This is a genomic window from Actinokineospora lacus (assembly GCF_053813445.1).
This window is the reverse complement of the sequence record NZ_JBQERA010000003.1, coordinates 570387-625064: the sequence shown is the minus strand read 5'-3', so window position 1 is coordinate 625064 and position 54678 is coordinate 570387. Positions and strand designations below refer to the sequence as shown.

General features: G+C 72.9%; 59 protein-coding genes, 1 tRNA gene, 1 pseudogene, 1 CRISPR repeat array and 1 riboswitch (2 of these 63 running past the window's edge). Of the genes and pseudogenes, 30 read left to right on the top strand and 31 right to left on the bottom strand.

The genetic code is table 11. From position 1 onward, the window contains the following. Positions 1-194 carry the 5' end (the start) of a DNA repair protein RadA gene (gene radA / locus ACTG9Q_RS11060; RefSeq protein WP_455572576.1) on the bottom strand. 1144 nt of this gene lie to the left of the window's left edge, so 194 of the gene's 1338 nt are visible here — the first part of the coding sequence; it begins with the start codon at positions 192-194; its stop codon lies off the left edge, out of view. A gap of 29 nt (positions 195-223) precedes the next feature. Next, on the bottom strand, positions 224-862 hold the full coding sequence (locus ACTG9Q_RS11055; RefSeq protein WP_455572575.1) for a hypothetical protein: 639 nt from the start codon (positions 860-862) through the stop codon (positions 224-226). Between the two features lie 265 nt (positions 863-1127). On the opposite strand from ACTG9Q_RS11055, the gene ACTG9Q_RS11050 reads away from it, so the two are divergent. The 6 genes from ACTG9Q_RS11050 to rlmB all read left to right on the top strand — a co-directional run bounded on the left by ACTG9Q_RS11050 (position 1128) and on the right by rlmB (position 6010). Continuing rightward, on the top strand, positions 1128-1619 hold the full coding sequence (locus tag ACTG9Q_RS11050) for a CarD family transcriptional regulator (protein ID WP_378245282.1): 492 nt from the start codon (positions 1128-1130) through the stop codon (positions 1617-1619). 40 nt (positions 1620-1659) lie between these two features. After that, a complete protein-coding gene (ispD, locus tag ACTG9Q_RS11045) occupies positions 1660-2334 on the top strand; it encodes a 2-C-methyl-D-erythritol 4-phosphate cytidylyltransferase (RefSeq protein WP_455572574.1) in 675 nt (224 codons plus the stop codon). Continuing rightward, a complete protein-coding gene (gene ispF / locus ACTG9Q_RS11040; RefSeq protein WP_455572573.1) occupies positions 2331-2798 on the top strand; it encodes a 2-C-methyl-D-erythritol 2,4-cyclodiphosphate synthase in 468 nt (155 codons plus the stop codon). Before ispD ends, ispF begins: the two co-directional genes overlap by 4 nt. 108 nt (positions 2799-2906) lie before the next feature. Continuing rightward, positions 2907-3593 carry an HAD family hydrolase gene (locus ACTG9Q_RS11035; protein WP_455572572.1) on the top strand — a complete coding sequence of 229 codons (687 nt, stop codon included), beginning with the start codon at positions 2907-2909 and terminating at the stop codon, positions 3591-3593. A 72-nt stretch (positions 3594-3665) separates the two neighbouring features. Beyond that, complete coding sequence (gene cysS / locus ACTG9Q_RS11030; RefSeq protein WP_455572571.1) at positions 3666-5051, top strand: cysteine--tRNA ligase; 1386 nt, start codon at positions 3666-3668, stop codon at positions 5049-5051. Positions 5052-5053: 2 nt separating this feature from the next. Beyond that, complete coding sequence (gene rlmB, locus ACTG9Q_RS11025) at positions 5054-6010, top strand: 23S rRNA (guanosine(2251)-2'-O)-methyltransferase RlmB (RefSeq protein ID WP_455572570.1); 957 nt, start codon at positions 5054-5056, stop codon at positions 6008-6010. On the opposite strand, the gene ACTG9Q_RS11020 is transcribed toward rlmB, so the two are convergent. The 6 genes from ACTG9Q_RS11020 to ACTG9Q_RS10995 all read right to left on the bottom strand — a co-directional run bounded on the left by ACTG9Q_RS11020 (position 6007) and on the right by ACTG9Q_RS10995 (position 10634). Continuing rightward, positions 6007-7539: a polyamine aminopropyltransferase gene (locus ACTG9Q_RS11020; RefSeq protein ID WP_455572569.1), complete on the bottom strand. Its 1533-nt coding sequence runs from the start codon at positions 7537-7539 to the stop codon at positions 6007-6009. The two genes, rlmB and ACTG9Q_RS11020, sit on opposite strands and share 4 nt — an antisense overlap. Continuing rightward, on the bottom strand, positions 7536-7958 hold the full coding sequence (locus tag ACTG9Q_RS11015; RefSeq protein ID WP_455572568.1) for a DUF350 domain-containing protein: 423 nt from the start codon (positions 7956-7958) through the stop codon (positions 7536-7538). The genes ACTG9Q_RS11020 and ACTG9Q_RS11015 overlap by 4 nt, the downstream gene beginning before the upstream one ends. Continuing rightward, positions 7955-8641 (bottom strand): hypothetical protein, encoded by a 687-nt coding sequence (locus tag ACTG9Q_RS11010; protein ID WP_455572567.1) that lies wholly within the window; start codon positions 8639-8641, stop codon positions 7955-7957. The genes ACTG9Q_RS11015 and ACTG9Q_RS11010 overlap by 4 nt, the downstream gene beginning before the upstream one ends. After that, positions 8638-9069 (bottom strand): DUF4247 domain-containing protein, encoded by a 432-nt coding sequence (locus ACTG9Q_RS11005; protein ID WP_455572566.1) that lies wholly within the window; start codon positions 9067-9069, stop codon positions 8638-8640. The genes ACTG9Q_RS11010 and ACTG9Q_RS11005 overlap by 4 nt, the downstream gene beginning before the upstream one ends. After that, positions 9066-9665 (bottom strand): DUF4178 domain-containing protein, encoded by a 600-nt coding sequence (locus ACTG9Q_RS11000; protein WP_455572565.1) that lies wholly within the window; start codon positions 9663-9665, stop codon positions 9066-9068. The genes ACTG9Q_RS11005 and ACTG9Q_RS11000 overlap by 4 nt, the downstream gene beginning before the upstream one ends. Positions 9666-9761: 96 nt before the next feature. After that, positions 9762-10634, bottom strand: a complete 873-nt coding sequence (locus ACTG9Q_RS10995; protein ID WP_455572564.1) for a helix-turn-helix domain-containing protein — start codon at positions 10632-10634, stop codon at positions 9762-9764. A 253-nt stretch (positions 10635-10887) separates the two neighbouring features. Between ACTG9Q_RS10995 and ACTG9Q_RS10990 the strand changes: the two genes are divergently transcribed. Further along, positions 10888-11253, top strand: coding sequence for a hypothetical protein (locus tag ACTG9Q_RS10990; RefSeq protein ID WP_455572563.1), 366 nt, complete (start codon positions 10888-10890; stop codon positions 11251-11253). Here ACTG9Q_RS10990 and ACTG9Q_RS10985 read toward each other — a convergent pair. Together ACTG9Q_RS10985 and ACTG9Q_RS10980 are read right to left on the bottom strand one after the other, a co-directional pair. Next, complete coding sequence (locus ACTG9Q_RS10985; RefSeq protein ID WP_455572562.1) at positions 11240-11998, bottom strand: ESX secretion-associated protein EspG; 759 nt, start codon at positions 11996-11998, stop codon at positions 11240-11242. The genes ACTG9Q_RS10990 and ACTG9Q_RS10985 overlap by 14 nt on opposite strands. Positions 11999-12001: 3 nt before the next feature. Next, complete coding sequence (locus ACTG9Q_RS10980) at positions 12002-12130, bottom strand: hypothetical protein (protein ID WP_455572561.1); 129 nt, start codon at positions 12128-12130, stop codon at positions 12002-12004. Between the two features lie 880 nt (positions 12131-13010). On the opposite strand from ACTG9Q_RS10980, the gene ACTG9Q_RS10975 reads away from it, so the two are divergent. After that, entirely contained in the window at positions 13011-13331 is a 321-nt protein-coding gene (locus ACTG9Q_RS10975; RefSeq protein ID WP_455572560.1) for a hypothetical protein, read from the top strand. Positions 13332-13370: 39 nt separating this feature from the next. Here ACTG9Q_RS10975 and ACTG9Q_RS10970 read toward each other — a convergent pair whose 3' ends face one another. From ACTG9Q_RS10970 to ACTG9Q_RS10950, 5 genes are all read right to left on the bottom strand, one after another. Beyond that, positions 13371-14003, bottom strand: coding sequence for a DUF3558 domain-containing protein (locus ACTG9Q_RS10970; protein WP_455572559.1), 633 nt, complete (start codon positions 14001-14003; stop codon positions 13371-13373). Between the two features lie 6 nt (positions 14004-14009). After that, entirely contained in the window at positions 14010-14459 is a 450-nt protein-coding gene (locus tag ACTG9Q_RS10965) for a hypothetical protein (RefSeq protein ID WP_455572558.1), read from the bottom strand. 80 nt (positions 14460-14539) lie between these two features. Then, positions 14540-17068, bottom strand: coding sequence for a trehalose-phosphatase (otsB, locus tag ACTG9Q_RS10960; RefSeq protein WP_455572557.1), 2529 nt, complete (start codon positions 17066-17068; stop codon positions 14540-14542). 43 nt (positions 17069-17111) lie between these two features. Beyond that, the gene (locus ACTG9Q_RS10955; protein WP_455572556.1) at positions 17112-18542 is read right to left on the bottom strand and encodes an alpha,alpha-trehalose-phosphate synthase (UDP-forming); all 1431 of its coding nucleotides are present in this window, start codon (positions 18540-18542) and stop codon (positions 17112-17114) included. A 103-nt stretch (positions 18543-18645) separates the two neighbouring features. Further along, positions 18646-20025, bottom strand: coding sequence for a threonine/serine ThrE exporter family protein (locus ACTG9Q_RS10950; protein ID WP_455572734.1), 1380 nt, complete (start codon positions 20023-20025; stop codon positions 18646-18648). A gap of 174 nt (positions 20026-20199) precedes the next feature. Here ACTG9Q_RS10950 and ACTG9Q_RS10945 point away from each other — a divergent pair. Further along, a tRNA-Thr gene (locus tag ACTG9Q_RS10945) sits at positions 20200-20272 on the top strand. Between the two features lie 164 nt (positions 20273-20436). Then, a CRISPR array of direct repeats spans positions 20437-20770; the repeat unit is 29 nt; unit sequence GGGACCAGCCCCGCGTGTGCGGGGACGAC. Positions 20771-20873: 103 nt separating this feature from the next. Here ACTG9Q_RS10945 and ACTG9Q_RS10940 read toward each other — a convergent pair. Further along, positions 20874-21191, bottom strand: coding sequence for a winged helix-turn-helix transcriptional regulator (locus ACTG9Q_RS10940; protein WP_455572555.1), 318 nt, complete (start codon positions 21189-21191; stop codon positions 20874-20876). Positions 21192-21303: 112 nt separating this feature from the next. Here ACTG9Q_RS10940 and ACTG9Q_RS10935 point away from each other — a divergent pair. The 12 genes and pseudogenes from ACTG9Q_RS10935 to ACTG9Q_RS10880 form a co-directional block, all read left to right on the top strand. Next, a pseudogene (locus ACTG9Q_RS10935) lies at positions 21304-21663 on the top strand (NAD(P)-binding domain-containing protein); the annotation flags it as partial. An 18-nt stretch (positions 21664-21681) separates the two neighbouring features. Beyond that, a complete protein-coding gene (locus ACTG9Q_RS10930; protein WP_455572733.1) occupies positions 21682-22176 on the top strand; it encodes an imine reductase family protein in 495 nt (164 codons plus the stop codon). A gap of 62 nt (positions 22177-22238) precedes the next feature. Then, positions 22239-22424, top strand: coding sequence for a DUF1918 domain-containing protein (locus ACTG9Q_RS10925; RefSeq protein ID WP_455572554.1), 186 nt, complete (start codon positions 22239-22241; stop codon positions 22422-22424). Between the two features lie 41 nt (positions 22425-22465). Beyond that, positions 22466-23194 (top strand): PP2C family protein-serine/threonine phosphatase, encoded by a 729-nt coding sequence (locus ACTG9Q_RS10920; RefSeq protein WP_455572553.1) that lies wholly within the window; start codon positions 22466-22468, stop codon positions 23192-23194. A 39-nt stretch (positions 23195-23233) separates the two neighbouring features. Next, a complete protein-coding gene (locus ACTG9Q_RS10915) occupies positions 23234-24184 on the top strand; it encodes a methionyl-tRNA formyltransferase (protein ID WP_455572552.1) in 951 nt (316 codons plus the stop codon). 78 nt (positions 24185-24262) lie between these two features. Further along, on the top strand, positions 24263-25579 hold the full coding sequence (locus ACTG9Q_RS10910; protein ID WP_455572551.1) for a lysine N(6)-hydroxylase/L-ornithine N(5)-oxygenase family protein: 1317 nt from the start codon (positions 24263-24265) through the stop codon (positions 25577-25579). 10 nt (positions 25580-25589) lie between these two features. Further along, entirely contained in the window at positions 25590-26372 is a 783-nt protein-coding gene (locus tag ACTG9Q_RS10905; protein WP_455572550.1) for a PIG-L family deacetylase, read from the top strand. Positions 26373-26624: 252 nt separating this feature from the next. Next, complete coding sequence (gene ectA, locus ACTG9Q_RS10900) at positions 26625-27131, top strand: diaminobutyrate acetyltransferase (protein ID WP_455572549.1); 507 nt, start codon at positions 26625-26627, stop codon at positions 27129-27131. A gap of 30 nt (positions 27132-27161) precedes the next feature. Further along, positions 27162-28421, top strand: coding sequence for a diaminobutyrate--2-oxoglutarate transaminase (gene ectB, locus ACTG9Q_RS10895; protein WP_455572548.1), 1260 nt, complete (start codon positions 27162-27164; stop codon positions 28419-28421). Then, a complete protein-coding gene (locus ACTG9Q_RS10890) occupies positions 28418-28813 on the top strand; it encodes an ectoine synthase (protein WP_455572547.1) in 396 nt (131 codons plus the stop codon). The genes ectB and ACTG9Q_RS10890 overlap by 4 nt, the downstream gene beginning before the upstream one ends. 23 nt (positions 28814-28836) lie before the next feature. Further along, positions 28837-29736: an ectoine hydroxylase gene (gene thpD, locus ACTG9Q_RS10885; protein WP_455572546.1), complete on the top strand. Its 900-nt coding sequence runs from the start codon at positions 28837-28839 to the stop codon at positions 29734-29736. 159 nt (positions 29737-29895) lie between these two features. Next, positions 29896-32649, top strand: a complete 2754-nt coding sequence (locus ACTG9Q_RS10880; RefSeq protein WP_455572545.1) for a BTAD domain-containing putative transcriptional regulator — start codon at positions 29896-29898, stop codon at positions 32647-32649. A 144-nt stretch (positions 32650-32793) separates the two neighbouring features. On the opposite strand, the gene ACTG9Q_RS10875 is transcribed toward ACTG9Q_RS10880, so the two are convergent. Beyond that, positions 32794-33570, bottom strand: a complete 777-nt coding sequence (locus ACTG9Q_RS10875) for an SGNH/GDSL hydrolase family protein (RefSeq protein WP_455572544.1) — start codon at positions 33568-33570, stop codon at positions 32794-32796. A 192-nt stretch (positions 33571-33762) separates the two neighbouring features. Between ACTG9Q_RS10875 and ACTG9Q_RS10870 the strand changes: the two genes are divergently transcribed. Beyond that, positions 33763-34398, top strand: coding sequence for a DUF3159 domain-containing protein (locus tag ACTG9Q_RS10870; RefSeq protein WP_455572543.1), 636 nt, complete (start codon positions 33763-33765; stop codon positions 34396-34398). Here ACTG9Q_RS10870 and ACTG9Q_RS10865 read toward each other — a convergent pair. The 3 genes from ACTG9Q_RS10865 to ACTG9Q_RS10855 form a co-directional block, all read right to left on the bottom strand. Continuing rightward, positions 34371-35294: an N-acetylglucosamine kinase gene (locus tag ACTG9Q_RS10865; RefSeq protein ID WP_455572542.1), complete on the bottom strand. Its 924-nt coding sequence runs from the start codon at positions 35292-35294 to the stop codon at positions 34371-34373. The genes ACTG9Q_RS10870 and ACTG9Q_RS10865 overlap by 28 nt on opposite strands. 77 nt (positions 35295-35371) lie before the next feature. Continuing rightward, entirely contained in the window at positions 35372-35848 is a 477-nt protein-coding gene (locus ACTG9Q_RS10860; protein ID WP_455572541.1) for a winged helix-turn-helix transcriptional regulator, read from the bottom strand. A gap of 47 nt (positions 35849-35895) precedes the next feature. Continuing rightward, positions 35896-36939: an SIS domain-containing protein gene (locus ACTG9Q_RS10855; protein WP_455572540.1), complete on the bottom strand. Its 1044-nt coding sequence runs from the start codon at positions 36937-36939 to the stop codon at positions 35896-35898. Between the two features lie 173 nt (positions 36940-37112). On the opposite strand from ACTG9Q_RS10855, the gene ACTG9Q_RS10850 reads away from it, so the two are divergent. Continuing rightward, positions 37113-37859, top strand: a complete 747-nt coding sequence (locus ACTG9Q_RS10850) for a GntR family transcriptional regulator (protein ID WP_455572539.1) — start codon at positions 37113-37115, stop codon at positions 37857-37859. After that, positions 37856-39445, top strand: coding sequence for an MFS transporter (locus ACTG9Q_RS10845; protein WP_455572538.1), 1590 nt, complete (start codon positions 37856-37858; stop codon positions 39443-39445). The genes ACTG9Q_RS10850 and ACTG9Q_RS10845 overlap by 4 nt, the downstream gene beginning before the upstream one ends. Here the strand turns inward: ACTG9Q_RS10845 and ACTG9Q_RS10840 are convergent. Further along, positions 39435-40382, bottom strand: coding sequence for a threonine ammonia-lyase (locus ACTG9Q_RS10840; protein WP_455572537.1), 948 nt, complete (start codon positions 40380-40382; stop codon positions 39435-39437). The two genes, ACTG9Q_RS10845 and ACTG9Q_RS10840, sit on opposite strands and share 11 nt — an antisense overlap. Position 40383: 1 nt before the next feature. Beyond that, positions 40384-41049, bottom strand: a complete 666-nt coding sequence (thiE, locus tag ACTG9Q_RS10835; protein WP_455572536.1) for a thiamine phosphate synthase — start codon at positions 41047-41049, stop codon at positions 40384-40386. A 21-nt stretch (positions 41050-41070) separates the two neighbouring features. Further along, positions 41071-41177: riboswitch (TPP riboswitch) on the top strand. On the opposite strand from thiE, the gene thiO reads away from it, so the two are divergent. From thiO to ACTG9Q_RS10815, 4 genes are all read left to right on the top strand, one after another. Next, positions 41172-42272 carry a glycine oxidase ThiO gene (thiO, locus tag ACTG9Q_RS10830; protein ID WP_455572535.1) on the top strand — a complete coding sequence of 367 codons (1101 nt, stop codon included), beginning with the start codon at positions 41172-41174 and terminating at the stop codon, positions 42270-42272. Its footprint overlaps the riboswitch before it by 6 nt. 32 nt (positions 42273-42304) lie before the next feature. Continuing rightward, positions 42305-42505 (top strand): sulfur carrier protein ThiS, encoded by a 201-nt coding sequence (gene thiS, locus ACTG9Q_RS10825; RefSeq protein ID WP_455572534.1) that lies wholly within the window; start codon positions 42305-42307, stop codon positions 42503-42505. Between the two features lies 1 nt (position 42506). Beyond that, a complete protein-coding gene (gene thiG / locus ACTG9Q_RS10820; protein WP_455572533.1) occupies positions 42507-43262 on the top strand; it encodes a thiazole synthase in 756 nt (251 codons plus the stop codon). A 34-nt stretch (positions 43263-43296) separates the two neighbouring features. Further along, entirely contained in the window at positions 43297-43716 is a 420-nt protein-coding gene (locus ACTG9Q_RS10815) for a MarR family winged helix-turn-helix transcriptional regulator (RefSeq protein WP_455572532.1), read from the top strand. A 5-nt stretch (positions 43717-43721) separates the two neighbouring features. Here ACTG9Q_RS10815 and thiD read toward each other — a convergent pair whose 3' ends face one another. Together thiD and thiC are read right to left on the bottom strand one after the other, a co-directional pair. Further along, on the bottom strand, positions 43722-44543 hold the full coding sequence (gene thiD / locus ACTG9Q_RS10810; RefSeq protein ID WP_455572531.1) for a bifunctional hydroxymethylpyrimidine kinase/phosphomethylpyrimidine kinase: 822 nt from the start codon (positions 44541-44543) through the stop codon (positions 43722-43724). Further along, complete coding sequence (gene thiC / locus ACTG9Q_RS10805) at positions 44540-46189, bottom strand: phosphomethylpyrimidine synthase ThiC (protein WP_455572530.1); 1650 nt, start codon at positions 46187-46189, stop codon at positions 44540-44542. The genes thiD and thiC overlap by 4 nt, the downstream gene beginning before the upstream one ends. A gap of 239 nt (positions 46190-46428) precedes the next feature. Between thiC and ACTG9Q_RS10800 the strand changes: the two genes are divergently transcribed. Further along, positions 46429-46986, top strand: coding sequence for a hypothetical protein (locus tag ACTG9Q_RS10800; protein WP_455572529.1), 558 nt, complete (start codon positions 46429-46431; stop codon positions 46984-46986). Between the two features lie 28 nt (positions 46987-47014). Here the strand turns inward: ACTG9Q_RS10800 and ACTG9Q_RS10795 are convergent, their stop codons facing one another. From ACTG9Q_RS10795 to ACTG9Q_RS10785, 3 genes are all read right to left on the bottom strand, one after another. After that, positions 47015-47617, bottom strand: a complete 603-nt coding sequence (locus tag ACTG9Q_RS10795) for a LysE family translocator (protein ID WP_455572528.1) — start codon at positions 47615-47617, stop codon at positions 47015-47017. A gap of 627 nt (positions 47618-48244) precedes the next feature. Next, a complete protein-coding gene (locus ACTG9Q_RS10790; RefSeq protein WP_455572527.1) occupies positions 48245-48871 on the bottom strand; it encodes a LytR C-terminal domain-containing protein in 627 nt (208 codons plus the stop codon). After that, positions 48868-49161 (bottom strand): DUF3263 domain-containing protein, encoded by a 294-nt coding sequence (locus ACTG9Q_RS10785; protein WP_455572526.1) that lies wholly within the window; start codon positions 49159-49161, stop codon positions 48868-48870. The genes ACTG9Q_RS10790 and ACTG9Q_RS10785 overlap by 4 nt, the downstream gene beginning before the upstream one ends. A 114-nt stretch (positions 49162-49275) precedes the next feature. Here ACTG9Q_RS10785 and ACTG9Q_RS10780 point away from each other — a divergent pair, with 114 nt between their 5' ends. Beyond that, positions 49276-49848, top strand: coding sequence for a peptide deformylase (locus ACTG9Q_RS10780; RefSeq protein WP_455572525.1), 573 nt, complete (start codon positions 49276-49278; stop codon positions 49846-49848). Between the two features lie 4 nt (positions 49849-49852). On the opposite strand, the gene ACTG9Q_RS10775 is transcribed toward ACTG9Q_RS10780, so the two are convergent. The 4 genes from ACTG9Q_RS10775 to moeA all read right to left on the bottom strand — a co-directional run. Then, positions 49853-52099 carry an AAA family ATPase gene (locus ACTG9Q_RS10775; protein WP_455572524.1) on the bottom strand — a complete coding sequence of 749 codons (2247 nt, stop codon included), beginning with the start codon at positions 52097-52099 and terminating at the stop codon, positions 49853-49855. A gap of 17 nt (positions 52100-52116) precedes the next feature. After that, a complete protein-coding gene (pssA, locus tag ACTG9Q_RS10770; protein ID WP_455572523.1) occupies positions 52117-53067 on the bottom strand; it encodes a CDP-diacylglycerol--serine O-phosphatidyltransferase in 951 nt (316 codons plus the stop codon). Further along, positions 53067-53762: a phosphatidylserine decarboxylase gene (locus ACTG9Q_RS10765; protein WP_455572522.1), complete on the bottom strand. Its 696-nt coding sequence runs from the start codon at positions 53760-53762 to the stop codon at positions 53067-53069. Before ACTG9Q_RS10765 ends, pssA begins: the two co-directional genes overlap by 1 nt. 166 nt (positions 53763-53928) lie before the next feature. Then, on the bottom strand, positions 53929-54678 hold the 3' portion of the coding sequence (gene moeA / locus ACTG9Q_RS10760) for a molybdopterin molybdotransferase MoeA (RefSeq protein ID WP_455572732.1). Its footprint extends 432 nt past the window's final position; only the last 750 of its 1182 coding nucleotides appear in the window; its start codon lies beyond the right edge, outside the window; the stop codon is at positions 53929-53931.

The following is a 54678-nucleotide window of genomic DNA, read 5'->3' as shown; positions in this document are numbered from 1 at the left end:
CCGAGGGCCCGCGCGGACTCGATGTCGACCTGGTCGATGCGCCGCGCGGGCGCGCTCGGCGCCCCGGCCGCGACCCGCCCCGCCCGGACGGGAGCGGCCTCGCGCAGCGTGTTCCACGCCTGGCACTCCGGGCAGCGCCCCGCCCACTTGACGGCGGTGGCGCCGCACTCGTCACAGCGGAAGCTGGTCTTCACGCCGCAACGCTACAAACACCCACCGACGCTCAGTGGTCCGAACCGCCGTGCTCCTCGCCGACGCGGGCCTCCGACGGCGCCGCGATGGGCAGGTTGACGGTGATCGACCCGGCCTTGGCGAAGACGAACGTCACGGGGTAGACCTTGCCGGGGTACAGGTCCTCCTTCAGCCCGGTCAGCACGATGTCCAGCTTGCCCAGCTCGACCGCCGCGGAGGTGGTGGCAGCGGGGGCCGAGGTGGTCGTCGTCGCCGCGGAGGTGGCGGCGGCGGAGGTGGTGGTCGGCGCCTGGACGTCCTCGCCGGGCGTGCCCGCCATCAGGGAGACGCCCCCGGGCAGGGCCGTGTCGCCGGTCAGCTCGACCGCCTCGGCGACGGGGCTGCTCGCCGAGACCAGCGTGTCGGCCTCGGTCCCGGTGTTGATCAGGGCCGCGATCACCGGGGCGTCGTCACCGGCGGAGAAGTGGCCCTCGTGCGGGTAGGCGAGCTTGGCGTCGCGCAGGGCGATGGCGCCCGCCTCGGCCATCGTGCCGTTGACCGCGGGCCGGTGCGCGGCGGTCTGGGTGACCTGGCCCGCGCTGCAGGCCGCGGAGGCCATGATCGCGGCCAGGCCCAGCGCCGCGCTGGCGCGGCGCAGCCGACCGGTCGAGTTCTGCTGTCCACGGCTCACGAGTGGGCTCCTGCGTCTGGTGCGGCCAATCCAGGCAGAAGGGTAGCCCGCGCAACCGATCGCGCCCCCGCGTGGTGGCGAAAGAACGACGTGGATCACGTCCAATGTGGAGATTTTCCCCGATCGTGAGCACGCTCCCCGGGCCGTTGTCAACCCCCGGCAGTTCCCGTATGAGGCCGTTGACCTGCGAAGACCGAATCAGGGTTGAGCTGTTCGGTAGTGCGACTCGTGTTAACATGGGGTCAGCGAAAGGGGCAGAGGACACATGGTTTTCAAGGTCGGAGAGACCGTCGTCTACCCGCACCACGGTGCCGCACTCATCGAAGCGATCGAGACCCGCGTGATCAAGGGCGAGGAAAAGAAGTACCTCGTCCTCAAAGTCGCGCAGGGCGACCTCACGGTCCGCGTCCCCGCAGACAACGCCGAGATCGTGGGCGTGCGGGACGTGGTGGGCCAGGAGGGCCTCAACCGCGTCTTCGACGTGCTGCGCGCGCCCCACACCGAGGAGCCGACCAACTGGTCGCGTCGGTACAAGGCCAACCTGGAGAAGCTCGCGTCCGGTGACGTGAACAAGGTGGCCGAAGTGGTGCGCGACCTCTGGCGGCGGGAGAAGGACCGCGGGCTTTCCGCGGGCGAGAAGCGGATGCTGGCCAAGGCGCGGCAGATCCTGGTCAGCGAGTTGGCCCTGGCCGAAGGCACCGATGAGGACAAGGCCGAGGTCCTGCTCGACGAGGTCCTGACAGCGGCGACCGTTTGACCCTGGCCCCCGTGGCCTGATGAGAAGAACAACCCAACACGTGACCGCCGTAGCGCTCGTCCCGGCGGCCGGGCGCGGCGAACGCCTCGGCTTCGGGATGCCCAAGGCATTCGTGCCGGTGCGCGGTGTTCCGCTGCTCGTCCATGCCGTACGCGGTCTGCTCAGCGCGGGCCGCGTGCGGCATGTCGTCGTCGCGGCCCCCGCCGACCAGGTGGACGCCGCCGCTGCCGCCTTGGCGGGCCTGCCCGTCGACGTCGTGGCCGGTGGCGCCGACCGGACCGCGTCCGTGGGGCTGGCCCTGCGCCACGCCGTCGCCACGTTCCCCGACCTCCGGATCGTCTTGGTGCACGACGCCGCGCGGGCGTTCACCCCGCCGGAGGTGGTGGCCCGGGTGGTCGACGCCGTCGCGGCGGGCGCGCCCGCGGTGGTCCCCGTGCTGCCGATGGCCGACACCGTCAAGCGCGTCGACCTCGACGGCATCGTCCTGGACACCCCGGACCGCGCCGCGCTGCGCGTGGTCCAGACCCCGCAGGGCTTCGACGTGGCCACCCTGCTGCGCGCGTACGCCGACCCAGCCGCGGCCACCGACGACGCGGGCTTGGTGGAGAAGCTGGGTGTGCCGGTCGCCACAGTCGCCGGGCACCCGCACGCGATGAAGGTCACAACCCCGCACGACCTCGCGGTCGCCGAAGCGGTGCTGATGGAGGGACTGTGAGGGTCGGCATAGGCACCGACGTCCACCCGGTCGAGGCGGGCCGGGAGTGCTGGATCGCCGGGCTGCGCTGGGACGGGGTCGACGGCTGCGCGGGCCACTCCGACGGCGACGTCGCCGCGCACGCCCTGTGCGACGCGCTGCTGTCCGCGGCGGGCCTCGGCGACCTGGGCGCGGTCTTCGGCACCGGCGACCCGCGCTGGGCGGGCGCGCACGGCGTCGACCTGCTCGCCGAGGTGCGTCGCCTGCTCACCGCGGCCGGGCTGCGCGTCGGCAACGCCGCCGTGCAGATCATCGGCAACGAACCCAAGATCGGCAAGCGTCGGGCCGAGGCCCAGGACGTCCTCTCGGCCGCGATCGGCGGCCCGGTGTCGGTCTCCGGCACCACCACCGACGGTCTCGGCCTCACCGGCCGCGGTGAGGGCATCGCCGCCGTCGCCACCGCTTTGCTCATCGATCTCGTCTAGGTCGTGTTGCAGGTGGGGCACGGCGTAGCCGCGCCACCTGCAACACGACCTTGTGGCACAGCTCATGCCGAAGGTCGACCGTCGAGCGTCAGCCGATACCGTGGGGACGTGGCCATCCGCGGCGTCCTGTTCGATTACTCCAGCACCCTGTTCCGGCTGGAGCCCGACGTCGCGTGGCTGAGCGGGCTGAGCGGTCCCGACGGCGAGCCCCTGGACGGGCACGCCCAGGCCGAGATCATGATTCAGCTGACCCTCGGCCCGTCGAGGCACCTGCCCGACGACCTCAGGCCCGACTGGGACCGCCGCGACCTCGACCCCGCCGTGCACCGCAGCGTCTACGAGGCGGCCTTCCGGGCGGCCGGGATGGACGTCGTGCCCGGGGTGGCCGAGCGGCTCTACGACTCGATGCTCGACCCGCGGTCCTGGCTGCCCTACCCCGACACCCGCCGCGCCCTGGAGACCGTGCGCGCCGCCGGGCTGCCCGTGGGCGTGCTCAGCAACATCGCCTGGGACATCCGCCCCATCTTCGACCTCCACGGCCTCGGCGACCTGGTCGACGCCTACGTCCTGTCCTACGTCGAGGGCGTGGTCAAGCCCGACCCGAAGATCTTCGCGATCGCCTGCGAGCGCATCGGCGTGGCACCAGGGGAGACGCTGATGGTCGGCGACAGCGCCGAGGCCGACGGGGCCGCCGCCGCGCTGGGCTGTCGGTTCGCGCGGGTCGCGCCCGTGGCCACGAGCGAGCGGCCGGACTCGCTGGTCAGCGCGCTGACCGCGTTCGGCGTCGCGGCCTGAGAACTCCCGGGCGGCGGGAGCCGTACCATTTCGGGTGCGCGAGAAATGCACCTCCACTCCAGGAGATCTGACGTGTCCCTGTTCCTGCACGACACCGCGACTCGTACGACGCGGGAGTTCATCCCCCGTGAGCCGGGGAAGGCGTCGATCTACTACTGCGGCGCCACGGTGCAGGGCGTGCCGCACATCGGCCACATGCGCGGCGGGCTGAACTTCGACGTGCTGCGCCGCTGGCTGGCCCACGGCGGGCTCGACGTCACGCTGGTCCGCAACGTCACCGACATCGACGACAAGATCCTGACCAAGGCCGCGGCCGCGGGCAGGCCGTGGTGGGAGTGGGCCGCGACCCACGAGCGGGCGTTCCAGGAGGCGTACGGGCTGCTGGGCTGCCTGCCCGCGTCGGTCGAGCCGAGGGCGACCGGGCACGTGACGCAGATGGTCGAGCTGATGGCCCGGCTGATCGAGGCGGGCAGCGCGTACGCCGCCGGGGGCGACGTGTACTTCTCGGTGTCCTCGTACCCGGCGTACGGGGAGCTGTCCGGGCAGAAGCCGGACGAGGTGCAGCAGGGCGAGGAGACCGTCAGCGGCAAGCGCGACCCCCGCGACTTCACCCTGTGGAAGGCCGCCAAGCCCGGCGAGCCGTCCTGGCCGACCCCGTGGGGCGCCGGCCGCCCCGGCTGGCACCTGGAGTGCTCGGCGATGGCCGCGGCCTACCTCGGCGCGGAGTTCGACATCCACGGCGGCGGGATCGACCTGATCTTCCCGCACCACGAGAACGAGCAGGCCCAGTCCCGCGCCGCGGGGGACGGCTTCTCCCGGTACTGGATGCACAACGCCTGGGTGACGATGAGCGGCGAGAAGATGGCCAAGTCGCTGGGCAACACGGTCTCGATCCCGGAGATGACGCGCCGGGTGCGGCCACAGGAGCTGCGCTACTACCTGGTCGGCCCGCACTACCGCTCCAACATCGAGTACAGCGAGACCGCGCTGGCCGAGTCGGAGCGGGCCTACCAGCGGGTGGAGTCGTTCCTGGGCAAGGTGACCTCCCGCACCGGCACGGTGTCCCCCGGCGACCTCCCGCCCGCCTTCGCGGTCGCCATGGACGACGACCTGTCGACGCCCCGGGCGCTCTCGGAGGTGCACAACACCGTCCGCGCGGGCAACACCGCGCTGGACGCCGGGCACGACGACGTGGCCCGCGCCGCGGCGGCTGCCGTGCGCTCGATGATGGGCGTGCTCGGCCTCGACCCGCTGGACCCGGCCTGGGTCTCTACAAAGGACAGCGGCTCGCGGCGGGCCCTGTCCGACCTGGTGGGCGGCATGCTCACCGAACGCCAGCAGGCGCGGTCCAATCGCGACTTCGCCCTGGCCGACGCCATCCGCGACCGGTTGCTGGCCGCGGGCGTCGCCGTCGAGGACACCCCCGACGGTCCGATGTGGACTTTGAAGGACGAGTAGACGTGGCAGGCAATTCCAAGCGCCAGGGCGCGACGCGCAAGACGGGCTCCAAGAAGGGCATGGTCGTCGGCTCCGGCGGCCAGAGCAGGCGGGCGCTGCAGGGCAAGGGCCCGACGCCCAAGGCCGAGAACCGGCCCGGTCACGTCGCCTACAAGCGCGCGACCGTGGCAGGCAGGCGCGACCAGGGCAAGTCCCGCGACAAGCAGCCCAACGAGCTGGTTGCGGGCCGCAACCCGGTCACCGAGTGCCTGCGCGCGGGCGTGCCCGCCACGGCCCTGTACGTGGCCATCGGCATCGACGCCGACGACCGCGTCAAGGAGTCGGTGCACATGGCCGCCGACCGCGGCATCTCGGTGCTGGAGGTCTCCCGCGCCGAGCTGGACCGCCTGACCAGCGGCGCCCTGCACCAGGGCATCGGCCTGCAGGTGCCCCCGTACGAGTACGCCCACCCGGACGACCTGCTGGCGGCGGCGGCCGACACCGACGAGCCCGCGCTGATCGTGGCGCTCGACGGCGTCACCGACCCCCGCAACCTCGGCGCGGTGATCCGCTCGGCCGCGGCCTTCGGCGCCAACGGCGTCCTGCTGCCCCAGCGGCGCAGTGCCGGGATGACGGCGGTCGCCTGGCGCACCAGCGCGGGCACGGCCGCCAAGATGCCGGTCGCGGTGGCCACCAACCTGACCCGCCAGCTGCGCGCGTACGCCGCGGAGGGCCTGATGGTCGTCGGCCTGGACGCCGACGGCACCATGCCCTTCGACGACTTCTCCCTGGCCACCTCGCCGTTGGTCGTCGTGGTCGGCTCCGAGGGCCGCGGCCTGTCCCGCCTGGTCCGCGAGGCCTGCGACGCCACCATCTCCATCCCGATGTCGCCGAACGTGGAGTCCCTCAACGCCTCCGTCGCCGCGGGCGTCGTCTTGGCCGAGGCCGCCCGGAGGCGTCGGGTCGCGGGCCGCGTCTAGTAATTCGTCCACTCCTGGCGCGAGTAGCGCAGGATCACCGGGTCGATCAAAGTGGACGCTCGGACGTCGGCGGGGCTGCGGCGGTCCGGCGGGAACACCGCCGCCGCGGCCAGAGTCGGCTCGTCCAGGGACCGCAGCGGCAGGGCCGGCAGCCGCAGGGGCGGGGGGCCGCCGAGCGCGCCCAGGTGGAAGCCCCACTCGCCGAAGGCGGGCACGCTCACCTGGTACGGCACGGACTCCACGCCCGCCTCGCGCAGGGTCGTCGCCACGCACCAGTAGGCGTGCGGGGCGAAGAACGGCGAGCCCGCCTGCACGGCGATCCGGGCGCCCGGGGCCATGGCCTGCGCGACGAGGCCGTAGAACTCCACGGAGTAGAGCTTCGCCGTGGCCGTGGAGTCCGGGTCGGGCATGTCGACCAGGACCACGTCGAACCGCTCGGTGAGCCCGCGCAGCCAGGTGAAGGCGTCCTCGGTCCGCACGCTCACCCGCGGGTCGTCGAACGCGCCCGCGTTCGCCGCGACCAGCCGGGGATCGGTGCGCGCGAGGGTGATCACGGCCGGGTCCAGCTCCACCAGGGTCACCCGCGAGACGTCCGGGTGGCGCAGCACTTCCCGCAGCGCCAGGCCGTCCCCGCCGCCGAGGATCAGCACCGAGTCGTGCTTCCCGGCCATCGCCGGGTGCACCAGGGCCTCGTGGTAGCGGTACTCGTCCACGGAGCTGAACTGCAGGTCCCCGTTGAGGAACAGCCGGACGTCGCGGTTCCCCGACAGCGCGACCGACTCGGTGATCACGATGTCCTGGTACGGGGTGCGCTCGGCGTGCACCACCGGGTCGGCGTACAGCGCCTGCCGGGCGCTGACCTCGAAGTCCTCCGCCAGCACGTACGCCCCGCCCAGCACCCCGCCGACCAGGACGGCCGCGCCGATCAGCACCACGCGCCCCCGCCGCCCGATGTCCCGCCGGAACACCGTGAGCACCAGCCCCAGGCCCGCCACCGCGTTGACGATCCCCACCACCAGCGCGCCCTCGATCTGCCCGAACACCGGCAGCAGCACGAACGGGAACGCCAGCCCGCCCAGCAGCGCCCCCACGTAGTCCGCGGCGAACAGGTCGGCCACCGCCGAGCCCGCCGCCTGCGCCCTGATCCGCTGCAACAGCTCCATCAGCAGCGGGATCTCCGCCCCGATCAGCACGCCCAGGACCAGCGCCATCGCGATCAGGGCGGGCGTGTACAGGCTCAGCCACGCGAACGCCGCGTAGAGCAGCAGCACGCTCAGCCCGCCCAGCAGCGCCAGGACCAGCTCCACCATGGCGAACGCCACCGCGGCCCGGCGCTGCAGCGGCTTGGCCAGCAGCGCGCCGATCCCCATGGCGAACACCATCAGCGACAGCACGATCGACGCCTGCCCGACCGTGTCCCCGATCAGGTAGCTGCCCAGCGCGACCAGCGCCAGCTCGTACACCAGCCCGCACGCGGCGCAGACGAACACCGTCGCCAGCAGCGCGATCCGGGCCGGGCGAGCGCTCATGTGATCGCGGCGGCGATGACCACGCTGACGACCAGGTGCGCCGTCGCCGACACCCACACCCCGGGGTGGTGCTCCTCGGCGCAGATGACCTCGCCGAGCTTGCCGGGGGTGAGCACGTCGACCACCACGAACGACAGCGCCATCAGCGCCAGGCCGAGCAGCCCGTACACCGCGGTGTTGGCCAGGCCGGTGCCCAGGCTGTCGTCGCTGGTGAGGATGGCCGTGGTCAGGATGACGCCGATGCCCAGCAGGCCGGAGCACAGCAGGATCGCGGCGTTGCGGTTGCGCTCGACCCAGATCAGGTCGGCCAGCCTGCCCGGGGTGGCCACGTCGACCAGCACGTAGCCCAGGGCCATCAGCACCAGTCCCGCGCCGCCGTAGGCCAGCGTGCCCAGCAGTCCGTCGAGCAGGTCGGTCACGGTCGCGTCCTCGCTTCTTTGCCGCGGATGATCAGGCCGACGATGAGGCACAGCAGCGCGATCCCGCCCAGGATGCCCAGGGCGGTCAGCGCACCTCGGTTGGTGCTGATGAAGTCCGAGCCGGGCCGGGAGATCGGCGCGGCGTCGGCGGGCGCCGGGCTCAGCGGCAGCGGCTCGGCCGCGCCGCTCTCCACCATCAGCAGTGGCAGCGCCAGCGCGCCCAGCCCGGTCGCCGCGGCCGGGTCCTCCAGGACGGCGACCGTGGTGACCCCCATGCGGTCCAGGTCGCTGCTGTACGGCTGGTGCGTGGTCAGGTCGCGGGAGCTGGCCACGGTGATCGTCGCGGAGTCCTCCGACTCGCTGAGCGAGTCGGTGTAGCTCACCGCGGCCTGGAGGGTCATGTGCTTGGCGCAGGTGTCGGCCGGGACACCGACGCCGCGGCTGGACCCGCTGCTCACGACCTCCGCGTCGCTGGACAGCTGATCGTTGCGCAGCTCCCAGCCGTAGCAGATCCCGTGCGCCTCCTCGGCCTCGGCGAGGCGGGCGACCAGGTCGGCGCTGTCCTGACTGGACAGCGCCGGGACGGTGGTGTCGTTGTCGGAGGACTCCCACCAGCCCGAGTCCAGCCCCATCAGCCAGACGAACGCCGCGGTGATGGCGATGCCGACGACCCAGCCCTTCACTTGCCCGCCCCCGGTCCCCGGCCGCGGAAGGACTCGCCATGCCCCGACGTCCAGCCCCATTGGCCGCCCACGTGGGAGTGGTGCCTGCGGTAGGCGCGGTCGACGTCGTCGACGCGGATCACGCTGCCGCCGTTGTGCGGGCGCACCAGCACCATGTCGTCGTTGTAGCGCAGGTACACCCCGCTGGCGTCGGCGTACTGGGCGACCGGCTTCCACGCGCCCACGATCCCCGCGGTGACCACGCTGGGCAGGGCGCTGCTGGTGTAGGCCGTCTCCTCGTCCTGGTCGAGGTTCGACGCCCGGCTGTAGGTGTCGGCGACGTGGTCGCGCACCGAGGTGCCGCGGGCGACCATGACCACGGCGATGATCCCGGCGATCAGGGTGAAGACCCCGGCGATCCAGAACCAGGTCTTGGGCTGGGTTTTCACGTGGCCGCCACCGGGTAGATCTTGACGTCGTAGGCGGAGAGCCGGTCACCGGTCGAGGCTTCCCAGCCCGCGTCGCCATAGGACTCGAAGGACAGCAGCTCGCCTCCCGGGCCCTCGTAGTCGTGGTAGCGCACGGTGCCGTCCTTCAGGCCGGTGGTGGCCTCGGAGCGGTAGGCGGCCGAGCCCTTCTCGTCCGAGCGGTACTGGACGCCGCCGTGGGCGAGGGTCTTCGGGCCGGGGGAGAGGTCGCTGTCGGTCTCGGTCCAGGCGACGAGGACCAGGTCCGGGTCCTCCTCGACGGAGAGCCAGACGCGGTCCTCGGCGGCGGTCTCCAGCAGGTGCTCCGACCAGGTCCAGCCGCCCTCGTCACAGCGCAGGCTGCCGCGCACGACGTAGGAGACGCCGCGCAGGTCGACCAGGTCGCCCGCCTTGAGGGAGCGCGGGTCGCCGTAGACCGCGTGGTGGTCGCTGTCGGCGAACGGGTCCTCAGGGGTGGGTGCCGCGGGCCTGGCGCGCTTGCGCAGCACCACGCCCGCGACCAGTGCGCCGACGGCGATCGCGACCACGATCACCAGGACGACGACGAGCGCGTCCACTGCGACCCCCTACCTGGTTGGCTGAATCAGCCGACACGGTAGGGGACGGCGGTCAGATCTGTCCGCGTGTTGTCCGAATCGCGACCAACGGACGCGTCACTCGTATTCTTTGAGGACAGTGCCGATCATGACCCGGGCCGCCTCCTGGTCGGCCGCGGCGGCGCGGAGCCGTTGGAAGGCATGGGAGTGCTGCTCGATGACCGCGAGGTCCTCGGGGTACACCGCGCCGGTGAGGTCCTCGCGGTAGAGCCGGGTTCCCTGCTCGGGAAGCCGCAGCAGGGTGAACGTCGAGCGGACGACGAAGGACTCGTCGTTGTTCGGCGTGGGGGCGGGGCGGAAGGGCAGGACCCGCAGCTCGACGTTGGGCAGCCGCGAGAACTCCAGCAGCGCGCGGAGCTGTCCCGCCATGGTCTCGTCGTCGCCGATCACCCGGTGCAGCACCGACTCCAGCATGATGACGTCCAGGTGCGCGGGCGCCCGGTCGCACCGGGTGAGGACGCGCCTGCGGCTCATCCGCTGCCCGACCTGCCGGTCGATCTCGGCGCGGCCCGCGACCGGCGTGCCCGCCTGCGCCAGCACGCGGGCGTAGGCGTCGGTCTGGAGCAGGTCGGTGACGACCTCGTTCTCGTAGACCGAGAGGTGGGTGGCCTCGTCCTCCATGGCGAGGTAGCGGCGGAACCAGTACGGCCCGCCGTCGCGGCTGCCGCGCCTGCGGGTGCCCGTCGTGCGGGCTGAGGACAGGCGCAGCGCCTCGGCGACGGTGGACTCGCCCGCCTCGTAGAAGTCGAGCAGGTTGATCAGGTCGGTGGGCCTGATGCCCTGCTTGCCGGTCTCGACGCGGCTGATCGTCGCGTTGGAGGTGCCGATGGCCTTGCCCGCGGCGAGCGTCGAGACGTCGCACGCGGTGCGCAGGGAACGCAGCAGCAGCCCGAGCTGGATCTGGGCGACAACCGGGTCGTCGAAGGACATTCCTGCCTCCTGGGATTGGTGTCCAGTGTCGAGGCTTCCTGGGGGCGGACGGAAAGGGAAGGGTGATCACTCCATCGTGTAGTGGCGGTACAGGTAGCAATTCGTTGTAGCGTTAACACCATCCCCACCTGTTCCATGTCCGCGTAAGCGCCGCTCTTCCCCGAAATACGCGTGCGCGGCGGACGTCATTGGCCCGCACCGGCTCCCGCCTCCAGCCGGTGCGGGCCACACCTATCTGAGGGGAGAAAACTACATGTCAGAAATCGGCTGGATGGCAGGAGTTTTCAGGCAGCGAAAGCATTGGGTAAGCGACATTACTCGTAACTTCCAGCACGAGTATGGAATCACCTATTACGCCAATTGCGGCGCACCCTGCCTGGACGCGGCCGACCTTCGCAGGCTGTGGTGGAACTGGGAAGCCTGCGCGATTTGCGTGGCCAGCCTCATGGAAGACATCGAGTGGTGGTTCAGCCCTTTGCAAGACAACGTTGTCCACGCGCGGGAGAACGACGCCCTGGCGGTGTGCGGGAGCATCCTCGCCGCCGAGGTGACCGACATCGCCAACCGCCACGACCTGGCCGTCTGCCGCGCCTGCCTGGCCGAGTTCACGGACGGCTGAGGGCGCGGTGGAGGTCGTGGACGCGCGCGGAGAGGGCCTGGCGGTCGGCTGGGGCGACCAGGACGCGGTCGCCGGGGAGGGTGAGGTTGAGCCAGCGGCCGTGGACCGTGTCGGCGTAGCGGACCGGCTGGGCGACGGGGTGCCTGCGGCCCGCGTTGTCCCGGACGGCGGCGTAGAGCTGGCCGCCGCCGGTGGTCGGTAGTTCCGAGATCCGTTGCACGGCAAGGACATCAGGTGGCGCCTGCCGTGTCCCGACGCCCGCGGCGGTGCGCTGTCTGCCGTCCACGCAGCCGCGGATGTCCTCGGTCAGCACCGTGATCGCCCGCCCGCGCCCCGGCAGCACATCCGGCGTCTGGGCGACCAGCGCGTCGGCGGGTGCGTCCGGGTCCGCCCGCACGATCGTCACCACGCCCTCGTCGCGCACCACCAGCACCGCGTTGCGCCCGGTGACCGCGACCAGCACCCCGATCGTCTTCGCGGCGTGGCTGACCCACCCGTAGAACTCCGCGCGCGGAGCGCACAGCATCCCCAGGGCGGCCGCGATGTCGGCGTCCACCCGCCCGCGTCGGTCGAGACCCCCGGCCTGCGCCAGCTCCTCCCGCGCCGCCGCGTCCGCCCGCGCCTCCTCATCCCGGGGGAACCACAGCGCCGCGGGCGCGATCGTCACGTGGAGCTGCCCCAACCCCTCCGCCCTGACCACCCGCGCCAGCGCGTTGACCGACAACCTCAGCGGCCTGTCGAGCACCGGCTACTCCCCGATGACCGGCGGCGCGGTGACCTGGTCGGTCCCGAACAGGCTGTCCGGATCGTCCTCGACCAGGTACGAGGGCCGCCGGTGCTCCTCGTCCTCCTCACCCCTGGCCCCCACCCCACCCATCGGCATCCCACCCGCCACACCACGCCCCGCGCCTCCCGCGCCAGCCGGCCCACCCCGCCCGGCCCCCGACCGCCCGTCATCCACGCCCGCCCCTGGTCCGCCAGGCCCAATCCCGGGACCGCCGCGCTGACCTCCGCCCGGCCCGCCAGTGCCCGGCCCGCCAGTGCCCGGTCCGCCAGTGCCCGGCCCGCCTGCACCTGGGCCGCCAGTGCCCAGCCCGCCGACGCCCGGCCCCCCAGCCCCGAAGCCACCGCGCACCCCCGGCCCGCCGGTTCCGAGACCGCCACGCGCTCCAGGCCCGCTAGAACCCGGCCCACCCGTACCCGGACCACCGGGCCGAGCCACCGGAACCCCAGGGCCTCGCCCACCCGGACCTCGTGGCGGAGTCCCAGGCCGCGTCGAATCACCAGGCCGAGACGGCGGCACCGGCAGCGGCCCACCGCCCGGCCACGGCCCAGGAGCGGCCCCGCCTCCGGGCGGCGGCACCGGCCCCGGCTGAACCGGCCCAGGCCCACCACCGCCAGGCGGAGGCGTGAACCCACTGGCACCCGTCGGCCCGGGCACCCCGGTCGGCGGCCTGCCCCCGTACTCGGGAGACCCCTCGCCACGCCCGCTGTCCGTCCCCCGCCCGAAACCGCCAACCTCACGATCACCGCCCCCACGGCCATCGTCCCCGCCCGTCTCGGTCCCACCCCCACCACCGATGACGATTTGCGACTGGTCCGGGTTCATCTGCCCATACTTCTGGGGCATGCTGTCGCCGTTGTACAGCGACGCGCCCTCATAGGTCTGCATTACCCGAACGTTGTTGTCATTGGCGGCCTGGTTCGCGTGGACCTGCTGCTCGTAGGTCTCACTCGCGCCACCGAAACTCGTGAGGTTGTCCCACAGGCCCGGCTTCTCGGGCACCGACGGGATCGGCTGCACCTGGTGCTTGGCGTCGTTGTACGAGCCGACCTGGCGCTGCGTGAGGTCCTGGACGTTGCCCAGCTCGGGCTCGGCCAGCTCGTGCTCGATCGCCAGCGGCCCCGCGCCCCGCGACGCCGCCCCGGCGGCAGGCCCTTCCCACACGGACTCCATGTCCGCGGTGAGCTTCCGGATCTCGGCCGACAGCTCGCCGTACTGCGTCATGGCCTCGTTGACCTGGCGGGCGGACTCGGCCAGCCCTTCGCCGCCGGTGCCGTTGACGAAGTTCTCGTAGATGGCCTGCCCGGACATGCACTGCATCTGGAACACCACGTCAGCCCCCGTTCTTCTTCAACGTCTCCACAACCGCCCCAGCGACCTTCTTGACGTCCTCACACGCGGTGGCAGGCACGGCCCGTGCCACGAACACCGAGAAATGCAGTTGATCAGTGATACCGACCGAGATATTGCACCCACCCATGTCGCGCAGGTCCGTGAGTTCCTTCCACACAGCGGGGTAGCCATTGACTGTCGTGGGCTCCCAGTAGGCCCAATTGCCGTTTTCCTGAGCACGGTAGAGGTCGGCGAGCCCGTTCTTGTTCGGCACGTTGTAGCCGACGGTGTAGTTCTCGCGGTTCGTTGAGTCGCGCCAAGAGCAGTAGGGACCAAGGGAATTGAAGGAGTCCTTGTCCCCGGGCCGGGGTGTGGTCTTCATATCGAGTGTTCGGAGTTGGTCAGGGCTGAGCGAGGTGCACGGATCGGCGAGTTGCTTGGACGCGTCGAGCGGTTCGTCAACGCTCGGAGCGCCGAACCGGCTGTCCTCCGTCGGTGCCGCGGTCGGTTGGCCGGTTGGCTGAGGAGTGGTTGCTTCCGGCTGCCCCGGAATCGGCGTGAGTGGGTCCCCACAGGCGGCGAGTGCGATCGCGCAGGCGGTGAGGACGGTCGCTCGATGGAGCCGAGTGGACATGGGCGCTCAGTCTCCCGACTTCTTGATGCCTGCGGTGTTGTCGCCTTCGGTAGCGGCGTAGTCCGCAGCCGCGGCAGTGAGCTTGTCGACGTAGCCCTGGGCGTACAGACCCATCATTTGGTTGTGCTCGATCGCTGCCTGGAGGGTCAGGCGGGTCTTGCCTGCCTCGTACTCGCTCGGCCCGTCTTGGGCGGGCGGCCTGACGAGGTCGGCGGCCATGCGCAGCTTCTCGCCTGCGGAGTCGATCTTCTCGACGAGGACTTCCCACCGCGTCTTGAGGGCGTTGAGCTCATCGAGGCTGGAGATGGCGAAGTGGCCGCCCTCGCCGCCGCCGCCTGCCGTGTACCCGGCGCCTGGGCCGAACGGCAGGACGCGGGAGATGGCGTTGATTGTCCTGGCGACGGCGATGTGGCCGTCGACCTCGGTGTTGACCTGCTGCTCATGCCCGTCCGGCACGGTGCCTCCCGTCGCGCGCGCCTGTGTCCGCTCGGCAGGTTACCTACCGAGCGGATACGACAGGATGCGTTCCGTGAAGTTCAGGCCGAAAGGAGCTGCGCGCAGCGGATGAGGCCCAGGTGGGAGTACGCCTGCGGGTGGTTGCCCAGCGAACGCTCCGCGACCGGGTCGTACTCCTCCGGCAGCAGGCCCGTGGGACCTGCCGCGTCGACGATCTGGGCGAAGAGGTCTTCGGCCTCGGTGCGCCTGCCGGTCAGCAGGTAGGCCTCGATCATCCACGCCGCGCACAGGTGGAAGCCGCCCTCGTCGCCGGGGAGGCCGTCGTCGCGGTGGTAGCGATACACCGTCGAGCCGCTACGCAACTCGGCTTCCGTCGCGGTTACGGTGGCCTGGAAGCGCTCGTCGGTCGGGTCGATCAGGCCGACCATGCCGATCAGCAGGGTGGCCGCGTCCAGGTCGGTGCCGTCGTAGGCCGTGGTGAAGGAGCGGACCTCGTCGTTCCAGCCGTTGGTCAGGACATCGTTGGCGATCTCCTCGCGCAGCGGGCCCCACGCCGGGTCCGCGGTGCGCTCGTACGCCTCGCCGAGGCGGATCGCCCGGTCGATCGTCAGCCAGCACATGACCTTGGAGTACACGTGGTGGCGCGGCCGGTGCCGCTCCTCCCAGATCCCGTGGTCGGGCTCGTGCCAGCGCCGGGTCACGGCCTCGGCCATCGCGCCGACCATGCGCCAGTCGTCGTCGGTCAGCGAGCCCCGGGCTTCGGACAGGGCCGCCACCAGGTCGACGACCGGGCCGAACACGTCCAGCTGGACCTGCTGGTTGGCCAGGTTGCCCACGCGCACGGGCCGCGAGCCCGCGTAGCCGGGCAGGGTGTCGATCACGGCCTCGGGCGGCAGGGTCGTGCCCGCGATCGTGTACAGCGGGTGCAGCCGCTCCGGCCCCGGCAGCGTCGCCAGCACCGCGTGCAGCCAGCGGAGGAACGCCTCGGCCTCCGCGGTGGAACCCAGCGACACCAAGGCTTTCGCCGTCATCGACGCGTCGCGCAGCCAGCAGTAGCGGTAGTCCCAGTTGCGGATGCCGCCGATCTCCTCCGGCAGCGACGTCGTCGCCGCGGCCATGATCGCGCCGGTCTCGGCGTGGCAGAGGCCGCGCAGGGTCAGCGCCGAGCGGGCCACCAGGTCCTTCTCCACCGGCGGCAGGACCAGCGTGTCCAGCCAGTTCGACCAGTACGACCCGGCCGCCGCCTTGCGCTCGGCGTGCGGGACCGGGTGCGCGCCGAGTTCGTCGCTGCCGCAGCGCAGCTCGAAGACCACCGGCTCGTCGGGGTTCAGCACGACGGTGGCGCTGGCGGTGTCGTGCATGCCGTCGGTGGCGATCTCCCAGGTCACGCCGGGGGAGCGCAGCGCGATCGGGTCACCGGTGCCCTGCACCAGCAGGCCGTCGCCGACCGCCTCCAGGCGCACCTGCACCTGGCCGAACTCCGGGCGCGGGGCGAACTCCACCAGCGCGGTGGTGTTGCCGGTGAGCACCCGGGTCAGGTCGGTGCGGTGCGGCTCGGCGCCGTTCTCGAGGTGGTCGGTGACCAGCAGGCCCGACCAGCGCGTCTCCACGGTCATCGTGCCCGGGAGGTAGCGCTGGCCCAGGGGCAGGCCGCCGCGGGCGGGGGAGATGGAGAAGTGGCCCGCGCCGGGTCCGCCGAGGAGGTCGGCGAACACCGACGCGGAGTCTGGTTCGGGGTGGCACAGCCAGGTCAGCCGGGCGTCCGGGGTGACCAGCGCGACGGAGCGCTCGCTGGCGAGCATGGTCAGCCGCTCGATCGGGCACGCCTGCTCGCCGTAGAGCCAGGCGCGGCGCTCCTCCAGGAGGAACGCCAGCGCCACGCCGACCGCGATCGGGTCGTCGATGCGGTACGCGGCGGCGGTGTCCCCGGGGCCGACCTTGATGCCCACGTCCGGGCCGGTGATGCGGGCGAAGGCCTTCTCGTCGGTGACGTCGTCGCCGACGAACACCGCTGCGGTGGCGCTGACCTGGTGGCGCAGCACGTCGAGCGCGTGGCCCTTGTCGGTCTGGATCACCGCCAGCTCGATGACCGCCTTGCCCTCGGTCACGTGCACACCCGTCCACGTGGCCGGTCCCTGGCGGACGGCGTCGAGCACCCGCTGGCCGACCTCCGGCGCGGCGCGGCGCACGTGCACGGCGATGCTGGCGGGCTTGACCTCCAGGTGCACGCCCGGCTCGCCGTCGATCAGGATGGCCAGGTCGGACTCGACCCTGCGGTGCAGGCGTCGGGCGTCGGCGTCGAGCGCGTGCACGAAGCCCACGTCGAACTCCGAGCCGTGCGAGCCCACGAGGTGGACCTCGGAGGGCAGCCGCGACAGCGTGGCCAGGTCGCGCAGGGCGCGCCCGGAGATGACCGCCGCGGTGGTCTCGTGGAGCCCGGCCAGCGACCGCAGCGCGCCCACCGACTCAGAGTGCGGCCGCGCGCTCTCGGGGTCCTCGACGATGGGCGCGAGCGTGCCGTCGTAGTCGCAGGCGACCAGCAGGCGCGGGGTGCGGGCGATCTGCACGATCGCGCGCCGCAGCTCGGCGGGGAGGGCCTCGGCGGTCAACGCCTTCTCCTTGGGGCAGTGATGTGTGCGGGGGTGGGTCGCTCTAGTTGTTGTGGTCGGGGTTCAACGCGTCCAGGAACGAGCGAGCCCAGCGTTCGACGTCGTGGGTCAACACCTGACGCCTCAGAGCGCGCATCCTACGGCGACCTTCCGCTGGATCGATCGTGAGGGCAGCGTGCATGGCGTTCTTCACGCCGTCAAGATCATGAGGGTTGACCAGGAATGAACTCGTCAGTTCCGCGGCCGCGCCCGCGAACTCCGAGAGCACCAGTGCCCCGCCGAGGTCGTGCCTGCACGCCACGTACTCCTTGCAGACCAGGTTCATGCCGTCCCGCAGCGGCGTCACCAGCATCACGTCGGACGCGGAGAAGAACGCGGAGAGCTCGGCGCGGTCGACCGACTGGTGCAGGTAGTGCACGACCGGGTGGCCGACCCTGGCAAACTCGCCGTTGATCCGGCTGACGGTCAGCTCGATCTCGTCGCGCATGCGCTGGTAGTGCTCGACCCGCTCGCGGCTGGGGGTGGCCAGCTGGATCATGACCACTTCCGACGGGTCGACGCGGCCGTCGGTCAGCAGCTCGCGCAGGGCGTGCAGCCGCAGGTCGATGCCCTTGGTGTAGTCGAGGCGGTCGACACCGAGCATCACCTTCTTCGGGTTGCCGAGGTCGGCGCGGATCTGCTGGGCGCGGGTGATCGTCTCGCGCTTGCGGGCCAGCGCGTCGAGACCGGCCGAGTCGATGGAGATGGGGAACGCGCCCACCCGCACGGCCCGGTCGCCGAGCTGGATGACGCCGGGGCGCGTGCGCACGCCGACCGCGCCGCGGGTGGGCTCCAGGCCCAGCAGCCGCCGGGCCAGCCAGAGGAAGTTCTGCGCGCCGCCGGGCCGGTGGAAGCCGACGAGGTCGGCGCCGAGCAGGCCGCGCACGATCTCCGCGCGCCAGGGCAGCTGCATGAACAGCTCGGTGGGCGGGAAGGGGATGTGCAGGAAGAAGCCGATGCGCAGGTCGGGCCGCTCGGCGCGCAGGATCGCGGGCACCAGCTGGAGCTGGTAGTCCTGGATCCACACCGTCGCGCCGGGGGCGGCCGCCTTGGCGCAGGCGTCGGCGAAGCGGTGGTTGACCTTGACGTAGGCGTCCCACCAGCCGCGATCGAACACCGGCGGCGCGACGACGTCGTGGTAGAGGGGCCAGAGGGTGCCGTTGGAGAAGCCCTCGTAGTAGTCGCGGACCTCGGTGGCGGTCAGCGAGACCGGCCGCAGCCGCAGCCCGTCCTCCTCGAAGTCGTCGACCTCGGCGTCGGCGACCCCCGGCCAGCCGACCCAGGCGCCCTTGTGGTTGCGCAGGAAGGGCTCCAACGCGCTGACCAGGCCGCCGGGGCTGTGCTTCCACCGGGTGGCGCCGTCGGGAAGGCGTTCGAGATCGACCGGCAGGCGGTTGGCCACGACGATGAAGTCCGACCCGTTGCTGCTGCTCACGCCGGTGTGCCTCCTCGGATTCGCGGTTCGGTTCGAGGCTAGCCAGGTTGGCCGCCCGGCGCGTCCTGCGTCTGGTGGGGAAGACCGGTGGCGACGCTCACGTTTACTCCAGGCGGCGGTTCACGGGACGCAGCGGCCCGGACATCCGCGGCCCTGCGAGCTTGCGCTCCAGCCTGCTCAGCCCCGTGCGCACCGGCTGGGCGAGGAACTCCCCGAGGACGACGCCCGCGGCCAGCGCCAGGGCGATGGCGGCGGCGGTCATCAGGGTGGGGATGCCCGCGGTGGACTTGGCGATGGCCAGCTCGTAGAGGGCGCGGTAGGTGGTGAGGCCGGGCAGCAGCGGCACCATGCCGCTGACGGCCACGATCAGCACCGGCATCCGCAGCCTGCGCGCGACCAGCCCGCCCGCGAACCCGACCGCGATCGCGGCCCCCGCGGAGGCGGAGATGAGCCCGATCCCGCCGAGCCGCAGGACGCCGTGGACCGCGGCGCCGAGCCCACCGGCCGCCGCGGCGATCAGCAGGGCGCGCGGGGTGGCGTAGCTGGCCAGCGCGAAGCAGCCCGCGGCGGCGGCCCCGGCGAGGGCCTGGACCGGCAGCCGCAGCGCCGTCTGGGGGAGCGCGTCGGCCAGCGGCAGGTACGGCATCCCGAGCGCCACGGAGATGTTCAGCGCGAGCACGACCCCGGCGATCAGGCCCGCGGTCATCAGCGACACCTCCATCGCCCGGCCCGCGGCGGTGACGTTGTAGCCGGAGATGGCGTCCTGGACCGTCGAGACGACCGAGAGCCCGGAGAGCAGCACGGTGATCGCCGCGCCGACGAGCACCGTCGCCCTGGCACCGGGCAGCAGGCCGCCGGCCAGCAGGGCCAGCGCGCCACCCGTGGCCAGGGCGCCGCCGACGAGCTGCTGGAAGAAGAACGGCAGCGCCCGCTTGTTGAGAACCCTGCCGACGCGGTCCACCACCGCGGTGATCAGCGCCGCCCAGGCGGCCATCGCGACCGGGCCGCCGATGAGGATGGTGACGGCGAAGGCCATGCCCGCCCAGGCCAGCGTCGCCACCCAGCGCGGGTAGGGGTGGTTGGCCTCGGTGATCCGGTCGAGCTCGCTGTGGGCGTCCGCGAGCGCGACCCGCCCGTCGGAGATGTCGCGCACCAGGGTCTCCAGGTGGGCGAGGCGGGTGTAGTCCAGGCTCCGGGACCGGACCACCCGCAGCGAGGTCACCGGCGACATCTCGGTCCCCCGGTGGCAGGCGACGGTGATGGAGGTGAAGATCACGTCCACCTCGCAGTGCGGGAGCCCGTAGGCCCCCGTGACCGCCAACATCGTCGCCGTGACATCAGCCGCCCCGGCCCCCGACGCCATCTGCACATCCCCGATCCGCAGCGCGAGATCGAGCACCACGCTCACGGTCCGGTCATCGGGCAGCTCAGGCCCGTGGACAGCCCCCCAACCCACCGGCTCGGCCTTCGTCTGCCACCACACCCCGTTCGCCCGCCCCCGCTGAGCGAACCACACACCCACCACCTCCACCGCTGCTCACATCGGATCACCGGACGACACTGTCCCAGTAGGCCCGCCCCACGCTGAGGGAAGCCCACCAACCCCGCAACCGCGCACGCCTTAAGATGTCTCCCGGCACCCCCACGGGGCGCCGACGCCGGTATAGCTCAATTGGCAGAGCACTCGCCTTGTAAGCGAAAGGTTCCGGGTTCGAGTCCCGGTACCGGCTCCCGCAGCCAGCGCCCCGCTGGCCACCACGGACGCTCCGGACCCTCTGAGGGCTCAGTCAGGGGCCCACTTGTTCCACGGCAGCCCTCTATCCGCTCGCCGATCTTGATGGCCCCGCACGTGCGGGGACGACTCGCCCTCGACCTGGTCGCGGGCGGGCTTGCGCGGACCAGCCCCGCGTGTGCGGGGACGACTCGGTCGGGCACTTGCAGATGAAGCCGTGGCCGGGACCAGCCCCGCGTGTGCGGGGACGACTTTCCGACACAACCGGGGCAAGCCGAACGTGTGGGACCAGCCCCGCGTGTGCGGGGACGACCGCTGGCCTGGCCGTCTGCGGCCGAGGTGTGGGGGACCAGCCCCGCGTGTGCGGGGACGACTCATCGTCCTGCTCCTATCTCCTGGTGAGGGGCGGACCAGCCCCGCGTGTGCGGGGACGACGGGCCGCCCTCGGGCGGGTCGCCCTGGGCGGCCGGACCAGCCCCGCGTGTGCGGGGACGACACTTGTTGAGCTGGGACTATGGCGGTCGGGGTGCCGGTTTTCGTTCACTTCTGTTGGTGGCCGGTGCCGACGGTTCTTGACTTGCTCGGCGAGTTTCGCCCCATCAGGACGCGTGGTGGTTGCGGTTGGCGGTGATGGTGGCTTGGTGTTGGTCGCCCCAGTCGCCGAGGGGTTCTAGGGCGGTGTTGAGGGAGGTGCCGAGGGGGGTGAGGGTGTAGACGACGCGGGGTGGGGATTCGGGGTGGGCGGTGCGGGTGAGGAGGCCGTCGGATTGCATTCGGCGTAGGTGGTCGGTGAGGACCTTTTCGGTGATGGGGCCCACTCGGCGGCGGAGTTCGCCGAAGCGGGCGGGGCCTTGGGACAGGGCCCAGAGGATGACGGCTTTCCACTTGCCGTCCACGACGTCCAGTGCGGCGTCCAAGCCGCATGTGTAGGGGCCCTTGCCCATCCGTTCTCCCCGTACCTGGCGGTAAGTACCCACTTCAAAGTGCGTACTTGATCAGCGAACAGCCGCCGGACCAGCATGGTCGAGCACGTCCGACACTACTGGGGCTGGGGAACGAATGACTGGGAAGACAGCTGTCCTTGGGCTGGGCACGATGGGCCGCGCGCTGGCCGGGGCGTACCTCAAGGCGGGCCACGACGTCACCGTCTGGAACCGCACGCCGGGCCGGGACGCCGAGGTGGTCGGCCAGGGCGCCAAGAGCGCGGCGAGTGCGGCGGAGGCGGTCGGCGCGGCCGACGTCGTCGTGGTGTGCGTGCTCGACCAGGCCGCGGTCGACCAGGTCATCGGCAGCGCCGACGTCGCGGGCAAGACGGTGGTCAACGTGACCACCAGCACCCCCGACCAGGCCCGCGACATGGCGGCCCGGATCACGGCACGAGGGGCGCGGTTCCTCGCGGGCGCCATCATGGCGACCCCGCCGGGCATCGGCGACCCGTCCGCCCTGGTCCTCGCCGCGGGCGACGCCGACCCGGCGATCCTGGAACCCCTCGGCACGGTCAAGCACGGCGGCGGCGATCCCGGCGCGGCCGCGCTGTACGACATGGCCCTGCTCAGTCTCATGTGGACGACGTTCGGCGGCTACCTCAGCGCCGCCGCGCTCGTGGAGACCGCGGGCGTCCCGGTCACGGAGTTCACCGCCATGGCCGCAGACTGGCTGGGCACGGTGACCTCCTTCGTGACGCTCATGGGTGACGGCATCGCCGCCGGGACGTTCCCCGACGGCGCCGCCCGCCTGGACATGCAGGTGCACACCATGCGCCACATCCGGGAGGCGATGGCCGCCACCGGGGTCGACACGCGCCTGCTGGCGACCGTCGAGGAGCTGGCCGCGCGGACCGTGGAGAGCGGCCACGGCCACACCGACTTCGAGAGCGTGATCACCGCCGTGCGCCCGCGCTGACCGGGCGGGCCGGTCGCGTCCGGGCGATACTCGGAAGCGTCGCCCACCGGAAGGGGTATGCCGTGCACGCCCGATCTGGAGACCGGCTGGTGGTCCACGGGAAGGTCGTGGGCGCCCACGACCGGGTGCTGGAGGTCGTCGAGGTCCTGGGACCCGACGGCGCCCCGCCCTACCGCGTCCGCGACGGCGGCGGCCATGAGTCCATCATGTCCCCCGGTTCCGACTGTGTGGTGGAGCCGCACGCATAACGCGTGCCCATCCCGCGACGATGTCGGCTTACATGGGGGACATGACCGAGACCATCCGCTCCGGCGCCGCGACCGACACCGGCCAGGTGCGCGCGGGCAACGAGGACGCCCATCTCGTCGCCGACGGTGTGTACGCCGTCGCCGACGGGATGGGCGGGCACGCCGCGGGCGAGGTGGCCAGCGCCCTCGCCGTCGCCGTGCTGGGCGACCTCGCCGAGCGCACCGTCCGCCCGGAGGACGTGCGCGGCGCCCTGCGCGAGGCCAACGCCGCCATCCTCGCCGCCACCGTCCGCGACCCGCGCACGCGCGGCATGGGCACCACCGTCACCGGCCTGTGCCTGGTCGAGTTCGCCGGGTCGCCGCACTGGGTGCTGTTCAACATCGGCGACTCCCGCGTCTACCGCCACGCCGACGGCGTCCTCACCCAGCTCACCGTCGACCACACCGAGCTGGCCGAGATGGTCGCCGCGGGCGACCTCACCCCGGAGGAGGCCGTCGGCCACCCGCTGGGCAACGTCCTGACCCGCGCCCTGGGCATCGCCCCGGCCCCCGAGCCCGACCTGCTCGTCTTCCCCGCCGCCCCGCCCGAGCGCTTCCTGCTCTGCTCCGACGGCCTCACCCTCGAAGTCGACGACGCCACCATCGCCGAGGTCCTCGCCGAGGCCGACGGGCCGCGGGACACCGCCGAGCGCCTGGTCGCGCTGGCCGTCGACGCGGGCGGGCGGGACAACGTGACCGCCGTCATCGTGGACAACGCCGAGCTGGGTTAACCTCCACAGGTAGGTCAGCCTTACCTAAGGAGGGGCCCCATGCGGGTCGTCATGTTCGGCTTCCAGACGTGGGGCCACGAGACGCTGCGGGCGCTGCTGGAGTCCGAGCACGAGGTCGTCATGGTCGTCACCCACCCCCGCGGCGACGGCGCCTACGAGCGCGTCTTCGCCGACTCGGTGGAGGACCTGGCCAACGACCACGGCGTGCCGGTGCTCATCCGCGAGAAGGCCGACGACGACGAGCTGGTCCAGGCCCTCAAGGAGGCCGACCCCGACGTCCTCGTGGCCACGAACTGGCGCACGTGGATTCCGCCGCACGTCTTCGACCTCCCGCGCAAGGGGACCCTCAACGTCCACGACTCGCTGCTGCCCGCCTACGCCGGGTTCTCCCCGCTCATCTGGGCCCTGGTCAACGGCGAGCCCGAGGTCGGCGTCACCGCCCACATGATGGACGAGACGCTCGACGCCGGGGACGTCGTCGCCCAGCGGGCGGTCCCGATCGGACCGCGGGACACCACAAAGGACCTGTTCGACAAGACCCTGCCGCTGTTCGGGACCCTGACCATCGAGGGCCTCGACCGCATCGCCAGGGGCGAGGCGGACTTCGTCAAGCAGGACCGCTCCAAGGCCAGCTTCTTCCACAAGCGCGCCGAGGAGGACCTCCGCATCGACTGGACGTGGTCGGCCGAGGAGCTCGACCGCCTCGTGCGCGCGCAGTGCGCGCCGTACCCCAGCGCGTTCACCTTCCACCGCGGCAGGCGCCTGGAGATCGTCGAGGCCGAGGTCTCCCAGGCCGTCTACGGCGGCACGCCCGGCCGGATCTTCTACCGCGAGGGCGGGGGCGTGGCCATCGTCGCGGGCGCCGAGGCGCGCCGGGGCCGGAGCCGGGCGCTGCTGGTGACCAGGGTCCGCACGGAGGACGGCGCCGAGCTGTCCGCGCAGGACTACTTCACCAGCATGGGCGGCTACCTGACCGCGCGGCCGAACTGAGAGACGCAGACCACTCCCGGTGGCGGAATAATTAGGTTAGCCTTACCTCGGTTTGGTGGACGGCTACCGGAGGATGACGTGACCAACGAGGTGTACGACCTGGTGGGCATCGGGTTCGGCCCGTCCAACCTGGCCTTGGCGGTCGCCGTCGACGAGCACAACCGCCGCCACCCGGAGCGCGCGCTGCGCACGCTGTTCTGCGAGCGCCAGCAGCGCTTCGGCTGGCACCGGGGAATGCTCATCCCGGACGCCACCATGCAGGTCTCCTTCCTCAAGGACCTGGTCACGATGCGCGACCCGGCCAGCGACTTCAGCTTCCTGTGCTACCTGCGCGACCGCGACCGGCTGGTCGACTTCATCAACCACAAGACGATGTTCCCGCTGCGCGCGGAGTTCCACGACTACTTCGAGTGGGCCGCGGCCCGCGTCGCCGACCAGGTCCGCTACGGCGTCGAGGTGATCTCGGTGCGCCCGGTGGAGGTCGACGGCGAGGTCGCCTACTTCGACGTCGTCGCCGCCCCCGCGGGCCAGGACGCCGTGGTGTCCCTGCGGACGCGGAACCTGGCCGTGGCCACCGGGCTCTCGCCCGTGCTGCCCGCCGACGCCGAGCCCTCGGACCGGGTGTGGCACAACATCGAGCTGATGCACCGCGTCAAGTCCCTCGACGGCGCGGGCCGCGTCCTGGTCGTCGGCGCGGGCCAGAGCGGCGCGGAGACGGTGGCGCAGCTGCACTCCGCGCTGCCGGACACCACCGTCACCGCGGTGTTCTCCCGCTACGGCTACACCCCGGCCGACGACAGCCCCTTCGCCAACCGCATCTTCGACCCCGTCGCCGTGGACGACTTCCACCGCAGCACGCCCGAGGTCAAGGCGCTGCTGATGGGCTACCACCGCAACACCAACTACTCGGTGGTCGACTTGGACCTGATCGAGGAGCTGTACCGGCGCGAGTACCGGGAGAAGGTCGCGGGCACCCGCCGCCTGGACATCCGCGCGGCCTCGAAGGTCCGTTTCGTGCGCGAGACCGACGAGGCGGTCTACGTCGCCGTCGAGCACCTGCCCTCGGGGGCGGTCGAGACCCTGCGCTGCGACGCCGTCGTCTACGCCACCGGCTACCGCCCCGGCGACGTCTTCGACCTCCTGGGCCGCGCGGGCTCGGTCTGCGAGCGCGACGCCCTCGGCCTGCCCGTCGTGGAGCGCGACCACCGCCTCCGCACCGCGCCGCACGTCAGCGCGGGCGTCTACCTGCAGGGCGGCACCGAGCACACCCACGGCCTGACCTCCACCCTGCTGTCCAACACCGCGGTCCGCGTGGGCGAGATCCTGGATTCGGTCCTGGATGAAGCGTCCCGCTCAGAGCGAACGTCGGCGCGGATTGTCGGAGTACCCGCGTAAGTTTGTAAGCATGGCAACTGTTGTCACCTTCCACGCCCATCCCGACGACGAGTGCATCAGCTGCGGCGGCATCATGCGCAAGGCCGCCGACGCGGGTCACCGGGTCGTCCTGGTCGTGGCCACCCGCGGCGAGCTGGGCGAGGTCGCCGACGGCTTCCTCGCCCCCGGCGAGCAGTTGTGGGAACGCCGCGTCGCCGAGACCACCGCCGCCGCCGAGATCCTCGGCGTCTCCCGGGTGGAGTTCCTCGGCTACCGCGACTCCGGCATGGTGGGCGAGCCCGACAACGACCACCCGGCGGCCTTCTGGCGCGCCCCGGTGGAGGACGCCGCCCGCAAGCTGGCCGACATCCTCGTCGACGAGCGCGCCGACGTCCTGACCGTCTACGACGACAACGGCGGCTACGGCCACCCCGACCACATCAAGGTCCACCACGTCGGCTACCGCGCCGCCGAGCTGGCGGGCACGCCCCGGGTCTACGAGGCCACCATGAACCGCGACCAGCTCAACCGCGACGCCGCCGCGGCCCGCGCCCGCGGCGAGGACGGCTGGGGCCCGCCGGAGGACGTGGAACTGGGCAAGCCGGAGGCCGAGATCACCGCCCAGGTGGACGTGGCCGAGTACGTCAAGGTCAAGCGCGCCGCGATGCGCGCCCACGCCAGCCAGATCGCCGAGGACTCCTTCTTCCTGGCCATGCCGGACGAGCTGTTCGCCGGGGCCTTCGGGACCGAGTGGTTCATCCGCCGCGGCCAGGGTCCGGGCATCACCGAAACGGACTTGCTGGCAGGTCTGTAAACACCTCGCAACGGATGTCCGATGGGGAGACTCAGCCCCATCGGACATTTTCGTGTTTTCATTCTTGTTACAGTTCGATTTCGGCCCCGGATGGTGTTCGTGGAGCGTCTCCGCAGGTAGCACAGGCTCGCGCGCGGCGGCAACCGCACTGTTGTACTCCTCACGGCGGTTTCGGTGAAACCCCAGGTGGGTCGCGGTACACGAACGCGCAGGGCCGGTATCCGGGAAAATTCCCTGTTACGTTGCCGAGGTATGTCCGGAAATCATCTGATCGAAAAGCCGTCCAGCCGGGACGGCTCCGCGCTCTGGCGAATCGCGCGTGATTCCGGGAAGCTGGACCTCAACTCCTCCTACGCCTATCTGCTGTGGTGCCGCGATTTCGCGGACACCTCCGCCGTGGTGCGGGTCGACGGCGCCGTGGTCGGTTTCGTCATCGGGTTCATCCGCCCGGCCGACCCCGAGACCGTGGTGGTCTGGCAGATCGCCGTGGACGGCGCCCAGCGCGGCAACGGGTACGCGGCGCGGCTCCTCGACCACCTGGTGGGGCGCCTCGCCGAACACGGCGTCAGATACCTGGAGACCACGATCACCCCGGACAACGCCGCGTCGATCGCCCTGTTCGACGCGCTGGCGCGGCGCTGGGGAGCCCGGCGGGAAGCCACCGCGCTGTTCGCCGCCGAGCAGTTCCCCGACGACCACGACCCTGAGGACCTGCACCGGATCGGGCCCCTGCAGCCCGCCGCCGCGGTGTCCGCGTGAGACGACACGAGACCCTGGATGGTGAACGAAGTGAACGTCTTCGAGACGACCGAGTCCGAGGTGCGCAGCTACTGCCGCAGCTGGCCGGTCGTGTTCGACCGCGCTGTCGGCAGCCACATGTACGACGAGTCCGGCCGTGAATACCTGGATTTCTTCGCGGGCGCCGGAGCGCTCAACTACGGGCACAACAATCCCGTGCTGAAAAAGGCCGTCATCGACTACATGATGGCGGACCGGGTGACCCACTCGCTGGACATGAACACGGTGGCCAAGCGGGAATTCCTGGAGACGTTCCGCGATGTCGCGCTGGCCCCGCGCGAACTCGACTACAAGGTCATGTTCCCCGGCCCGGCGGGCGCCAACGCCGTCGAGGCCGCGCTGAAGCTGGCCCGCAAGATCACCGGCCGCCAGTCGGTCATCAACTTCACCAACGCCTTCCACGGCATGACGCTCGGCGCGCTCTCGGTCACCGGCAACTCGATGAAGCGCGGCGGCGCGGGCGTTCCGCTCGTGCACGCCACGCCCATGCCCTACGACAACTACCTCGACGGCCGCGTCGAGGACTTCCTGTGGTTCGAGCGGCTGCTCGGCGACAGCGGCAGCGGCCTCAACGAGCCCGCCGCGGTGATCGTGGAGACCGTGCAGGGCGAGGGCGGCATCAACGTCGCCCGCGCGGAGTGGCTGCGGGGTCTCGCCGACCTGTGCAGGCGCCACGGGATGCTGCTCATCGTCGACGACGTGCAGATGGGCTGCGGCCGCACCGGCCCGTTCTTCAGCTTCGAGCAGGCCGGGATCGTGCCCGACATCGTCTGCCTGTCCAAGTCGATCGGCGGCATGGGCCTGCCGCTGGCGCTGACGCTGCTGCGCCCGGAGCTCGACGTCTGGGAGCCCGGCGAGCACAACGGCACCTTCCGCGGCGTCAACCCGGCCATGGTCGCCGCCACCACCGCCCTGCGCGAGTACTGGATGGACGACACCCTGGAGAAAAGCACCCTGGCCAAGGGGGAGCAGATCGGCCGGGCCCTGACCGAGCTGGCCGAGGAGCACGACGGCCTCAAGGCCAAGGGCCGCGGTCTCGCCCGGGGCCTGCGGTTCCCGCACGGGGACGTCGCGGGCGCGGTGTGCGCGGCGGCCTTCGAGCGCGGCCTGCTGATGGAGACCGCCGGACCCGACGGCGAGGTGGCCAAGCTGATGCCGCCGCTGACCGTGACCGAGGACGAGGTCGACCAGGGCCTCGCGGTGCTCGCCGAGTCGGTCCGTGCCGTGCTGGGGAAGGGGGGCCGCGCGTGATCGTGCGCACGCTGGCGGAGGTCACCGACACCGACCGCGACATCAGGACGCCGAACTGGCGCAGCAAGCGGATCATCCTGGCCAAGGAGGGCGTCGGCTTCTCCGTCCACGAGACCGTCCTCGAAGGCGGCACCGTCAACGACTTCTGGTACGCCAACCACGTCGAGGCCGTGTTCGTCGTCGAGGGCGAGGGCGAGCTGCTGGACAAGGAGACCGGGCAGACCCACCAGCTCGCTCCCGGCTCGCTGTACCTGCTCGACGGCCACGAGCGCCACCAGCTGCGCCCCGCGACGCGGATGCGCACGGTGTGCGTGTTCAACCCCCCGGTCACCGGCCGCGAGGTGCACGACGAGAACGGCGTGTACCCGCTGGTGGTCGAGCCCGTTTCCTGACACTCCCCAAGGAGGACAGCAGCATGACGCTGACCGACGTGAGGACAGAAGACCGCTACCGCACCCGCACCGCGGAGCCCGCGGAGCTGGTCGAGCGCGTCGAGCCCACGGTATGGCCTGGTGGCGACGGCCCCCTGGACGCGGCCGCGCTGGCAGGCCACGCCGCCCGCGGCTACTCCCGGTACCCGGACCTGTTGAGCCCGGCCGAGGTGCGCGCCTTCCGCGACGAGCTGGACCGGCTCGCCGCCGACGACGCGCTCAGGGCCGACGGGCGCACCATCGTGGAGAAGGAGTCCGCGCAGGTCCGCTCGATCTTCGAGGTGCACACCATCAGCGACCTGGTCGCCGAGCTGGTCCGCGATCCCCGGGTGCTCGACCGGGCCAGGCAGGTCCTCGGCTCGGAGGTGTACGTGCACCAGAGTCGGGTGAACTACATGCCCGGCTTCACGGGCAAGGGCTTCTACTGGCACTCCGACTTCGAGACCTGGCACGCCGAGGACGGGATGCCGCTGCCGCGCGCGGTGAGCATGTCGATCGCGCTCACCGACAACCACCCGTTCAACGGCGGGCTGATGGTGATGCCCGGCTCCCAGCGCACTTTCGCGCCGTGCGTCGGGCAAACCCCGGCGGACCACTACAAGGCGTCGCTGAAGGAGCAGGAGATCGGGGTGCCCAGCCGCGAGCACATCACGCGGCTGGCGGCGAATTGCGGAATCGACCAGTTCACCGGCCCGGCGGGCTCGGCGCTGCTGTTCGACTCGAACACCATGCACGGCTCGGGCAACAACATCACGCCGTTCCCGCGGTCGAACATTTTCGTGGTGTTCAACAGCGTGGAGAACACGCTGGGTGAGCCCTACGCCGCGCCCGACCCGCGGCCGGACTTCATCGCCTCGCGGACGTTCACACCTCTTGGCCGCTGAACGGTAATAGGCGATTACGCCATCCGGGTAGCGAAGGTTGCCAATAACAGCAAATCGGGCATCCGACCCCGTCCATCCCACCTAAGTTGGCCTTTGCGCGCTCGGGGAGGAGCGCGCAAAGGGGGTGGATGGATGGCCTGGGACTCTCCCGGTGACGCGGTGCGTTTCTGTGTCCTCGGGCCGGTGGGCGCGATGCGCGGCGACCGGGTGCACACCGTCGGCGGGCCGGGCACCCGGGCGCTGCTCGCCCTGCTGCTGCTCGACGCGGGCAAGCCGGTGTCCGTCGAGCGGATCGTCGACGTGCTGTGGAACCACGAGCCCCCGCCGACGGCGCGCACGATCGTGCAGGGCTACATCTCGCGGCTGCGCAAGTGGCTGTCCTCTGTGGACCCCGGTGGCGCGGTGATCGAGACCGAGGGCGCCGGGTACCGCTTCGTCGTCGAGCCGCGGCGGCTGGACGTCGCCCTCGCCAGGGCCATGCTGGCGGAGTCCCGCGGCAAGCCCGCCGCCGAGCGGGCCACGCTGCTCTCGCGCGCGCAGGACCTGTGGCGGGGGCCGGAGCTGTCCGACATCGGCAGGCGGGTGCGCGCCCCCGACCTGGCCGAGCTGCGGATGACCGTCATCGAGGCGCGCATCGACGCCGACCTCGACCTCGGCCGCCACGACGAGGTCATCGGCGAGCTGGCCGCGCTGGTGGACACCTACCCGTTCCGCGAGCAGTTCGTCGCCCAGTTCGTGCTCGCCCTGTACCGCGCGGGCCGCCGGGCAGCCGCCCTGGAGATCTACCAGCGCTACGCCCGCCGGGCCGCCACCGAGCTGGGCCTCGACCCCGGCGTCGCCCTGCGCGACCTGCACGGCAGGGTGCTGCGCGACGACACCGGCCTGCTGCGCGCCCCCACCGTGACGCCGAGGGTCGGCGTCGTCACCCCCGCCGAGCTGCCCGCCCCGCCGGGCGGGTTCGCCGGGCGCGAGCCGGAGCTGGCCTGGCTGGACGGGCTGCACGCCAGCGCCGACGGCGCCGGTCCGGTCATCGGGGTGATCGCCGGGCCCGCGGGCATCGGCAAGAGCGCGCTGGCGGTGCTGTGGGGCTCGCGCAACGCCGCGGCCTTCCCCGACGGCGTGCTGCACCTGTCGCTGCGCGGGTTCGACTCCCGGCGCCCGCCGCTGGACCCGGCCGAGGGGCTGGCCCGGTTCCTGCTGGCGCTCGGCGTCGCCGCCAAGGACGTGCCCGCCGACCTCGCCGACCGCGCCGCGCTGTACCGCTCGCTGCTGGCCGGGCGGCGCGTGCTGGTGGTGCTCGACGACGCCCGCGACCCCGACCAGGTCCGCCCCCTGCTGCCCGGCGGCGGCACCTCGCTGGCGCTGGTCACGAGCAGGCGCAGGCTCGACGCCCTGGTGGTCGACGGCGCGCGGCTGCTGGTCCTGGACATCCTCTCCGCCGACGCGGCCGAGCGGGTCATCGAGCACGTCGCCGGGCCCCCGCGCGGCGCGGCGGAGACCCAGGCCCGCGCGCGTCTGGTCGCGCTGTGCGGGTACCTGCCCCTGGCGCTGCGGATCGCGGGCGCCCGGCTCATCCTTCGTCCACAGTGGACAATAGCGGACCTGGTGGGGGAGCTGGCCGACGAGCGCACCCGGCTGGCCGGGCTCGGGCTGCCCGACGAGACCGGCGTGCGGGCCGCGCTCGACGTCACCCACCGCGGGCTGGACCCCGGCCAGGCGGCCACGCTGGCGCTGCTCGGGGTGTTCCCGGGGCAGTGGTTCGACGTCCACGCGGTGGCGGCGCTGTGCGGGGTCCCGGTGGCCGACGCGCGGGCCAGGCTGCACGCGCTGGCCGAGGCGTTCCTGGTCGCCGAGATCCGCCTCGACGTGTTCGGGATGCACGACCTCGTCCGATTACACGCCCGGGAGCTGGCCCCGGATTCCCTTGTGCCGCTGCGGTCCCTGCTGCGGTACTACCTCGTCGCCGCCGACACCGCGCGCCGTCGGCTGCGCACGGTCGTCGACGGGCTCGCCCCGGCGCTGGACTTCCCCGACGTGCCCCTGCCGGGGTTCACCGACCGCGCCTCGGCGCTGGAGTGGTTCGAGCGGGAGTGGCCCAACCTGCTGGCGGTCGTCGCCGCGGGCGCCGAGGCGGGCTGCCACGACCTGGTGTGGCAGCTGGCCAGGGTCGTCGAGGAGTACCGGCGCGTCCGGCCCCGGCGCGATGACTGGGAGTGGCTGCTCGGCGTGGGCCTCGACAGCGCGCGGGAGGTCGGCGACGGGCGCGGCGAGGTGCTGCTCCTGTTGAGCCGCATGGTCCTGCTGAGCCTGTTCGACCTGGCGCACGAGTCCTTCGCCGACGCCGATCGCGCGGTGAAGGTGGCCATGGACCTGGGCGACCCGCACGTGCTGGCGTTGGCCTACAACGCGCTGTCGTCGGCGCTGTACGGAGTCAGGCGGTTCTCCGAGGCCCTTGACGGCTATCAGCGGGCACTCGCGCCTGCCCGCGCGGCCGGGCACCGGGTGACGGAGGCCCACCTGCTCAACAACATCGCCCAGGCGCACCTGAGCCTCGGCCGCCCGGAGTCCGGAGTGGACCAACAGCGGGCCGCGGTGGCGATGTTCCGCGAGGTCGGCGACCCCAGCTTCGTCGGCATGTCGCTGGCCAACCTCGCCGAGCTGGAGCACGCGATCGGGGACCTGCCCTCGGCCGATGCCGACGCGCGCGAGGCGGTGTCGCTGGCCGAGGCCAACGGCCAGGAGCTGACCGAGGCGTTCGCGCGGGAGGTCCTGGCCAGGGTGCTGCGCGACACCGGCGACACCGCCGCCGCGCGGGCCGAGCTCGCCGCGGCCGTCGAGCTCTACGAACTGGTCCGCTCGCCGCTGGCGGACTCGGCCAGGGCGGCGCTGGAGTCCCTGCCACCGGTCGTTTAGTGACCGCTTAGCGACCGGGCCCGGGGTGCCGGCAGGCTGCCACCGCGCCCGTGAGGGGACACCGGGCGCCCTCGGGCGGCACGGGAGCGCCGTCCGAGCACCGGCCGGCGCCCAGGGGGGCAGCGGCGCCGGCCGGTACCTCCCTCAGGCGTTCGCGCCGAGGTCGGCCGGTAACGGCGCCAGCTCGGGGCGCTTGGGGGCCAGGCCGTCGCCCATGGACTCGCCGGTGAGCTGCCTGCGGACCCAGGGCAGCAGGTGGGTGGTCGTCCACGCCAGGTCGGCCTGGCGCAGCCGCAGCCAGGGCTGGGGCGGCTCGGGCGGCAGTGGTTCGCGCCAGTCGGTGCTGGTGGGCACGTCGAGCACCTCGGCGGCCCGCAGCGCGATGCGCCGGTGGCCCTCGGTGGAGAAGTGGAGACGGTCATCACACCAGGACCGGCGGTCGTGCAGGATGCGCATGGACCACAGGTCGACCACCCGCGCGCCGTGGGTCTCCGCGATCGCGCGCAGATGTCCGTTGTAGATCGCGACCTTCCCGCGCACGCGCCGCAGCAGGGGCTGCACGCGGGGGTCCGGCCCGGTGAACATCAGGACCTCCGAGCCCACGGCCCGCAGCCTGCGCACGGCGGTCTCGAACAACGCCGCCACGTCGTCGACGTCGCTGCCCGGGGTGATGATGTCGTTGCCCCCGCCACACAGGGTGACCAGCTGGGGCCGCAGCGCCTCGGCGATGGGGACCTGCTCGGTGATGATCTCGGCCAGCATCTTCCCCCGCAGGGCCAGGTTCGCGTAGCGCAGCGGCCGCTGCCCGGCCATCGCCGCGGCCAGCCGGTCGGCCCACCCGACGAAGCCCACCGGCCCCTCGTCGCTCATCCCCTCGGTGAAGCTGTCCCCGAGCGCTATCCAGCTCTCCCATCCGTGCACGGCGCGGTCCTCCCCTCGAACCGTCGGCGACCCCGTCCGACCTGCGTGAATATCTCAAGTCGGCCGCGACCTACGCCACCGTCGGTTACCGCAGCGTATGATTCACGACCTCTGTGCACCAACCGCATTCTTGCCCGTCGCATTCCAGGTAAGGGCTAACTGACTTCCCCGCCGTAAGGCAGGCTGGACCCCGTGACCGACTCCCTGGCCGACCTCCTCGGCGGCAAGCGGGGCGCGCTCGACGCCACCGTGCCGCCGTTGGCCTTCGGGGTGGTCTGGGCGCTCGCGAATCATTCGATCGGGTGGGCCGCGGTGGCCGCGTGCGGGGTCGCGCTGGCCATCGCGGTGTGGCGGGTGTCCACCGGGGGCAAGGCTACGGCGGTGCTCGGCGGCCTGGCCGCGGTGGCCGCGGGCGCGCTCATCGCGATCTACACCGGACGCGCCCAGGACTTCTTCCTCGTGCAGCTGGTGTCCAATGTGGGCAGTGCGCTGGCCTGGGCGGTGAGCATCCTCGTCCGCTGGCCGCTGCTCGGCGTGGTCGTCGGCATCGTCCTTGGTCAGAAGGCCCGCTGGCGACGCGACCCCGACCTGCTGCGGGCGTACGGGCGGGCCAGCTGGGTGTGGGTCTTCGGCCAGTACACCCTGCGCTCGGCGGTGTTCGCGCTGCTGTGGTGGGCCGGTGACGTCGCCCTGCTGACGATCGCGCGGGTCGCCCTGTCCTGGCCGCTGGTGGCGCTCGTGCTGACGGTGAGCGCGGTGGTGCTGCGCAGGTCGCTGCCCGAGGGCCACCCGGGCGTGCGTCATCCGCGTACCGAGGTCCCGGCCTGACCGAACACGGCGACCGCGGCCAGGCGGCCCGCGCCGAGCACGCCGTCGGCGGCCGTGCGCACGTCGACCTCGCCCAGCAGTGACCGCAGCGCCGCGCCGACCGGGGTCGCGGTGGCCACCGAGCCCGCCACGACCACCGGCCCGCCGCGCCGGACCCGTGCCACCAGCCCGGCCAGCGCCTCGGCTGCCCGGGTGATGACCGCCGCCGCGACCGGGTCGCCGGCGTGGGCGCTGACCACGGGCGCGAACCGGGCCAGCGCGATCGGCGCCTGCGCGTTGGCGACGGTGATCAACCGGGCGACAGCGTTTGCCCCCGAGGTGTCCAGAGCCGCTGTGTCCAGGCTCGCTGTGTCCAGACCCGCTGCGTCCAGTACCGCGGCGACGAACGGGCCCGGCGCCGAACCCCGCTGCAGGGTGTCCAGCGCGGCCCGCACCGCCTCCCGGCCGAGCCAGAACGCCGAGCCCTCGTCGCCGAGCAGCCAGCCGTGGCCGCCCGCGGTCGCCGCCCGGCGGCGGCCCTCGATCCGCATGGCGATCGAGCCCGTCCCGGCGATCAGCACCGTCCCGTCGGCCTCGGTCGCCCCGGCGGCGAACGCCACCTCCGCGTCGGAGACCACCACCGGCGCCGAGGGCGCCCCCACCCCGCGCAGCGCCGAGTCGAACAGCGCGGCCACCGCGGGGTCGGTGAGCTTCGACACCCCCGCCATGCCCAGCAGGCACCCCGCGCAGGGCCGCCCGGCCAGCGCGGCGGCCACCGCCGACGCCACCTGTGCCGCGGCCTCTCCCGGTGGGTGCGAGTTCGGGTTGCCGCCGCCCGCCGTGCCCCGGCCGACGACCGCGCCGGTGGCGTCGACGGCCACCGCCCGCGTCGCCGTGCCGCCCGCGTCGACCCCCACGGCGAGGCCGGTTGCTCCATTCGGCGTAACATGGGCCGCGGCCCGCTCCGTTCCACCCCCTCGGCGGAGCGGGCCGCTCACGTTCCCGCCAGGCGCGCCCGGTCGGTGTCGGGCATCCCGGGGCCGGGCTCGACGGCCACGGTCGCCGCGGTCAGCTCCCCGCCGCACTCCCCGCAGTTGACCACCGCCGCCGTGGGGTGCCCGCAGGCGCGGTGGCGCAGCACGAGCGGGGCCTGATCGGCCAGCCAGTGATCGCCCCAGCGGATGATCGCGGCGAGCACCGGGAAGAAGTCGCGGCCCATCTCGGTCAGCACGTACTCATAGCGCGTGGGCCGCTCCTGGTACCGCACGCGGATGAGCAGCCCGGCGCCGGTCAGCCGGTCCAGCCGCTCGGTGAGGGTGTTCCTGGCGATGCCCAGCGCGGCCTGGAACGCGTCGAAGCGGCGGGTGCCGTAGAAGGACTCGCGCAGGACCAGCAGGGTCCACTGGTCCCCCATCAGGTCCATCGTCCGGGCGATGGAGCAGGGCCAGCGCGCGAACGATGTCCTCCGCATCGGGCCAGTCTAGGTAGCGTTCGTGATCGCGCACAGAGACCGAACGGTTACCGTGTGCGGGTCACCTTGCTCAGCCCGCGGGGCTGATCGGGGTCGCCGCCGCGGGCCAGCGCCAGCCCGTGCGCCAGGCGCTGCAGCGGCAGGATCTCCAGGATCGGCGCGACCTCCTCGGCGGTGGCGGGCAGGCCCACCCGCAGCGTCGCGGGCACCGAGTCCGCCGCGGAGCCCGCGGCGAGGATGTCGGCGCCGTTGGCGGCGACCACCTCGAGCACCTCGCGCATGGCCTCGCCGCCGCGGCCGTGGCTGGTCACCGCGACCACGGCGGTGTCCTTGTCCACCGCGGCGACGGGACCGTGCAGCAGGTCGGCGGCGCTGTAGGCGCGGGCGGGCAGGTAGCTGGTCTCGGCGAGCTTGAGCGCGGCCTCCGCGGCGGTCGCCGAGGAGTAGCCGCGCCCGGTGGTGACCACCCGCCCGACGAACCGCAGCCTGCCCACGGCCTCGGCCACGGGGTCCTCGCTGGCCGCCAGGGCGCGCTGGGCCAGCTCGCCGATGTCGGCGACGGCCTCGCCGGTCCCGCCGCGCACGGCGTCGATCAGGAGGTAGAGCGACAGCAGCGTCGCGGTGTAGGTCTTGGTGGCGGCGACGGCCAGCTCCGGGCCCGCGCCGATGTCGACCGCCAGCTCGGCGGCCTCGGCCAGCGGCGAGTCGGCGGTGTTGGTGACCGCGACGGTCAGCGCGCCGAGCTCGCGCGCCGCGTGGGTCGCCTCGACGAGGTCCGGCGAGCCGCCGCTCTGGCTCACCGTCACGTACAGCACGTCGGTGAGATCCGGCCGCGCGCCGTAGAGGGTGGTCGTGCTCGGCGAGACCGAGCCCGCGGGCAGGGCCAGCAGGACCTCGGTCAGGTACTTGGCGTAGAGCGCGGCGTGGTCACTCGTGCCGCGCGCGGCGAACAGCACGAAGCGAGGCCGGGCCGCGGAAACGCGGGCCGCGGTGTCGGCCAGCCCGGCCCGCCGGGCGACCACGTTGGCCAGCACAGCGGGCTGCTCGGCGATCTCCGCGCGCATCCGCTCGCCGGGGGGCGGGTTGGTCATCGACGGCTCCTCGTTCGCTAAGGTCTAGACCAATCATAGCGTGCGGACGGCCTGCCGCGTCCACCGTCGGGCAGCGGTTCACGAACGTTCATCGCCGTTCACCCGGGGTGTGATCGCGGTGGCGGGTGTGGACAGGGCATTCTGTAACCGGGAGCGATACTCAGGAGGACACCATGCTGGAGATGTCCACTGCCGATGGGTCGGTGGCGAGGGGGCAGCGCGAGCCCAAGTACTGGGGGCTCAAGCGCCACCTGCTCGACCTGCTCGGCAGCCTGCCGCCCGGCTCGCCGATCCCGACCGAACGCTCCCTGGCGACGGAGTTCGACGTCTCGCGCACCACCGTGCGCCAGGCACTCGCCGAGCTGACCGTCGAGGGCAGGCTGCTGCGCGTGCAGGGCAAGGGCACTTTCGCCGCCGAGCCGAAGGTCGCCCAGCGGCTGCAGCTGTCCTCCTACACCGAGGACATGCTCGCCCAGGGCCGCGAGCCGTCGACGAAGATGCTCGACGTCTCCGAGATCCCCGCCGAGGCCGACCTGGCGCGCCTGCTGCGGGTCAGGGCCGGGGCCAAGGTCCTGCGCCTGCACCGCCTGCGCCTGGCCGACGGCGAGCCGATGGCCATCGAGACCACCCACCTGCCCCTGGGCCGCTTCCGGGGCCTGCGCCGCTACGTCAGTTCCGGCGGCTCCCTCTACCAGGTCCTCCGCGACCGCTTCGACGTCGAGATGGGCCACGCCGAGGAGACCATCGAGACCGCCCTGGCCGGACCGCACGAGGCCGAGCTGCTCGGCGCCGACGTCGGCATGCCCATGCTGCTGCTCTCCCGGCACTCCTTCGACATCGAGGAGCGCCCGGTGGAGTGGGTGCGCTCGGTCTACCGCGGCGACCGCTACAAGTTCGTGGCCACGCTCAACCGCCCGTGAGCGCGGGTCCGGCCGCGGGGGTCCGCTGGGGCACGCCCGCGGCGCGGGGCATCCTCGCCACCGCCATCCTCGGCTCGGGGATGGCGATGCTGGACGGCAGTGTGGTCAACATCGCCCTGCCGCGCCTGGGCGCGGAGCTGGGCGCCTCCGTGGCCGGTCTCCAGTGGATCGTCGACGGCTACCTGCTGGCCATGGCCGCGCTGATCCTCGTCGCCGGGTCGCTGGGCGACCGCTTCGGGCGGCGCAGGGTGTTCGTGGTCGGCGTGGTGTGGTTCGGCGTCGCGTCGGTGCTGTGTGGACTGGCGTGGTCGCCGGGTGTGCTGGTCGGGGCGCGGGTCTTGCAGGGGGTCGGCGGGGCGCTGCTGACGCCGGGGTCCCTGGCGATCCTGCAGTCGGCCTTCGGCAGGGAGGACCGGGCACGGGCCATCGGCGCGTGGTCGGGCCTGTCGGGCATCGCCGCGGCGGCGGGCCCGCTGGTGGGCGGTCTGCTGGTGGAGCTGTGGTCGTGGCGGCTGGTGTTCCTGGTGAACGTCCCGGTCGCCGTGCTGTGCGTGTGGCTGGCCGTGCGGTACGTGCCGGAGACGCGGGGGACCGAGGGCAGGCTGGACGGCCTCGGCTCGGTCCTGGGGGCGCTGGGCCTGGCGGGGGTGACGGCGTGCCTGGTGGAGGCGCCGGTCCGGGGGCCGGACTTGCTGGTGGTGGGCGCCGGGGTGGTCGGCGTGGCCGCGCTGGTCGCTTTCGTGGTCCACCTGCGGCGCGCGGAGGACCCGCTGGTGCCGCCCTCGCTGTTCGGCGACCGGGTGTTCGCGATCTCCAACGCGCTGACGTTCGTGGTCTACGCGGCGCTGGGCGGCGTGATGCTGCTGATGGCGCTGCAGCTGCAGGTGTCCCTGGGGTACTCGCCGATGGCGGCGGGGGTGGCCGGGCTGCCGATCACCGTGCTGCTGCTGTTGCTGTCGGCCCGGTTCGGGGCGTGGGCCTCGCGGGTGGGGCCGCGGTGGTTCCTGGTGGCGGGGCCGCTGCTGGTGGCCGCGGGGATGCTGCTGTTGCTGCGGGTCACGCCGGGGGCGTCGTACGTCGGGTCGGTGCTGCCCGCGGTGGTGGTCTTCGGGCTGGGGCTGTCGGTGGTCGTGGCCCCGGTGACGGCGACGGTGCTGGCGGCGGCGCCCGACCACCACGCCGGGGTGGCCTCGGGGGTGAACAACGCGATCGCCCGCACGGGGAGCCTGCTGGCCGTGGCGGTGCTCCCGGCCGCCGCGGGGCTCACCGGCGCGGCCTACACCGACCCTGCGGCGCTGACCGCGGGCTGGCAGGCGGCGCTGTGGATCTGCGCGGGCCTGGCCGCGGTGGGCGGGCTGCTCGCCCTCGGCGTGCGCGGCAACGTCCTGGCGGCCGAGCCCCCCAAGAGCGAGCGCACTGAGGGTCAGCAGACCGGGGGCCAGCAGATCGGGGGCCAGCAGACCGAGGGTCAGCGCACCGGGGGCGAGCGCACCGAGGGCCCGCGTCCCGGCGAGTGCCTGCACTGCGACATCGACGCCCCGCCGACCCACGTCCACCCGTCGCCGACCCCGGACGCTAAGCGCTGAGGATCGCCGCCAGCGTCCGCGGCTCCAGGTTCCCGCCGGAGACCACCGCGACCGTCTTGCCCCGCGGCAGCTCCGCGGACCGGTGCAGGTAGCCCGCGACCGAGACCGCGCCGCTCGGCTCGGCGACCAGCCGGGCGTTGCGGGCGATGACGGCGACGGTGTCGCGGATCTCGTCCTCGGTGACCGTGACGATCCCGTCCACGTAGGCCAGCTGGTGGGCGAAGGTCAGCGGCGAGGGCTGGCTGCGCAGCCCGTCGGCGATCGTGCGGTTGCGGTCGGCGACCGACCACGGCACCAGCTCGCCCGCGGCGAGGCTGGCGGCGGTGTCGGCGGCCAGCTCCGGCTCCACGGCCCACACCTGGGTCCTCGGCGAGCGGGCCTTGATCGCCGTGGCCACCCCCGAGATCAGCCCGCCGCCGCTCACCGGCACCAGCACCAGGTCGGCGTCGGGCAGGTCGGCGGCGATCTCCAGCCCGATCGTGCCCTGCCCGGCGATGACGTCGGGGTGGTCGAACGGCGGGATCAGCGCCGCCCCGGTCTCCGCGACGATCTCCTCGGCCCGGACCTCGCGCTGCCCCACCGCGCACAGCACCACCTCGGCGCCGTGGGAGCGGGTGGCCTCGACCTTGACCGACGGGGTGTCCTCGGGGACCACGATCCAGGCGCGGATGCCGAACTCGCGGGCCGCGTACGCCACCGCCTGGGCGTGGTTGCCGCTGGAGTACGCCACCACCCCGCGCGCCCGCTCGGCGTCGGTGAGCCTGGCGATCGCGTTGTACGCGCCGCGGATCTTGAACGCGCCGATCGGCTGGAGGTTCTCCGGCTTGAGCCACAGTGGACCGGGCGCCCACGGGCAGGGCAGCAGCGGGGTACGGACGGCCGTGCCCGCGATGCGGTCGGCGGCGGCCTCGATGTCGGCGATGGTGACCAGTTCCACGTCAGCCAGTCTGCCCCAGCGAGGCCCCCAGCGCGGTCCGCAGTGACGCCGCCGCGGCGCCCGGGTCGGTGGCGTCGGTCACGGCCCGGACCACCACGATCCGGGTGGCGCCCGCCGCGCGCACCTCGCCAAGGCGGCCCTCATCGATGCCGCCGATGGCGAACCACGGCCGGTCCGTCCCCAGCGCCGCCGTGGCGCGGACCAGGTCGAGCCCGGGAGCCGGGCGGCCGGGTTTGGTGGGCGTCGGCCAGCAGGGGCCGGTGCAGAAGTAGTCCACGCCCGGCTCGACGGCCGCCGCGCTGGCCTGGCCGACGTCGTGCGTCGAGCGGCCCACGGCCACCTCGTCGCCGACGATCCGGCGCGCCAGCGGCACCGGGAGGTCGTCCTGGCCCAGGTGCAGCACGTCCGCGCCCGCCGCCGCGGCGACGTCGGCGCGGTCGTTGACCGCCAGCAGGGCGCCGTGGGCCGCGCACGCCTCGGCGATGACCTCCAGCGCGGCCAGCTCGGGCCGCGCCTCCAGGCCCTTCTCCCGCAGCTGGACGATGTCGACGCCGCCCGCGAGCGCGGCGCCGACGAACTCGGCCAGGTCCGGGCGCAGGCCGGTGCACAGGTACAAGCGGGCGCCTGCCAGTCGCGCGCGGATCTGGCCGCCGTCTAGTCCGGGCATGGCCGCCAAGGTACGGTTGGGCCCTGGTCGCACGGGAGTCCGGGTACGGGCTGAGAGGGAGCTGCGCCGCTCCGACCGTCGAACCTGATCCGGGTCATGCCGGCGCAGGGAGCGTGGTGGAAATGCGGAAGAGCGTGGCCGTCGTGGGTGGCGGCGTCATCGGGCTGGCGTGCGCCTGGCGGCTGGCCGCCCGCCACGACGTCCGGCTGATCGACCCGGCCCCGGCGCGCGGGGCGTCCTGGGTGGCGGGCGGGATGCTCGCGCCGGTCACCGAGTCGTGGCCGGGGGAGGAGGCGGCGCTGGACCTCGGCGCCGACGCCCTGGACCGCTGGCCGTCCTTCGCCGCCGACCTCGGCGACCCCGGTCTGCGCCGCGAGGGCACGCTGGTGCTGGCCGTGGATTCTGCCGACGCCGCCACCCTGGACGTCCTCGCGGGCCACCTCGCCGCGCGGGGGCGCTCCGTCGAGCGGCTGACCGGCCGCGCGGCCCGGTCCCTGGAGCCCGCCCTCGGCCCCCGCGTGCGCGCGGGGCTGGCCGTGCCGGGTGACCTGGCGGTGGACAACCGCGCGCTGCTCGCCGCCCTCCTCACCGCCGCCCGGGGCGCGGGTGTGCGGTTCGTCACAGCCAAGGCCGTCGCGGTCCGGCCGGGCACGGTCGAGCTGGCCGAGTCCACAGTCGAGTCCACAGTGGAATGCGATGTCGCGGTGATCGCCGCCGGGGCGCACAGCCGCGGCCTGCACCCGGCGCTCGCCGCCGTCGTGCGACCGGTCAAGGGGGAGATCCTGCGCCTGCGCGCCCGGCCGGGCACCCTCCCGCCGCCGAGCCGGACCGTGCGCGCGCTCGTCGCCGCCCGCCCGGTGTACCTGGTGCCGCGCGGGGACGGGGAACTGGTGCTCGGCGCCACCCAGCAGGAGGTCGGCTACGACACCGACGTCACCGCGGGCGGGGTCCGGGACCTGATCACCGACGCCGAGCAGGTCCTGCCCGGCATCGGCGAGTACGCCCTCACCGAGACCGCCGCGGGCCTGCGCGCGGGCAGCCACGACAACCTGCCGCTGGTCGGCTGGCTGGAGCCCGGCGTCCTCGCCGCCACCGGCCACCACCGCAACGGCCTGCTCCTGGCCCCCACCACCGCCGACACCGTCGTCGACCTGGTCGCCGGGGCCGAGCTGTCCGACCTGCTGCGCCTCACCGACCCGGCCCGCCTCCGGCGAGTCCGATGAGGACGGTCGGGCGCCCCACGGAAAGGAGTCCAATGAGGATCGTCGTCAACGGCGACCCCCGCGGCGCGGCCGACGGCGCGACCGTCGCCGACGTGCTCGCCGACCTCGGGGTGCCGCCCACCGGCATCGCCGTCGCCCTCGACGGGGCCGTCGTGCCGAGGGCCGCGCACCCCACCACCACCGTCCCCGACGGCGCGGTGCTCGAAGTGCTGACCGCCGTTCAAGGAGGCTGACATGGACGACCCCCTGGTCATCGCCGGTCGCGAGTACGAGTCGCGGCTGATCACCGGCACCGGCGGCGCGGCCAACCTCGCCGTCCTGGAGCGCGCCCTCGTCGCGTCGGGGACCCAGCTGACCACCGTGTCCCTGCGCCGGGTGGACGCCGCGGGCGGCACCGGCGTCCTCGACCTGCTCGCCCGCCTGGGCATCGACCCGCTGCCCAACACCGCGGGCTGCCGCACCGCGGCCGACGCCGTCCTCACCGCCCGCCTGGCCCGCGAGGCGCTGGGCACCGACTGGGTCAAGCTGGAGGTCATCGCCGACGACCGCACCCTGCTGCCCGACCCGGTCGAACTCCTCGACGCCGCCCAGGCGCTGGTCGACGACGGTTTCACCGTCCTGCCCTACACCAACGACGATCCGGTCCTGGCCCTGCGCCTGGAGGAGGCGGGCTGCGCCGCGGTCATGCCCCTCGGCTCGCCGATCGGCACCGGCCTGGGCATCCGCAACCCGCACAACATCGAGCTGATCGTCGCCCGCGCCGGCGTCCCGGTCATCCTCGACGCGGGCATCGGCACCGCCTCCGACGCCGCGCTGGCGATGGAACTGGGCTGCTCCGCGGTCCTGCTGGCCACCGCCGTCACCCGCGCCGAGGACCCCGAGCGCATGGCCGCCGCGATGCGCCACGCCGTGACCGCGGGCAGGCTGGCCCGGGCGGCGGGCCGCATCCCCCAGCGCTTCTGGGCCCACGCCTCCAGCCCGCCCCGGTAGCCACCGGCTGTCCGGTTTCGGCGACAATAACCGGATGACCACCGAGTCTGACGTCTCCGCTCGGCTGTATCTGGCGATCGGGCGGCTGTCCCGGTCCCTGCGCCGCTCCGGCAGCGCCGGGCTGGGCCACGGGTCCGTCTCCGCGCTGTCCACTTTGGTCACGGCGGGGCAGTTGCGACTCGGTGACCTGGCCGTACGGGAAGGTGTGGCCGCCCCGACGATGTCCCGCGTCGTCGCGGGACTCGTCGAGGCGGGCTACGTGCTGCGCGAGCCGGACCCGGCCGACCGCCGGGCCTGGCTGGTGCGGGCCACCGACGAGGGCGAGCGGATCGTCTCCGGGGTGCGCTCCATCCGGGTGCAGGAGCTGGGCAGGCGCCTGGCCCGGCTCACCGAGGCGGAGAAGGCCACCCTCCTCGCCGCCATCCCGGTGCTGGAGACGTTGCTGGACGGCTGAGGGGTTTACTCCGTTCGCAGGAACGAGTCGGCGTCCGGCAGGCGCCACAGCGGTGACACCGGGCCCACGCCCGCGCCCAGCGGGTACGCGTGGCGCACCGACTCGATGATGAACGCCTTGGCCGCGCGCACGGCGTCGGGCACAGAGCGGCCCTTGGCCAGGGCCGCGGTGACCACCGAGGCCAGCGTGTCGCCGCTGCCGTGGGTGTGGCGCACGTCGAAGCGCGGCCCGTCCAGCTCGATGAAGTCCGAGCCGTCGTAGAGCAGGTCGACGCACGTCGGGTCCGTCCACAGGTGCCCGCCCTTGACCAGCACCCACCGCGGCCCGAAGTCCGCCAGCGCCCTGGCCGCGTCGCGCTGCGCGGCCCGGTCGCGCACGTCGATGCCGGTGAGCAGCCGCACCTCGTCGAGGTTCGGAGTCACCAGCGCCGCGCGCGGGAACAGCTCGGTGCGCAGCGCGTCCAGGGCCTCCTCGCGCAGCAGTTGGTCGCCGTGCATGGACGCGGCCACCGGGTCGACGACCAATGGTCCGATGTGGACGGAGTCGACGGCGGCGGCCACCGCGGAGACGATCTCCGCGGTGGCCAGCATGCCCGTCTTCGCCGCCTGCACCCCGATGTCGGAGGCGACCGCGACGATCTGCGCGGCCACCACCTCCGGCGGGATCACCGTGACACCGCTGACCCCCAGGGAGTTCTGCACCGTCACCGCGGTCACGGCGGTCATCCCGTGCACCCCGCAGGCGAAGAACGTCCGCAGGTCGGCCTGGAGCCCGGCGCCGCCGCCGGAATCCGACCCGGCGATGGTCAGGACCCGGGGAGGCGTCACGGGACCACCGGCAGGTAGACCTTCCTGCCCTGCTCGGTGAACTCCGCGGACTTCGCCGCCATGCCCGCCTCGATGGCCTCCGCCGAGTCCAGCCCGTGCTCCTCGGCGTAGCGGCGCACGTCCTGGGTGATCTTCATGGAGCAGAACTTCGGCCCGCACATGGAGCAGAAGTGCGCGGTCTTGGCCGGTTCGGCGGGCAGCGTCTCGTCGTGGAAGGAACGCGCGGTGTCCGGGTCCAGGGACAGGTTGAACTGGTCGGTCCAGCGGAACTCGAAGCGCGCCTTGGACAGCGCGTCGTCGCGCTCCTGCGCGCGCGGGTGGCCCTTGGCCAGGTCGGCGCTGTGCGCGGCGATCTTGTAGGTGATCACGCCGGTCTTGACGTCGTCGCGGTTGGGCAGGCCGAGGTGCTCCTTGGGCGTGACGTAGCACAGCATCGCCGTGCCCAGCCAGCCGATCTGCGCCGCGCCGATGGCCGAGGTGATGTGGTCGTAGCCCGGCGCGATGTCCGTCGCGAGTGGACCGAGGGTGTAGAACGGCGCCTCGCCGCAGAGTTCCTCCTCCAGGCGGACGTTCTCGGCGATCTTGTGCATCGGCACGTGGCCGGGGCCCTCGATCATCACCTGCACGTCGCGCGCGCGGGCGATGTGGGTCAGCTCGCCCAGCGTGCGCAGCTCGGCGAACTGGGCCTCGTCGTTGGCGTCGGCGATCGAGCCGGGGCGCAGGCCGTCGCCGAGGGAGAAGGTGACGTCGTAGGCGCGCAGGATGTCGCAGAGTTCCTCGAAGTGGGTGTACAGGAAGGACTCCCGGTGGTGCGCCAGGCACCACGCGGCCATGATCGAGCCGCCGCGGGAGACGATCCCGGTCACCCGCCTGGCCGTCAGCGGGACGTAGCGCAGCAGCACGCCCGCGTGCACGGTCATGTAGTCCACGCCCTGCTCGCACTGCTCGAGCACCGTGTCGCGGTAGACCTCCCAGCTCAGCTTGGCCGGGTCGCCGTCGACCTTCTCCAGCGCCTGGTAGATCGGCACGGTGCCGACCGGGACGGGGGAGTTGCGCATGATCCACTCACGGGTCTCGTGGATGCGCTTGCCGGTGGACAGGTCCATGATCGTGTCGGCGCCCCAGCGGGTGGCCCACACCATCTTCTCCACCTCGTCCTCGATGGAGGAGGAGACCGCCGAGTTGCCGATGTTGGCGTTGATCTTGACCAGGAACTTCTTGCCGATGATCGCGGGCTCGCACTCGGGGTGGCGGCGGTTGACCGGGATCACCGCCCGGCCGATCGCCACCTCCGAGCGCACGAACTCCGGGTCCATGCCCTCGCGCGCGGCGACGTAGCGCATCTCCCTGGTGATGAGCCCGGCCTTGGCGTAGGCCAGCTGGGAGACCGCGCCGCCGACCGGCTCGCGCTCGGCGATCCAGGGCTCGCGCAGCCGGGGGAGTCCGGAGTGGACGTCGATCCGGGCGGTCTCGTCGGTGTAGGGGCCGGAGGTGTCGTAGAGGTCGAGGTGCTCGCCGTTGGTCAGCTCGACCCGGCGGACGGGGACGCGCAGGCCGCCCCCGGCGTCGGTGTAGCGCTTGTGCGAGCCTTCGATCGGCCCGGTGGTGACGGCAGGACGCACGGAACGGTCGTCAAGAGCGGTCACGGGAACGGTGTCCTTCCTACGCCGGCATTACCCGGTCAGGTTCAGCGGTCGGCGACACCGGTCTCCCTGGTCGCCCTCTCAGCCCGCCTGTGGCGCGAGCTCCCGCGTGGGGTTCTTCCCCGCCGACCATAGCCGGCAGGCGCGCGACTGCCAAGTGAGCATTAGGGTTGTCGACCATGGTGCGGCCGTACCCGCCCGGAGCGCGGCTCCTGGCCAGACCCGATGCGGTCAGTCCGTGCGTGGCGTGCGACGAGCCCCTCGGCCGTGGCTATCCCGGCTGCTCCACCTGCGCCGATGCGGTGGACGCCCACTGGCGGGCCGACTGGGACGCCCTGCGCTCCGTCGGCGAGGTCGACGAGCGGGAGCTGGCGGCCGCCGTGCTGTCGGCGAAGCCCGGGACGCACCCGTGGACGTGCACCGACTGGGCGCTGCGCCTGCTGCCGTGCGACACCTGCCACATGGAGCTGGGCACCGGTGAGGCGGGCTGCCTGACCTGCTCCGGCGCCGACCAGGCCCGCTGGGCCTGGGACCACGCGGGCATGCCCGCGTCGATGACGCGCAACGAGCACACCCTGCGCGTGGCCGTCGCCGCCCTGCGCGCCGCCGAGCGCAGGCGCGGCACCGTCGTGGCGTTCTGGCGGCTGACGCTGCCCTTCCTGCTCGCGGGCGAGACCTTCACCCCGGCCCAGGCGCGGCGCATCCGCACCCTGCTGCTGGCCGGGCGGGCGGAGGAACTGGCCGAGGCCGACAGCTACGCCGCCATGACCGCCCTGCCCGCCCTCCCCTGGCGGACCTAGGGCTTGTCCTCCACACCTGGAACACGGCCTAGCCCTCGACCGCGAGCCGCACCCCGAGCCCGACGAGCGCGACCCCGGAGACCCGCTCGAGGACCAGGCGGACCCGTGGCCGCTTGAGCAGCTCCATGACCCGGGTGAGCAGCGCGAGGACCAGCAGGTACCAGAGCGTGTCGATGGCCACCCACGCCACGGCGAGCGCGACGAGCACCCACCGCCCGGCGCCGGGGGTGACGAACTGCGGCAGGAACGACACCGCGAACACCGCCATCTTGGGGTTGGCCAGGTTCGCCAGCAGCCCGGCCCGGAACCCCCGGTGCCGCGACTCGGCGACCGTCACCTCGATCCCGACCCGCGAGACCAGCGCCTTGACCCCGAACCCGACCAGCACCACCACCCCGGCGACCCGCAACACCTGGTAGGCGACCTCGGAGGCCACCAGCAACACCGACAGCCCCAACGCCGCCGCCAGCGCCCACACCGCCACCGCCGTCTCCATCCCCACAACGGTGGCCACCGCCGCCTGCCGCCCCCCACGCGCCGCCTGCCGCAGCAGCATCGCCGTCCCCACCCCAGGCACCATGGCCACGGTGATCGACGCGACAAGAAAGGCGAGAAGGCTGGAACCGGTCATGCCCGCAGATGGTGCGCCCCCGGCCCCACCCGCCGAAACCGGTTTTCCCGCTCGACTCGCGCCTCACCAACCACACACGACTGCCCTCGCACCCACGGCCAACCCGCGACTGCGGACGGTCGGTTTCGCCTCATCCCGACACGCGTGCGCCCGGGTGCAACCGATGACCCAAGCCGCACCGCCCATGACAAGCGGCCGCACCCGACGCCGCGTTCACCACGGCCGTGATGAACGCGGTCGTCGCTCCACAAACTGCCGACGAACCCGGCCGCAACCTGCCCAGCCGCGACCCACCCGAACGCGACCCACCCGAACGCGACCCATCTGGCCACGACCTACCCGGCCACGACCCATCTGGCTGCGACCTACCCGGACGTGAACCACCCGGAGGCGACCCATCTGCTGCGACCCATCCGAACGCGATCACGCACCGCACCCCACCGCCACCCGGCTGAGCCGCGTTTGCCCCTCGCGCGCGCTCCACACAGGACCCACCCACCCTGGGGGCCATCCCCGATCCAGTCTATCGGCTATAGCCGACTGGAAAGGGGTGTCAGCTGAGGGCTGTGGACAACTCGGAGCTGCTGTGGATGGCGGCCCGGTGGGTGGGGTGGGCTGGTATAAGCGCTACTGCTTGCCCGGGATGCGTTCGGCGTATTCCTTGGTGATGATGACGATGAGGCCGGGGCTGGAGTCGGCGATGCCGTCGAAGCGGGGTTCGACCCGGATCTTGAAGGTGCGGCCGAGTTCCCTGGCGGCGGCTTCCTCGGGGGTGCCGGGTCGGAAGTAGACGGTGGTGACCGGGACCAGGCCCTGGTGGTTGCCCACCTCGACGACGTCCCAGCCCGCGGCGGCGAGGTCTTCGCCCGCGCGGTCGGCCAGGCCCTTGATGTTGCTGTTGTTGTAGACCCGGACCGGCTGTTCCTTAAAGGACCCCTGGTCGCCGCCGCCGGGGGCGCTGGGGGCGGTGGTGCCGGGCCTGCCGGTGGCGGAGGTCGGGGCCGCCTTGGTCGTCGTGGTGGCCGGGACGGTCGGGGCGGTCGTGGTCGGGGGGCCGGAGATGGAGGTCTGGCCCGTGGTGGTGCCGCCGGAGGGCCCGGCCGGGCTGGTCGACGCCGGTGGCGTGGGCTGGCCCGCCTGGTTGTCGCCGTCACCGCCGAGCAGGGTCACCACGCCGAGGACGGTGGCCACGGCCGCCACCCCGAGTAGCGCCAGACCGGCGATCCGTGCGGGCCGCATCGGTTCGGTGGTCATCGGGGCTCCATTCCCAGCCGTCGGGCGCCGCGGGCGCGCTGCCTGCTCGCCCGCAGCCTGCGCAGCCGCTTGACCAGCATCGGGTCGGCCTCAAGGGCCTCTTGGGTCTCGATCAGGGCGTTGAGGACCTGGTAGTACCTGGTGCTCGACATGTCGAACAGCTCGCGGATGGCCTGGTCCTTGGCGCCCGCGGCTTTCCACCACTGGCGCTCGAAGGCGAGGAAGGCTCGGTCCCGGTCGCTGAGCCCCCCGCTGTCGGCGGGGCCTGCTGGCACTTCGGCGGCGTCCATCTGCTCCTCGCGGCAATGGTCTGGCGCGTGGTCGCCATTACACCACGTGACAGGGCCCGGAGATCGTCAACTCCCCGGCGCGTCCGGCGACTTCTCTTTCTCTACCCTGCCGGTATGACAGTTCATCCGATCCGGATTGTCGGCGACCCCGTCCTGCACAACCCGACCACGCCGGTCGAGGTGTTCGACGCCGACCTCAAGACCCTCGTCGACGACATGTTCGCCACGATGGCCGCCGCCCGCGGCGTGGGCCTTGCCGCCAACCAGATCGGGATCGACCTGCGGGTGTTCGTCTACGACTGCCCAGACGACGAGGGCACGCGCCACGTCGGGCACGTGGTCAACCCCCGGCTCACCACCACCGACGTCCCCGAGGGCATGCCCGACCCGGACGACGACCTCGAGGGCTGCCTGTCCGTCCCCGGCGAGGCGTTCCCGACCGGCCGCGCCGCCTGGGCGAAGGTGACCGGCCAGGACGTCGACGGCAACCCGGTCGAGGTCGAGGGCACCGGCTTCTTCGCCCGCTGCCTGCAGCACGAGACCGACCACCTCGACGGCCTCCTCTACCTCAACCGCCTGGTGGGCCGGAACTCCCGCGACGCCAAGCGCATGCTCAAGGCCAACAAGTGGGGCACCCCCGGCCTGTCGTGGAACCCGGCCACCAGCGACGACCCCTTCGGCGAGTAGCGGGTCAGGCGCGGTTGGCCGCGTAGGACTCCAAGGCGGCCAGCTGCAGCGGGTCCAGCGACGGGCGGACCCGCTCGCGGGCGCCGGCGAGGTGGCCCGCGGTGACCACAGTGGCGTCGAGGGACTCGCGCATCGCCGTGAGGGCGGCCTCGCGGATGAGCGCGGCGCAGTCGGCCGCGGAGTAGCCGTCGAGGGTGCCCGCGTAGGCGGCGAGGTCGACGTCCTCGGCGAGCGGGGTGTTGCGGGCCGTCGCGGTGAGGATCGCGGTGCGGGCCTCGGCGTCCGGCGGCGGGACGTAGATCAGGCGTTCGAGCCTGCCGGGGCGCAGCAGGGCGGGGTCGATCAGCTCGGGGCGGTTGGTGGCGCCGACGACCACCACGTCCCTCAGCGGCTCGACGCCGTCCAGCTCGGTCAGCAGGGCGGCGACCACCCGGTCGGCGACGCCGGAGTCGGAGGACTGGCCGCGGCGCGGGGCCAGCGCGTCGATCTCGTCGAGGAAGATCAGCGCGGGGGCGGCGTCGGCGGCGCGGCGGAACAGGTCGCGCACGGCGCGCTCGGACTCGCCGACCCACTTGTCCATCAGTTCAGCGCCCTTGACCGACAGCACGTTGAGCTGACCGGTCCCGGCCAGCGCGCGCAGCAGGAACGTCTTGCCGCCGCCGGGCGGCCCGTAGAGCAGCACCCCGCGCGGCGGGGCCACGCCGAGGCGGGCGAAGGAGTCCGGGTAGCGCAGCGGCCACAGCACCGCCTCGGTCAGCGCCTGCTTCGTCGACTCCATGTCCCCGACGTCGGCCAGCGTGATCCCGCCGGTGTGCAGGGTGTTCGACATCGATGTCGGCCGCACGGTCTGCAGCGCCCCGAGCACGTCGGCCTGGGTGACCCTCGGCTCCTCGGCGTCGCGGTCGCGCAGCGCGGCCCGGATCGCCGACTCCCGGCGGACGGCGATGAGGTCGGCGGCGACGAACCCCGGCGTGCGCTCGGCCACCGCGCCGTAATCCACATCGGACACCGGGACGTCGCGGAACAGCACCCGCAGCAGGTCCGTGCGCCCGACGGCGTTCGGCAGCGGCAGGCCGATCTCCCGGTCGATGAGGTCGGGGCCGCGCAGCCGCCGGTCGACGGCCTCGGGGTGCGCGGTCGTGGCGACCAGCGCCAGCAGCGGGGTCTCCACCGCCTTGCGCAGCGCCTCCAGCACGATCGGCGCGGCCGGTGGCGCGTCGGCGGCGGGCAGCAGCGCGTCGACGTCGGTGATCAGCAGGACGGCGGGGGTGCTCGCGCGGGCGGCGTCGATGGCCGCCCGGACCCGCGCCGCCGCGGCGTTGGGCTCCAGCACGGCCACCGTCGGCGCGGTCAGCTCCACCACCTCGGCGTCCGCCGCCGCGGCCACCGACCGCACCAGCGTCGCCTTGCCCACCCCTTCCGGCCCGCTGACCAGCACCCCGAGCCGTGCCTCCGCGCCGAGGCGGGTCAGCAGCTCGGGTCGGGTGAACGCCAGCTCGAACCACTCGCCGAGGGTGCGCGCGGCCTCCCGCGCGCCGATCAGGTCCGTCACGGGGATGGGCGTCTCCGCGGTCATGACCTCGGCGTCAACGACCTCCGCGTCGATCGGGCCCGCGTTGATCGGCTGTGCGCGCTCGGGGACACGCGCCAGAGCCGGACCGCCGACCGCGACCCGCTCGCCGGTCCGCGCCCCGTCCCGCCAGCCGACGACGGTCGACGGGTGCACGGTGACCGCGCCCTCGGGCTCGGTCGCGGTGATGGTCAGCAGCTCGTTGGTCCAGGTCATTCCGATGGCCCGCGCCAGCTTCCCGCGCACCGCGCCGACGTCGGCCCCCGGCGGCGGCGCCAGGTCCTGCGGCAGCAGCGACACCGCGTCACCGACCGTGAGCACCTTGCCGACCAGCGCCAGCCGCACCGTCTCCGGCGGCAGCGACGTCCCGGCCAGCCGCGACCCGGCCACCGTCACCGACCGCGCGGGCCCGATCGCCACCGGCGCGACCACCACCTCGCCGCCCTCGGCGACGCCGACGTTGGACATCGTGATGTCGTCGAGCAGCACGACCCCGGTCGGACCGCCGGGCGGGGCCTCCGCGGCCAGCGCCGCGCTCACCCGCGCCCCGGTCAGCCGCACCCCGTCCCACGGCCGCAGCCCGAGCGCGTCGAGCACCTCCGGGTGCAGCCGCACGACCCCGCGCCTGCTGTCGATGGCGGACGGGGACAACCGGACGGTCAGGGTGATCTGTGGGCTCACGGGGTCAGGCTAGGCCACTAGTGGTCGCGGGACCGGTGGGTGCGGCGGAGGCCGGTGCGCCGCCAGGAGCGGCGGGAGTCGCGGGGCATCGGCATGCCCTCGTCGCGCATGACCGCGCGCCGGGCGGCCCCGGCGACCTTGCCGAACTGCGGCGGGCGCAGCCCGAGCCGACGCCGGGCGCCGTGGGCGCGGCGGATCGCGCGGCGCTCGCGGGCGGGCACGTCCCACGCCTCGGGGTGCTTGGCCAGCCAGCGCTGGCGCCGCACGGCGTAGGGGATGTGCAGCAGGTACAGCACCAGCGCCACCGACAGCGCGATCCACGGGTAGGTGATCACGGCCGCGGCCAGCAGGCCGACGCCCACCAGCAGCGGGGCGACCGCCCGCGCGGGCACCCTGACCGTCTTGACCGACAGCGTCGGGATGCGGCTGATCAGCAGCGCGGAGACGGCGACCATCCAGACGCTGACCGCGACCTCGGACTGCCACCACTGGTCGGTGCCGCCGAACTGGATGGCCAGGATCAGCGGCAGCAGCGCGAGCAGCCCGCCCGCCGGAGCGGGCACGCCGACGAAGAACTCCTTGCTGTACGGCGGCTGCTCGGTGTCGTCGATCAGGGTGTTGAACCGCGCGAGGCGCAGGATGATGCACACCGCGAAGATCAGCGTGATGACCCAGCCGAACCGGTTGGCGCTGTCGAACTTCCACACGTAGAGCACCAGCGCGGGCGCGACGCCGAAGGAGATCGCGTCGGCGAGGGAGTCCAGCTCGGCGCCCATCTTGCTGGTGGCGTCGAGCAGCCGGGCGATGCGCCCGTCGAGGCTGTCGAGCACCGCGGCCACCGCGATGGCCGCGATCGCGCCCGCGGGCTGGCTGTTGAGCGCGAAGTGCACCGCCGAGAGGCCCGCGCACACCGCCAGCACGGTGATGGCGTTCGGCAGCAGCCGCACACCCGGTCCGGCCGGAGCCATCAGGGTGCCAGCTCGGCGAGCACGGTCTCCCCGCCGATGGTGCGCTGTCCCGGCTCCACCAGCACCCGGCTGCCCGCGGGGACGTAGAGGTCGACGCGGGAGCCGAAGCGGATCAGGCCGTAGGTCGCGCCCGCGAGCACCTTGTCCCCGTCGGTCAGCGAGCAGATGATGCGCCGGGCGACCAGGCCCGCGATCTGCACGACGACGAGGTCGTGGCCGTCGTCGGTGCGCAGGTGGACGCTGGTGCGCTCGTTGACCTCGCTGGCCTCGTCGAGGTCGGCGGAGAGGAACTTGCCCGGCACGTGCACCGCGGCCACGACCTGCCCGGAGGCGGGGGTGCGCTGCGCGTGGACGTCGAACACCGACAGGAAGACGCTGATCCGCAGCATCGGCTGCGCGCCGAGGCCCAGTTCGGCGGGCGGCACTGCCTCGACCACGTGGGAGACGGTGCCGTCGGCGGGCGCCACGGCGATGCCGGGCCGCTTGGGCGTGACGCGCCGGGGCTCGCGGAAGAACCAGCCGAGCCAGGCGGTGAACACCGCCCCGGCCACGCCCGCGCGCCGCGACTTGAGCCGGATCAGCAGCGCGGCGGCGAGCCCTGCCGCGACGAAGGGCCTGCCCGCGGGGTGCAGCGGCGGGATGATGCTTTTGGTCAGCGCTACCGCGTGGGCCAGTGCGCCGGGCTTCTCGGTCATCGGATGCGTGATTCCCCAAGGTCTCGGCCAGGATTTGCGGACACGCTACGCCAACGGCGGCCCGGGCAACGCGTGCGCCCCCGACGTCGCACGCGGTGCCCGGACGGCATTACCGATACTACGCTTGGCGAACGAACTATTCACTGTCGTCGGGCAACGATCTCGCTCAATCCAGCAGGATCAGCTCGACCTCATCGCCCTCGGCCACCTCGCCGACGCCCACCGGCAGCTCGATCAGGCAGTTCGACTCCGCGAACGAGGCCAGCAGGTGCGAGCCGGGCCCGCCGACCGGGACGACCTCGACCACGCCCCTGTCGTGCAGGCCCCGCCGGTACTGCACCTTCCCCTCCGGGGACGACATCGCCGCCACCGTCCGCGCCCGGGCCCTGGGCCGCTCCACCTCGGCGTGGCCCATGGCCCCCAGCAGCGCGGGCCGGACGAACAGCTCGAAGGACAGCGCCGCGCTCACCGGGTTGCCCGGCAGCGTGACCACCGCCAGCCCGTCCACCCGGCCGCGCCCCTGCGGCCCGCCCGGCTGCATCGCCACTCGCACGAACTCCACCCCGCGCCCGGCCAGGGCGTCCTTGACCACCTCGTAGGCGCCCGCGCTCACCCCGCCGGAGGTGATCAGCAGGTCGGCGTCGCGGTGCGCGGCGATCGCGTCGAGGAAGGCGGGCACGTCGTCGGGCACGAACCGCAGCACCGTCGCCTCGCCGCCCGCCTCGCGCACCGCCGCCGCCAGCAGCACGCTGTTGGACTCGTAGATGCGCCCCGGCGCCAGCGGCTCCCCGGGCGGCGTCAGCTCGGTCCCGGTCGACAGGACCACCACCCGCGGACGCCGCCGCACCGGCAGCGCGCCCAGCCCCACCGCCGCGGCCAGCCCGAGCCGCGCCGACCCCAGCACCGCCCCGGCGCG

What these genes read in the sequence shown, in the direction of transcription:
- ACTG9Q_RS10995 (WP_455572564.1), bottom strand. Translation starts at nt 10,634, where the DNA reads ATGTCCTTCGACGACCCGGTTGTCGCCCAGATCCAGCTCGGGCTGCTG.
- ACTG9Q_RS10980 (WP_455572561.1), bottom strand. Translation starts at nt 12,130, where the DNA reads ATGGGTGGGGTGGGGGCCAGGGGTGAGGAGGACGAGGAGCACCGGCGG.
- thiO (WP_455572535.1), top strand. Translation starts at nt 41,172, where the DNA reads ATGCGGAAGAGCGTGGCCGTCGTGGGTGGCGGCGTCATCGGGCTGGCG.
- ACTG9Q_RS10785 (WP_455572526.1), bottom strand. Translation starts at nt 49,161, where the DNA reads ATGGACGCCGCCGAAGTGCCAGCAGGCCCCGCCGACAGCGGGGGGCTC.
- thiE (WP_455572536.1), bottom strand. Translation starts at nt 41,049, where the DNA reads ATGCCCGGACTAGACGGCGGCCAGATCCGCGCGCGACTGGCAGGCGCC.
- ACTG9Q_RS10905 (WP_455572550.1), top strand. Translation starts at nt 25,590, where the DNA reads ATGGCAACTGTTGTCACCTTCCACGCCCATCCCGACGACGAGTGCATC.
- ACTG9Q_RS10990 (WP_455572563.1), top strand. Translation starts at nt 10,888, where the DNA reads ATGTCAGAAATCGGCTGGATGGCAGGAGTTTTCAGGCAGCGAAAGCAT.
- ACTG9Q_RS10795 (WP_455572528.1), bottom strand. Translation starts at nt 47,617, where the DNA reads ATGACCGGTTCCAGCCTTCTCGCCTTTCTTGTCGCGTCGATCACCGTG.
- thpD (WP_455572546.1), top strand. Translation starts at nt 28,837, where the DNA reads ATGACGCTGACCGACGTGAGGACAGAAGACCGCTACCGCACCCGCACC.
- thiG (WP_455572533.1), top strand. Translation starts at nt 42,507, where the DNA reads ATGGACGACCCCCTGGTCATCGCCGGTCGCGAGTACGAGTCGCGGCTG.
- ACTG9Q_RS10915 (WP_455572552.1), top strand. Translation starts at nt 23,234, where the DNA reads ATGCGGGTCGTCATGTTCGGCTTCCAGACGTGGGGCCACGAGACGCTG.
- ACTG9Q_RS10855 (WP_455572540.1), bottom strand. Translation starts at nt 36,939, where the DNA reads ATGACCAACCCGCCCCCCGGCGAGCGGATGCGCGCGGAGATCGCCGAG.
- ACTG9Q_RS10920 (WP_455572553.1), top strand. Translation starts at nt 22,466, where the DNA reads ATGACCGAGACCATCCGCTCCGGCGCCGCGACCGACACCGGCCAGGTG.
- ACTG9Q_RS10790 (WP_455572527.1), bottom strand. Translation starts at nt 48,871, where the DNA reads ATGACCACCGAACCGATGCGGCCCGCACGGATCGCCGGTCTGGCGCTA.
- ACTG9Q_RS11050 (WP_378245282.1), top strand. Translation starts at nt 1,128, where the DNA reads ATGGTTTTCAAGGTCGGAGAGACCGTCGTCTACCCGCACCACGGTGCC.
- ACTG9Q_RS10765 (WP_455572522.1), bottom strand. Translation starts at nt 53,762, where the DNA reads ATGACCGAGAAGCCCGGCGCACTGGCCCACGCGGTAGCGCTGACCAAA.
- ACTG9Q_RS10780 (WP_455572525.1), top strand. Translation starts at nt 49,276, where the DNA reads ATGACAGTTCATCCGATCCGGATTGTCGGCGACCCCGTCCTGCACAAC.
- pssA (WP_455572523.1), bottom strand. Translation starts at nt 53,067, where the DNA reads ATGGCTCCGGCCGGACCGGGTGTGCGGCTGCTGCCGAACGCCATCACC.
- ACTG9Q_RS10815 (WP_455572532.1), top strand. Translation starts at nt 43,297, where the DNA reads ATGACCACCGAGTCTGACGTCTCCGCTCGGCTGTATCTGGCGATCGGG.
- ectA (WP_455572549.1), top strand. Translation starts at nt 26,625, where the DNA reads ATGTCCGGAAATCATCTGATCGAAAAGCCGTCCAGCCGGGACGGCTCC.
- ACTG9Q_RS10970 (WP_455572559.1), bottom strand. Translation starts at nt 14,003, where the DNA reads ATGTCCACTCGGCTCCATCGAGCGACCGTCCTCACCGCCTGCGCGATC.
- ACTG9Q_RS10850 (WP_455572539.1), top strand. Translation starts at nt 37,113, where the DNA reads ATGCTGGAGATGTCCACTGCCGATGGGTCGGTGGCGAGGGGGCAGCGC.
- ACTG9Q_RS10860 (WP_455572541.1), bottom strand. Translation starts at nt 35,848, where the DNA reads ATGCGGAGGACATCGTTCGCGCGCTGGCCCTGCTCCATCGCCCGGACG.
- ACTG9Q_RS10930 (WP_455572733.1), top strand. Translation starts at nt 21,682, where the DNA reads ATGGCGACCCCGCCGGGCATCGGCGACCCGTCCGCCCTGGTCCTCGCC.
- ACTG9Q_RS11020 (WP_455572569.1), bottom strand. Translation starts at nt 7,539, where the DNA reads ATGAGCGCTCGCCCGGCCCGGATCGCGCTGCTGGCGACGGTGTTCGTC.
- thiS (WP_455572534.1), top strand. Translation starts at nt 42,305, where the DNA reads ATGAGGATCGTCGTCAACGGCGACCCCCGCGGCGCGGCCGACGGCGCG.